This is a genomic window from Nocardia uniformis NBRC 13702 (assembly GCF_001613345.1).
GTDB lineage: Bacteria > Actinomycetota > Actinomycetes > Mycobacteriales > Mycobacteriaceae > Nocardia > Nocardia uniformis.
Window position 1 is genome coordinate 1 of the sequence record NZ_BDCE01000088.1, and the last position, 57,671, is coordinate 57,671.

Annotated in this window: 52 protein-coding genes, 1 pseudogene and 1 riboswitch (1 of these 54 running past the window's edge); of the genes and pseudogenes, 33 read left to right on the forward strand and 20 right to left on the reverse strand. The window is 65.8% G+C overall.

Translation table 11 applies throughout. From position 1 onward, the window contains the following. Positions 1-139 precede the first annotated feature (139 nt). The 5 genes from imuA' (at position 140) to NU1_RS32245 (ending at position 5,592) form a co-directional block, all read left to right on the forward strand. A complete protein-coding gene (imuA', locus tag NU1_RS32225; RefSeq protein WP_245720411.1) occupies positions 140-898 on the forward strand; it encodes a DnaE2-dependent mutagenesis accessory factor ImuA' in 759 nt (252 codons plus the stop codon). 369 nt (positions 899-1,267) lie between these two features. Further along, a complete protein-coding gene (locus tag NU1_RS32230) occupies positions 1,268-3,091 on the forward strand; it encodes a DNA polymerase Y family protein (RefSeq protein WP_067527258.1) in 1,824 nt (607 codons plus the stop codon). Positions 3,092-3,158: 67 nt separating this feature from the next. Then, positions 3,159-3,923 carry an alpha/beta fold hydrolase gene (locus NU1_RS32235; RefSeq protein WP_067527259.1) on the forward strand — a complete coding sequence of 255 codons (765 nt, stop codon included), beginning with the start codon at positions 3,159-3,161 and terminating at the stop codon, positions 3,921-3,923. Between the two features lie 158 nt (positions 3,924-4,081). Further along, on the forward strand, positions 4,082-4,642 hold the full coding sequence (locus NU1_RS32240) for a YdeI/OmpD-associated family protein (RefSeq protein ID WP_067527260.1): 561 nt from the start codon (positions 4,082-4,084) through the stop codon (positions 4,640-4,642). Continuing rightward, positions 4,639-5,592 (forward strand): ferredoxin family protein, encoded by a 954-nt coding sequence (locus NU1_RS32245; protein ID WP_067527261.1) that lies wholly within the window; start codon positions 4,639-4,641, stop codon positions 5,590-5,592. Before NU1_RS32240 ends, NU1_RS32245 begins: the two co-directional genes overlap by 4 nt. Before the next feature lie 361 nt (positions 5,593-5,953). Here the strand turns inward: NU1_RS32245 and NU1_RS32250 are convergent, their stop codons facing one another. Further along, the gene (locus NU1_RS32250; protein ID WP_067527262.1) at positions 5,954-6,928 is read right to left on the reverse strand and encodes an SDR family NAD(P)-dependent oxidoreductase; all 975 of its coding nucleotides are present in this window, start codon (positions 6,926-6,928) and stop codon (positions 5,954-5,956) included. Positions 6,929-7,337: 409 nt separating this feature from the next. Between NU1_RS32250 and NU1_RS32255 the strand changes: the two are divergent. Continuing rightward, a pseudogene (locus NU1_RS32255) lies at positions 7,338-10,793 on the forward strand (error-prone DNA polymerase); the annotation flags it as partial. A gap of 54 nt (positions 10,794-10,847) precedes the next feature. Next, positions 10,848-11,075: a DUF167 domain-containing protein gene (locus NU1_RS32260; RefSeq protein WP_067527263.1), complete on the forward strand. Its 228-nt coding sequence runs from the start codon at positions 10,848-10,850 to the stop codon at positions 11,073-11,075. Positions 11,076-11,131: 56 nt separating this feature from the next. Here NU1_RS32260 and NU1_RS32265 read toward each other — a convergent pair whose 3' ends face one another. Together NU1_RS32265 and NU1_RS32270 are read right to left on the reverse strand one after the other, a co-directional pair. Next, a complete protein-coding gene (locus NU1_RS32265; RefSeq protein WP_067527264.1) occupies positions 11,132-11,746 on the reverse strand; it encodes a Uma2 family endonuclease in 615 nt (204 codons plus the stop codon). A gap of 159 nt (positions 11,747-11,905) precedes the next feature. Continuing rightward, positions 11,906-12,370, reverse strand: coding sequence for a tRNA (cytidine(34)-2'-O)-methyltransferase (locus tag NU1_RS32270; protein WP_067527265.1), 465 nt, complete (start codon positions 12,368-12,370; stop codon positions 11,906-11,908). A 257-nt stretch (positions 12,371-12,627) separates the two neighbouring features. Here NU1_RS32270 and NU1_RS32275 point away from each other — a divergent pair, with 257 nt between their 5' ends. After that, positions 12,628-12,945: a DUF3017 domain-containing protein gene (locus NU1_RS32275; protein WP_067527266.1), complete on the forward strand. Its 318-nt coding sequence runs from the start codon at positions 12,628-12,630 to the stop codon at positions 12,943-12,945. 313 nt (positions 12,946-13,258) lie between these two features. Here NU1_RS32275 and metX read toward each other — a convergent pair whose 3' ends face one another. The 3 genes from metX to NU1_RS32290 form a co-directional block, all read right to left on the reverse strand. Continuing rightward, positions 13,259-14,413, reverse strand: coding sequence for a homoserine O-acetyltransferase MetX (gene metX / locus NU1_RS32280; RefSeq protein ID WP_157553324.1), 1,155 nt, complete (start codon positions 14,411-14,413; stop codon positions 13,259-13,261). Then, positions 14,410-15,756, reverse strand: a complete 1,347-nt coding sequence (locus tag NU1_RS32285; RefSeq protein WP_067527267.1) for a bifunctional o-acetylhomoserine/o-acetylserine sulfhydrylase — start codon at positions 15,754-15,756, stop codon at positions 14,410-14,412. Before NU1_RS32285 ends, metX begins: the two co-directional genes overlap by 4 nt. A gap of 94 nt (positions 15,757-15,850) precedes the next feature. After that, positions 15,851-15,961: riboswitch (SAM riboswitch) on the reverse strand. A gap of 11 nt (positions 15,962-15,972) precedes the next feature. Further along, entirely contained in the window at positions 15,973-16,677 is a 705-nt protein-coding gene (locus NU1_RS32290) for a TetR/AcrR family transcriptional regulator (RefSeq protein WP_067527268.1), read from the reverse strand. Between the two features lie 136 nt (positions 16,678-16,813). Here NU1_RS32290 and NU1_RS32295 point away from each other — a divergent pair, with 136 nt between their 5' ends. From NU1_RS32295 to NU1_RS32310, 3 genes are all read left to right on the forward strand, one after another. Next, a complete protein-coding gene (locus NU1_RS32295; protein WP_067527269.1) occupies positions 16,814-18,304 on the forward strand; it encodes an MFS transporter in 1,491 nt (496 codons plus the stop codon). 395 nt (positions 18,305-18,699) lie between these two features. After that, positions 18,700-19,917 (forward strand): NADP-dependent isocitrate dehydrogenase, encoded by a 1,218-nt coding sequence (locus NU1_RS32300; protein WP_067527270.1) that lies wholly within the window; start codon positions 18,700-18,702, stop codon positions 19,915-19,917. A gap of 459 nt (positions 19,918-20,376) precedes the next feature. Further along, entirely contained in the window at positions 20,377-21,519 is a 1,143-nt protein-coding gene (locus NU1_RS32310) for an MFS transporter (protein ID WP_067527308.1), read from the forward strand. Between the two features lie 33 nt (positions 21,520-21,552). On the opposite strand, the gene NU1_RS32315 is transcribed toward NU1_RS32310, so the two are convergent. After that, positions 21,553-22,767: a Fic family protein gene (locus NU1_RS32315; protein ID WP_067527272.1), complete on the reverse strand. Its 1,215-nt coding sequence runs from the start codon at positions 22,765-22,767 to the stop codon at positions 21,553-21,555. A 234-nt stretch (positions 22,768-23,001) separates the two neighbouring features. Between NU1_RS32315 and NU1_RS32320 the strand changes: the two genes are divergently transcribed. Then, positions 23,002-23,646, forward strand: coding sequence for a TetR/AcrR family transcriptional regulator (locus tag NU1_RS32320; protein ID WP_067527273.1), 645 nt, complete (start codon positions 23,002-23,004; stop codon positions 23,644-23,646). A gap of 121 nt (positions 23,647-23,767) precedes the next feature. Here the strand turns inward: NU1_RS32320 and NU1_RS32325 are convergent, their stop codons facing one another. Further along, entirely contained in the window at positions 23,768-25,462 is a 1,695-nt protein-coding gene (locus NU1_RS32325) for a purine-cytosine permease family protein (protein WP_157553328.1), read from the reverse strand. Between the two features lie 433 nt (positions 25,463-25,895). Between NU1_RS32325 and NU1_RS32330 the strand changes: the two genes are divergently transcribed. The 7 genes from NU1_RS32330 (at position 25,896) to NU1_RS32360 (ending at position 33,467) form a co-directional block, all read left to right on the forward strand. Beyond that, a complete protein-coding gene (locus NU1_RS32330) occupies positions 25,896-27,101 on the forward strand; it encodes a lipid-transfer protein (RefSeq protein ID WP_067527275.1) in 1,206 nt (401 codons plus the stop codon). Positions 27,102-27,184: 83 nt separating this feature from the next. Then, the gene (locus NU1_RS32335; RefSeq protein WP_067527276.1) at positions 27,185-27,622 is read left to right on the forward strand and encodes a type II toxin-antitoxin system Rv0910 family toxin; all 438 of its coding nucleotides are present in this window, start codon (positions 27,185-27,187) and stop codon (positions 27,620-27,622) included. Between the two features lies 1 nt (position 27,623). Then, entirely contained in the window at positions 27,624-28,505 is an 882-nt protein-coding gene (locus NU1_RS32340; RefSeq protein WP_067527277.1) for a MaoC/PaaZ C-terminal domain-containing protein, read from the forward strand. Positions 28,506-28,534: 29 nt separating this feature from the next. Continuing rightward, positions 28,535-29,413, forward strand: a complete 879-nt coding sequence (locus tag NU1_RS32345; RefSeq protein WP_067527278.1) for an SDR family oxidoreductase — start codon at positions 28,535-28,537, stop codon at positions 29,411-29,413. Positions 29,414-29,461: 48 nt separating this feature from the next. Continuing rightward, positions 29,462-30,730, forward strand: coding sequence for an acyl-CoA dehydrogenase family protein (locus NU1_RS32350; RefSeq protein WP_067527279.1), 1,269 nt, complete (start codon positions 29,462-29,464; stop codon positions 30,728-30,730). 10 nt (positions 30,731-30,740) lie between these two features. After that, entirely contained in the window at positions 30,741-31,619 is an 879-nt protein-coding gene (locus NU1_RS32355) for an alpha/beta fold hydrolase (RefSeq protein ID WP_245720413.1), read from the forward strand. An 81-nt stretch (positions 31,620-31,700) separates the two neighbouring features. After that, entirely contained in the window at positions 31,701-33,467 is a 1,767-nt protein-coding gene (locus tag NU1_RS32360) for an AMP-dependent synthetase/ligase (protein ID WP_067527280.1), read from the forward strand. Positions 33,468-33,624: 157 nt separating this feature from the next. Here the strand turns inward: NU1_RS32360 and ephH are convergent, their stop codons facing one another. Continuing rightward, a complete protein-coding gene (ephH, locus tag NU1_RS32365; protein ID WP_245720414.1) occupies positions 33,625-34,485 on the reverse strand; it encodes an epoxide hydrolase EphH in 861 nt (286 codons plus the stop codon). Between the two features lie 63 nt (positions 34,486-34,548). Here ephH and NU1_RS32370 point away from each other — a divergent pair, with 63 nt between their 5' ends. The 3 genes from NU1_RS32370 to NU1_RS32380 are packed head-to-tail and all read left to right on the forward strand — an operon-like array spanning position 34,549 to position 36,400. Next, positions 34,549-35,364 carry an exodeoxyribonuclease III gene (locus NU1_RS32370; RefSeq protein ID WP_067527281.1) on the forward strand — a complete coding sequence of 272 codons (816 nt, stop codon included), beginning with the start codon at positions 34,549-34,551 and terminating at the stop codon, positions 35,362-35,364. After that, positions 35,361-35,867, forward strand: a complete 507-nt coding sequence (locus NU1_RS32375) for a guanyl-specific ribonuclease (protein ID WP_245720415.1) — start codon at positions 35,361-35,363, stop codon at positions 35,865-35,867. Before NU1_RS32370 ends, NU1_RS32375 begins: the two co-directional genes overlap by 4 nt. Next, positions 35,867-36,400, forward strand: a complete 534-nt coding sequence (locus NU1_RS32380; protein WP_067527282.1) for a barstar family protein — start codon at positions 35,867-35,869, stop codon at positions 36,398-36,400. The genes NU1_RS32375 and NU1_RS32380 overlap by 1 nt, the downstream gene beginning before the upstream one ends. Positions 36,401-36,692: 292 nt before the next feature. On the opposite strand, the gene NU1_RS32385 is transcribed toward NU1_RS32380, so the two are convergent. Continuing rightward, positions 36,693-37,334: a TetR/AcrR family transcriptional regulator gene (locus NU1_RS32385; RefSeq protein WP_067527283.1), complete on the reverse strand. Its 642-nt coding sequence runs from the start codon at positions 37,332-37,334 to the stop codon at positions 36,693-36,695. Between the two features lie 107 nt (positions 37,335-37,441). Between NU1_RS32385 and NU1_RS32390 the strand changes: the two genes are divergently transcribed. The 3 genes from NU1_RS32390 to yhjD all read left to right on the forward strand — a co-directional run bounded on the left by NU1_RS32390 (position 37,442) and on the right by yhjD (position 40,568). Continuing rightward, positions 37,442-38,386, forward strand: a complete 945-nt coding sequence (locus tag NU1_RS32390) for an oxygenase MpaB family protein (RefSeq protein WP_067527284.1) — start codon at positions 37,442-37,444, stop codon at positions 38,384-38,386. Between the two features lie 55 nt (positions 38,387-38,441). Continuing rightward, the gene (gene trpS, locus NU1_RS32395) at positions 38,442-39,467 is read left to right on the forward strand and encodes a tryptophan--tRNA ligase (RefSeq protein ID WP_067527285.1); all 1,026 of its coding nucleotides are present in this window, start codon (positions 38,442-38,444) and stop codon (positions 39,465-39,467) included. A gap of 75 nt (positions 39,468-39,542) precedes the next feature. Continuing rightward, a complete protein-coding gene (yhjD, locus tag NU1_RS32400) occupies positions 39,543-40,568 on the forward strand; it encodes an inner membrane protein YhjD (protein WP_084522017.1) in 1,026 nt (341 codons plus the stop codon). Positions 40,569-40,627: 59 nt separating this feature from the next. Here yhjD and NU1_RS32405 read toward each other — a convergent pair whose 3' ends face one another. After that, on the reverse strand, positions 40,628-42,025 hold the full coding sequence (locus tag NU1_RS32405) for a D-alanyl-D-alanine carboxypeptidase family protein (RefSeq protein ID WP_084522012.1): 1,398 nt from the start codon (positions 42,023-42,025) through the stop codon (positions 40,628-40,630). 221 nt (positions 42,026-42,246) lie between these two features. Continuing rightward, the gene (locus NU1_RS32410) at positions 42,247-42,924 is read right to left on the reverse strand and encodes a nuclear transport factor 2 family protein (protein WP_067527287.1); all 678 of its coding nucleotides are present in this window, start codon (positions 42,922-42,924) and stop codon (positions 42,247-42,249) included. Positions 42,925-43,144: 220 nt separating this feature from the next. Between NU1_RS32410 and NU1_RS32415 the strand changes: the two genes are divergently transcribed. Both NU1_RS32415 and NU1_RS32420 read left to right on the forward strand, forming a co-directional pair. Further along, the gene (locus tag NU1_RS32415; RefSeq protein ID WP_067527288.1) at positions 43,145-44,659 is read left to right on the forward strand and encodes an MFS transporter; all 1,515 of its coding nucleotides are present in this window, start codon (positions 43,145-43,147) and stop codon (positions 44,657-44,659) included. Beyond that, on the forward strand, positions 44,649-45,266 hold the full coding sequence (locus NU1_RS32420) for an acyl-CoA-like ligand-binding transcription factor (protein ID WP_245720416.1): 618 nt from the start codon (positions 44,649-44,651) through the stop codon (positions 45,264-45,266). The genes NU1_RS32415 and NU1_RS32420 overlap by 11 nt, the downstream gene beginning before the upstream one ends. Here NU1_RS32420 and NU1_RS32425 read toward each other — a convergent pair. Next, complete coding sequence (locus NU1_RS32425) at positions 45,235-46,128, reverse strand: phenylalanine 4-monooxygenase (protein WP_067527290.1); 894 nt, start codon at positions 46,126-46,128, stop codon at positions 45,235-45,237. The two genes, NU1_RS32420 and NU1_RS32425, sit on opposite strands and share 32 nt — an antisense overlap. Before the next feature lie 548 nt (positions 46,129-46,676). Between NU1_RS32425 and NU1_RS32430 the strand changes: the two genes are divergently transcribed. Further along, positions 46,677-47,447, forward strand: coding sequence for an ATP-binding protein (locus NU1_RS32430; protein WP_067527291.1), 771 nt, complete (start codon positions 46,677-46,679; stop codon positions 47,445-47,447). A 37-nt stretch (positions 47,448-47,484) separates the two neighbouring features. Here NU1_RS32430 and NU1_RS32435 read toward each other — a convergent pair whose 3' ends face one another. The 4 genes from NU1_RS32435 to sdhC are packed head-to-tail and all read right to left on the reverse strand — an operon-like array spanning position 47,485 to position 50,908. Then, positions 47,485-48,258 (reverse strand): succinate dehydrogenase iron-sulfur subunit, encoded by a 774-nt coding sequence (locus NU1_RS32435; RefSeq protein WP_067527292.1) that lies wholly within the window; start codon positions 48,256-48,258, stop codon positions 47,485-47,487. Then, the gene (gene sdhA, locus NU1_RS32440) at positions 48,258-50,057 is read right to left on the reverse strand and encodes a succinate dehydrogenase flavoprotein subunit (protein WP_067527293.1); all 1,800 of its coding nucleotides are present in this window, start codon (positions 50,055-50,057) and stop codon (positions 48,258-48,260) included. Before sdhA ends, NU1_RS32435 begins: the two co-directional genes overlap by 1 nt. A 16-nt stretch (positions 50,058-50,073) precedes the next feature. After that, the gene (locus NU1_RS32445; RefSeq protein WP_067527294.1) at positions 50,074-50,508 is read right to left on the reverse strand and encodes a succinate dehydrogenase hydrophobic membrane anchor subunit; all 435 of its coding nucleotides are present in this window, start codon (positions 50,506-50,508) and stop codon (positions 50,074-50,076) included. Between the two features lie 4 nt (positions 50,509-50,512). Continuing rightward, a complete protein-coding gene (sdhC, locus tag NU1_RS32450) occupies positions 50,513-50,908 on the reverse strand; it encodes a succinate dehydrogenase, cytochrome b556 subunit (RefSeq protein WP_067527295.1) in 396 nt (131 codons plus the stop codon). Between the two features lie 303 nt (positions 50,909-51,211). On the opposite strand from sdhC, the gene NU1_RS32455 reads away from it, so the two are divergent. From NU1_RS32455 to NU1_RS32475, 5 genes are all read left to right on the forward strand, one after another. Next, on the forward strand, positions 51,212-51,613 hold the full coding sequence (locus NU1_RS32455; RefSeq protein ID WP_067527296.1) for a cytidine deaminase: 402 nt from the start codon (positions 51,212-51,214) through the stop codon (positions 51,611-51,613). Between the two features lie 177 nt (positions 51,614-51,790). Further along, the gene (locus NU1_RS32460; protein ID WP_067527313.1) at positions 51,791-53,077 is read left to right on the forward strand and encodes a thymidine phosphorylase; all 1,287 of its coding nucleotides are present in this window, start codon (positions 51,791-51,793) and stop codon (positions 53,075-53,077) included. A 60-nt stretch (positions 53,078-53,137) separates the two neighbouring features. Then, positions 53,138-53,410: an excalibur calcium-binding domain-containing protein gene (locus tag NU1_RS32465; RefSeq protein WP_169815177.1), complete on the forward strand. Its 273-nt coding sequence runs from the start codon at positions 53,138-53,140 to the stop codon at positions 53,408-53,410. Between the two features lie 182 nt (positions 53,411-53,592). After that, a complete protein-coding gene (locus tag NU1_RS32470; protein ID WP_067527298.1) occupies positions 53,593-54,684 on the forward strand; it encodes an adenosine deaminase in 1,092 nt (363 codons plus the stop codon). Positions 54,685-55,013: 329 nt separating this feature from the next. Further along, positions 55,014-55,676, forward strand: coding sequence for a hypothetical protein (locus tag NU1_RS32475; protein ID WP_067527299.1), 663 nt, complete (start codon positions 55,014-55,016; stop codon positions 55,674-55,676). A gap of 320 nt (positions 55,677-55,996) precedes the next feature. Here NU1_RS32475 and NU1_RS32480 read toward each other — a convergent pair whose 3' ends face one another. The 3 genes in view from NU1_RS32480 to NU1_RS32490 are tightly spaced (at most 25 nt apart) and all read right to left on the reverse strand, a layout consistent with a single transcriptional unit that may run on beyond the window. Continuing rightward, positions 55,997-57,253, reverse strand: a complete 1,257-nt coding sequence (locus NU1_RS32480; protein WP_067527300.1) for a SatS C-terminal domain-containing protein — start codon at positions 57,251-57,253, stop codon at positions 55,997-55,999. A gap of 25 nt (positions 57,254-57,278) precedes the next feature. Beyond that, positions 57,279-57,608 (reverse strand): YbaB/EbfC family nucleoid-associated protein, encoded by a 330-nt coding sequence (locus tag NU1_RS32485; protein WP_067527301.1) that lies wholly within the window; start codon positions 57,606-57,608, stop codon positions 57,279-57,281. Continuing rightward, a protein-coding gene (locus tag NU1_RS32490; protein ID WP_067527302.1) for a hypothetical protein crosses the window boundary here: on the reverse strand, positions 57,605-57,671 show its 3' end. It continues 272 nt past the right edge of the window; the window shows 67 of its 339 coding nt (coding positions 273-339); its start codon lies off the right edge, out of view — the gene reads right to left on this strand; it ends in the stop codon at positions 57,605-57,607. Before NU1_RS32490 ends, NU1_RS32485 begins: the two co-directional genes overlap by 4 nt.

Below are 57,671 nucleotides of genomic sequence, written 5' to 3' on the forward strand. Positions count from 1 at the left end.
TTCGGCCGAGGCGGTGGCCACCCAGGTCGGGTCGGGGTCTGACCGGGTCGAGTCGAGGCTCGACCCGGGTGGATCGCCGTCTGCATCGGCCGGGTCGGGGTCTGCCCTGACCGAGTCGGGATCCGCTCGAGGTGGGCGGGTGCCGGGGCGTGTCCCCTTGGTTCCGGGCGAGGTGCGGACCACTTCGGGCGAGGGCGGGTTCGTCCCGGCTGGATCACGGTCCGCTTCGACCGGCTCGGGATTCTCCTCGGGCGGTTCGGGTTTCGTCGGAGTGCACCGGCGCGAGTCGCTATCGGTACCGCCCGCGCTGGCGGATCTGCTGCCGGAGGGGGGATTGGTCAAGGGGTCGGTGGTCGTCTATACCGGAGCCAGCTCTCTGCTCTCCGGTTTGCTGGCCGCGGTCACCGGCGCGGGCGGGCATGCCGCCGCTGTCGGCCTACCCCGCCTCGGCTTACTGGCCGCTGCCGAAATGGGTGCGCAGCTGGGTCGTTTGGCGGTTGTCGCCGATCCCGGCCCCGATCCCCTGGAGGTGGCCTCGGTCTTGCTGGACGGCCTGGACCTGGTAATCCTCGGCCTGAACGGCGTAACCGTCCCACTTTCCCGTGCCCGTGTCCTCGCCGCCCGCGCCCGCAGCAAGAGCTCCACCCTCGTGGTCACCAACGGGGCCTGGTCCCTCCCGGCTCTCCGTATCGACACCCGCGTAACCGGTTACGACGGCCTGGGTCGAGGCAGCGGCCGCCTCCGCACCGTCTGCCTGGAGGTCTCCGTCCGGGGCCGCTCCACCCCGCTCCGCAAAGGCCGTCTCGATATGTTCCCCTGCAATGGCCGAGTCGAATGGTCCACACCCGCCCGCACCCCCGTCGAGACACTGAAACACGCCCACCATGCGGTCTCCTGAGTTAGCGGCAGGCGCAGCTCAGAAAGATCCGCACCCGCACCAGTTCCCCACGGCCGCAAGGTATCCCGTACCTGCGGCAGTATGTGAATTCCAGCACCCGGTGCGTCCATGCCCGCCGCCGCGTTGGGTGCTGTCGCGCTCCGCTGTGTCCGGTGGGTCGATCGTCATGCTGTGGCCGAGTTATGTGGCGGCAGTTCCGTGTTCTGTGACGCGGAAGGTTGACGGGCCGCCTGTGTCGTGTCGTTCCCGCGTGAGCGGTGGGGCTGCGGCTGTCCGTGTCCGCGCGGGTTCCGCAGCTCCACAAGAGTTTCCGGGCTGTGGAGCGGGCATGGGGTCGTGCCATGAATCGGGCTCCGCCGTACCGGTGGGATGCGCCGTGTCGGCGGAGGGGCTGTGAGCGGGCGGTCGCGGGTGCTGGCGGTGTGGTGCCTGGATTGGCCCGCGGTGGCGGCAGCCGCGGTGGCGGGGGTGGCGGCTACGCGGCCGGTGGCGGTGTTCTCGGGTAATCGGGTGGTCGCCTGTTCCGCGGTGGCTCGGGCCGAGGGGGTGCGGCGGGGGGTGCGGCGGCGGGAGGCGCAGGCGCGTTGTCCGGATCTGCTTGTGGTGCAGGATGATCCGGATCGGGATGCGCGGATGTTCGAGCCCGTTGTCGCGGCGGTGGATGCGACGGTGCCGGGGGTGGAGGTATTGCGGCCCGGGCTGTTGGTATTGGCGGCGCGGGGTGCGGCGCGGTACTTCGGGTCCGAGGAGCTGGCGGCCGAGCGTCTGGTCGACGCGGTGGCGGCGGCCGGGGCGGAATGCCAGATCGGGATTGCCGATGAGGTGTCCACGGCGGTATTCGCCGCGCGCAGGTCCACCATTGTGCCGTCCGGGGCAGGTGCGGAATTCCTCGCACCGCTGCCGGTGGGCGAGCTGGCCGCCGAACCCGCGCTGTCCGCGCCGCAACGATCGGACCTGGTGGATCTGCTGCATCGCTTGGGATTACGCCGCATCGGTGATTTCGCTGCACTCACCCCCACCGAGGTGTCGTCGCGATTCGGCGCCGATGCCATCGCGGCGCACCGCTGTGCCCGCGCCGAACCGGAACGCCCCCCGTCCGCTCGAGCCCCCGCTCCCGACCTGGCCGTCGAATACCGTTGCGACCCACCGATCGACCGCGTGGACGCCGCCGCCTTCGTGGGCCGCATGCTCGCCACCCAACTGCACGCCAAACTGTCGGCGGCCTCCGTGGCCTGTACCCGCCTGTCCGTGCAGGCGGAAACCGAAGCCGGAGAGCAACTCTCGCGAACCTGGCGCTGCGCCGAACCCCTCACCCCCGACAGCACCGCCGACCGCGTCCGCTGGCAGCTCGACGGCTGGCTCACCCGCCGTGTGCTCGGCGGGAACGACGTGGACCAGAGCGCCTTGGCGGATGATGCGCGTCCGGAACCTGCTGGATACGAGGCGAAGTCGAGGGCGACCGGTCGCGGGGCAAGTGCTGACTCGGCTCGAGTGGGTAGCGAAACGCAAGCCACCCGGTCTGCCGAGGGATCGACCGGAAATGGGGCATGGTCGGGCAGAGCTCGCGGGAAGACCGCGAGAAATAGTGGGCGCGGCGGCAATTGGGGTGCGCCGACCGCCCCGATCACGCTGCTTCGACTGGAGCCGGTCGAGGTGGTGTCGGCCGGGGCGTTGCAGCTCGGCCTGTGGGGTGGCGTCGGGGAGGAAGAGGAGCGGGCTCGGCGAGCGCTGATCCGGGTGCAGGGGCTGCTGGGCGGGGAGGCCGTGCGGATGGGAGTGCTCAGCGGTGGGCGCGGCCCCGCTGAGCGGGTCACCATGGTCACGCTCGGTGAGGAGTTGGTTCCGGCGGACGATCCGGCGAAACCGTGGCCGGGGCGGCTGCCGCAACCCGCACCCGCCGTCATTCTGGCAAACCGCCCGCAGGTCCGCCTCGAAGCCGCCGACGGTACCCCGGTATGGGTTACCGATCGCGGCCTCTTCACCGCCGACCCGGCCCACCTGCATTGGGGCTCCCGCAGCTGGCAGCTCAATGGCTGGGCGGGCCCCTGGCCCCTCGACGATCGCTGGTGGACCCACCAGCTCCCGCACGGATACGCGGCCCGCGCCCAGGTCCTCCTCGACGGCGACGATATCCGTGCGCTACTGCTACTCGCCTACAACAGGGCCTGGCATGTGGAGGGGCTCTACGAATGACTTGGGACTATGGTCCCGCGCACAACCAGCGGCGGAGCACCCGGGATGGCCCGTAGGCTGGCTCATCGTGGAGTTGACGGTCACCCGGGTCGCCTTCGGGGATGTGCGGATCGCCTACCGGGATTCGGGGGCGGGCTCCGCGCATTCCGCGAACGAGGTGCCGGTGCTGCTGATGCACGGTATGGGTGGGGACGGCCACACCTGGGATCGGTTTGCGCGCCAGCTGGTGCGGCGCGGGCGGCGGGTGATCATTCCGGATCTGCGCGGGCATGGGCGTAGCGCGCACACCGATTCCTATCGATTCCCGGAATTCGGGGCGGATGTGCTGCGGCTGTGCGAGCGGCTCGACCTGGAATCGGTGGACCTGGTGGGTCATTCGCTCGGCGGCTACGCGGTGTCGTGGGTGGCGATGGAGCGCCCGGAATTGGTGCGCCGCTTGGTAATCGAGGAGCAGCCGTTACCGCTGCGCTCCGGTGACGAGCAGGTCGCTTTCACCCGTCGACTGCCGACCGTGCCGGAACTGTGGCACGCCACCACGAGCCTGCTCCGGCATCCGCGGGCGGTGCTGTCCTTCGACCGATCCATGACCGGAACGGCGCTGGAACAGTTCCGCAAGCCCTACCCGGAATGGTGGGAGGGCCTGGCGGATATCACCGCACCCACGCTGTTCCTGCGCGGCGGTCCCGGCGGCATGGTGGATCCGGTGAAGGTCGAACAGATGCGCACCGCCGTCCCCGACTGCGAGGTCCGCGCTTTCCGCTGCGGACACAGCATTCATCGCGACCGCTACTCCGACTTCGAGTCGGCGGTCCTGCCGTTCCTCGGCCACTAGCCCGGAATCGGCGTCTGCTGGTAGCAGGCCAGCCGGCATCCTGTACACGCGGGTGCCAGGACGAGGCGCCGAGTGCGGGCTGTCAGGTGCTGGGGCTCGGGTGCGGTCGCTGTGTGGGTGTGGGGAGGGGCTGGGTTGGGCGGATCTAAACTCGAGGCGTGTCCGCATCTGAGCGTCCGATTCTGTACTTCGCCGATGACGCGGGGTTTCGGGAGTGGTTGGCGGCCAACCATGCCGCGGTGGACGGGGTGTGGTTGAAGATCGCCAAGAAGGGCACGGGGTACATATCGCTCGATTACACGGGGGCACTGCGGCAGGCGCTGTGTTTCGGGTGGATCGACGGGCAGGCGCGGCGGCTCGATGACGAGTTCTATTTGCAGAGTTTCACACCGCGACGGCAGCGCAGCCAATGGTCGCAGCGGAATGTGGGATTCGTGGCGGAGCTGATCGAGCAGGGATTGATGCATCCGGCGGGGCAGGCGGAAATCGATCGGGCCAAGGCCGACGGGCGGTGGGACAACGCGTACGGGCGGGATCTGCCGCAGGATTTCCTCGATGCGCTGGAAAAGCATCCGGAGGCGGCGGCCTTCTTCGAGACGCTGCCCGATTCGGCGCAGTCCTCGGTCGGCTATCACCTCGGCGGCTCGGTGCGGCCGGAGACGCGGGCGCGGCGGCTGGAGCAGCTCATCGCGCAGCTCGAGGACGGGCAACCGCTGTGACGGGATTCGACGGCCTCCCCTGCACGACCGCCGCGCTGGAGGTGCCGCTGGCGGGCAGCGCCACCGAGGTGACCGGCTGGCTCTGTGTCGAACAACCCGGCGCGTGGGGCCGCGATGTGATCGGCGACGAGGTGCTGGGCCCGGAGATCACTCCCGAGCTCGCCGCCCGCACCAAAGCCGCCCGGGTGCGCCCCACCCTGATCCGCAGACCAGGCCGCAATGAGTTCACCGGTGTGCGAACGGTATTCATCGCCAGCTCCAGACCCGAGGGCTCCTGGTGTGAGCGCTTCGAGATCACCGACCTGAAACAGCTGCTCGACCTCGATCTGCATCTGCTGAACGGACCCGCCCCCGGAATCGGTGTGCCCGTGGCTGATCCACTCGTCCTGGTCTGTGCCCACGGCAAACGCGATCAATGCTGCGCCCGTCTCGGCCGCCCCATCGCCGCCCGCCTCGCCACCGCCTACCCCGAAAACGTCTGGGAGTGCTCGCACACCGGCGGTCACCGCTTCGCCCCCGCCGTAGTCCTGCTTCCCACCGGCCTCACCTACGGCCGCCTCGACGAGAACAACGCGGTCGCCATGATCGCCACCGCCGCCCGAGGCATGGTGCCGCTCACCGGCTTCCGCGGTCGCAGCTGCTACACACCCGTCGAACAGGTGGCCGAAATAGCGGTCCGAGAACAGCTCTCGGCCGCACCGGAGACCGCGGCGGGCATCGACGACCTGACGGTGCGGCCCGTTCCGGCAACCCCCGCCCCGAACAACCTGGCCACCACCTCCGCCGACCCCGCCACCTTCGCGGGTGCGGCCGAGGTCACCCACCGCGACGGCCGCCGCTGGCTGGTCACCACCCACACCACTGCCTACCCTCCCCGCCAAGCCAGCTGCGGAGCATCCCCCAAACCGGTAACGGCGGTAATAGCCAACGAAATCCACCAACTCCCCTGATCTCAGCCACTTCCGCGCATAAGTGCCCGCCCACCGACAGCCGGAAGACTCCGCAGTTCCCAGGAGCCCGGGGCGTAGTCCTGAGCGCCCGGAGAGCTCGAGGCTCCGTCGTTTCAGGAGCTCCGGGTCAAAGCCCCTGAGCGTTTGGGAGGCTCCGTCGCTTCCAGGTTCATGGCGGATCCCGAGCTCTGAGAGTTGAGAGGCGTCGTTGTTTCCGGGTGGGGGCGGAAACTCGAGTCCTGAGGGTTGGGAGGTTTCGTCGTTTCCGGGTCGGGGCTGACCCCGAGCCCGAGAGTTGGGCGGCTCCGCCGTCTTTGGGGGTTCGGGGGCGAAGCCCCTGAGAGTCCCGAGAGTTGGGCTACTACCAGTGTGTTCCGGGCACCAATCGCGCGGCGCGCCGCAGGGCGGTACCGGTGGCGCGAATCGCGGGCGGCACCTCACGGCTCTTCCGTTTCGGTGGAACGAACTCCAATTCGGTAGTCTCCTCGCCCTTTTCGCCCTTGGCGGCAGCGGAATCCGGGAGCGCGCGGTAGTACCGGTGCAGGATTCGGTCCTTCAGGTGCGGAGTGATCAGACTGCCGTATTCGGCGAGGGTGCCCAGTGGTACATCGATGCGCTTGGGGCGATCGGTGAGGGCGCGCACGATGGTGGCGGCCGCCCACTCGGGTGATTCCGAGGGCCCCTGCTTACCGCTCGGCGCAATCATGGGCGTGCGCACCAGTGGCATGTGGATGGTGGTGAAAGTGATGTTGTCCGCGAGCATTTCGGCCGCCGTCACCTCGGCGAACATATCGAGCGCGGCCTTCGACGCCAGGTAGGCGGCGTAACGCGGGGTGGCGACCTGTACCCCGGCGCTGGAGACATTCACGATATGGCCGAACTTGCGCTCCCGCATCTGCGGCAGCAGGGCGAGGGTCATGCGCACCGCGCCGAAGTAGTTGACCGCCATGGTCCGTTCGAAGTCGTGCATGCGGTCGGTGGAGCGGTGCACGGCCCGGCGGATGGAGCGGCCGGCATTGTTGACCAGCATGTCCACCTGGCCGTGCTCGGCGAGAATCTGCCCGACAGCCTTGTCGACGGAATCGCCCTCGGTGACATCGCACTGATAGGCGTACGCCGTGCCGCCCTCGGCCCTGATCTTGTCGACGACCACGGCCAGTTCGTCGGCGCGACGCGCGAGCAGGAAGACTGTCGCGCCCTTCTCCGCTACGGAGATGGCGGCGGAACGCCCGATTCCGGAGGAAGCGCCGGTAATGATGACGTGTTTGCCGGTGAGATCCCGGCGGGCGCGTCGACGGGCCAGGTAGCCGTCACCGTCATTGGCGATCTCACTCATCGCTGCTCCTATGCAGGTCGGATTGCCTCGAACTTACTCCATAGTAAGTTCCGAATCCAGGATGAGTTCACGAGGCGGGTGTCACGGTTCGTCGGCGCGGTGTCGGGATGGTCGCCGGAGTGGCCGAAGGGGTGGGTGTGACGCGTGATTCGGGCTGCTCCGGCGGGTCGTGAGTCGATACAAACCGCCCGGTTCGAATCGGTGTATGGTCCCCATTCATCGAACATGAGTTCGATAGCTGTGGTGATGCGGAGGAGGGGTCGTGGGCTGGCACAACGGGCCGCCGACATGGTCGGAGCTGGAGCGTGTGCTGTCCGGGCGGCCGGGGCGACCCGAGCCCGCGGGCGATGGTGGCGACAGCCCCGCCTGGTCGCGTAAGCGCGAGCCCTACCGGGCCGCCCCGCTGCCGCCCGCCGCCGGGCCGACGGTTCCCTACGCGGAACTGCACGCCCACTCCGCCTACAGCTTCCTCGATGGCGCGAGCCAACCGGAGGAACTCGTGGAGGAGGCCGTCCGCCTCGGCCTCGAGGCCCTCGCTCTCACCGACCACGACGGGTTCTACGGCGTGGTGCGCTTCGCCGAAGCCGCCCGCGAATGGGGGATGCCGACCGTATTCGGCGCGGAACTCTCCCTGGGCACCGCCGCCCGCGCCGGAGCTCATCTCGTACCACGCGGTGGACGACGGGGCCGGACCGGTCGCCCCGCTCGCCCGACCACAGGTCAGGCTCGCGTCTACGACGGAGACGGTGACTCGAGTGCTGGCGGCCTGGACTCTCGTGCGCGCGGCGGTTCCGGAGACCGAGGGCGAAGCGGTGCGAGCTCGACCCGGTCGCATCGGCCGGATGCGGGCCAGGACGCCGAGGACCGGCCGCGAGCCGACGGCCGCGAGGCAATGCCGAACCGGGTACGGGACGGAGCGGACCGGTCGCGGGCGCGGGACGGCCTATGGCCGGATCGAGCCCCCGACTCCGAACCGCGCACGGGCGCACCGGATCCGGCGGGCCCGCATCTGCTGATCCTGGCGCGCGGCGAGGAAGGGTATCGGCGGCTGTCGCGGGAGATGGCCGCGGCGCACATGGTGGCGGGGGAGAAGGGGATTCTGCGGTACGACCTGGATCGGCTCGCCGAGGCGGCGGATGGGCACTGGCAGGTGCTCACCGGATGCCGGAAGGGGCATGTACGGCAGGCCTTGCAGCGCGGGGACGCGGAAGCCGAAGTGGCGCTGCGAGATTTGATGGATCGGTTCGGGCGGAACCGGGTGAGTGTGGAGCTCACCCACCATGGGATTCCGGAGGACGATGAGCGCAATGCGCGGCTCATCGCGCTCGCGGACCGGCTCGGACTGCCCGTATTGGCCTCCACCGGGGCGCATTTCGCCGCACCACCGCAGCGGCGGCGGGCCATGGCCCTGGCCGCGATCCGGGCGCGACAGAGTCTCGACGAGATGGCCGGATGGCTCGCGCCCACCGGTGGCGCGCATCTGCGGTCGGGCGCGGAGATGGCGCGGCTGTTCGCGGAATGCCCACGGGCGGTGACGAATGCGGCTGAGCTGGCCCGGGAATGCGCGTTCGATCTGCGTTTGATCGCTCCCCAGCTGCCGCCGTTCGACGTGCCGGACGGGCACGACGAGAACTCGTGGTTGCGCGAACTCACCTATGCGGGAGCGGCCCGCCGCTACGGTCCGGCGGCGAACAACCCGAAGGCCTACCGGCAGCTCGAACACGAACTCGCGGTCATCGGGAAGCTGGGCTTCCCGGGTTACTTCCTGGTGGTGCACGACATTGTCAGCTTCTGCCACGACAATGACATCCTGTGTCAGGGCCGGGGTTCGGCGGCCAATTCCGCCGTCTGCTACGCCATCGGCATTACCAATGTGGATCCGGTCGCCAATAAACTGCTGTTCGAACGGTTCCTGTCACCGGAGCGCGACGGGCCGCCCGATATCGATGTGGATATCGAATCGGATCGGCGCGAGGAGGCCATCCAGCACGTCTACGCCAAATATGGGCGCGAGTACGCGGCGCAGGTGGCCAATGTGATCACCTATCGCGGGCGGTCCGCGGTGCGCGATGCCGCACGGGCGCTGGGGTTTTCGCCCGGACAGCAGGACGCGTGGAGTAAACAGGTGAGCCGCTGGAGCGGCGTCGCGCAGGAGGAGCACACCGATATCCCCGCCGATGTGCTCGCACTGGCCGGTGAATTGGAGGGCCTGCCACGGCATTTGGGCATCCACTCCGGCGGCATGGTGATCTGCGACCGCCCCATTGCCAATGTCTGCCCGACGGAGTGGGCGCGAATGGCGAACCGCAGTGTGCTGCAGTGGGATAAGGATGACTGCGCCGCCGCCGGACTGGTGAAGTTCGACCTGCTCGGAATCGGCATGCTCTCGGCACTGCACTACATGATCGATCTGGTGCGTGAGCACAAGGGCGAGACCGTCGAGCTGTTCCGGCTGGATCTCACCGAAGCGGCTGTGTACGAAATGCTCTGCCGCGCCGACTCGGTGGGCGTATTCCAGGTCGAGTCGCGCGCCCAGATGGCGACCCTGCCGCGATTGAAGCCGCGCAATTTCTATGACCTGGTGGTGGAGGTGGCGCTCATCCGCCCCGGCCCCATCCAGGGTGGCTCGGTGCACCCCTATATCCGCCGCCGCAATGAGCGCGAAGAGGTGACCTATGACCATGACGCGCTGAAGAATTCACTGGAACGCACCCTGGGCATTCCACTGTTCCAAGAGCAGCTCATGCAGATGGCCGTCGATGTCGCCGGATTCACCGCCGCCGAGGCCGATCAGCTGCGGCGCGCCATGGGCTCCAAGCGCTCGACGGAGAAAATGGAGCGACTGCGCGAACGCTTCTACGAGGGGATGCGGACCCTGCACGGCATTACCGGCGAGGTGGCCGACCGCATCTACGAGAAGGTCTACGCCTTCGCGAATTTCGGTTTCCCGGAAAGCCATTCGCAGAGCTTCGCCTCGCTGGTGTTCTACTCGTCGTGGTTCAAGCTGCATCACCCGGCGGCATTCTGCGCCGGGCTGCTGCGGGCGCAGCCGATGGGTTTCTACTCCCCGCAGTCCCTGGTGGCCGATGCCCGGCGGCACGGCGTGGCGGTGCACGGCCCGGATATCAATCACAGCCTGGCCGAGGCGACCCTGGAGAACCGTGGCATGGAGATCAGACTGGGCCTGGCCTCGGTGCGCCATATCGGCACCGAACTGGCCGAAAAGATCGTCGCCGCACGTGAATCCGGCCCCTACCGCTCGTTCCTCGATCTCACCAACCGCGTGGAACTGACCGTCCCGCAAGCGGAAGCGCTGGCCACCGCGGGCACGCTCGCCAGCCTCGGAATTACCCGCCGCCAAGCACTCTGGGCCGCCGGAGCCGCTGCGGGCGAACGTCCCGACCGTCTCCCCGGCACCGGCGCGACCACCGACGCACCCGCCCTCCCCGGTATGAGCGAGCTGGAACTGGCCGCCGCCGACGTCTGGGCCACCGGTGTCTCGCCCGGCAGCTACCCCACCGAATTCCTCCGCCCTCGCCTCGACGCCCTCGGCGTCATTCCCGCCGCGGGCCTGCTCGGTATCCGCGACGGCACCCGGGTCCTGGTCGGCGGCGCGGTCACCCACCGCCAACGCCCCGCCACCGCGGGCGGCGTCACCTTCCTCAATCTGGAAGACGAAACAGGCATGGTCAATGTCGTCTGCTCGGTAGGTCTCTGGGCCCGCTACCGCCGCCTTGCCCAATCCGCCCCCGCCCTACTGATCCGCGGCCGTGTCCAGAACGCCGAGGGTGCGGTCACGGTGGTCGCGGACCACCTGCAACGGATGGACCTCCGCATAGACGCGAAATCCCGCGACTTCCGCTGAGCACCCACCTACCCGTGCGGTCGGCGAGAATGGGTACGCAGAGAAGGGAGTCCCGTGCCGACCGTGGTCCGAGCCACCATCAAACCGAACAGTAAGAAGGGCCCGCTCGTTGAAATTCTCGACGACGGCACCCTCACGCTGTATGTCCGCGCTCCCGCTGTGGAAGGCAAAGCCAATAAGGCCGCCTGCGAACTCCTGGCGACCCACTACGGCGTCCCCAAATCCGCGGTCCGCCTCACCGCCGGAGCCACGTCGCGCTTCAAGCGTTTCGAAATCGACTGAGCCCCTCTCCGAGTGGCCGCGTTGGACGGGTTCACGGAGCGGAAGCCCGGGAGCATTCAGAATTCGAGCTCACTCCACGGGATACGGATCGGGAACGGGAAGTCGAATTCGATGCCCTTGGTATCGGAGGGCGTCCACTCACGGGACAGCAGGTAGTTGGCCGTGTGCAGAACCCGGACTCCTTCGGGCAGCAGGTCGCCGTGCCTCGGCTCGAGGGCGTAGACACGGATCGCCGCGATGGCACTGGCCTCGCGGGCTAGATCCACCTCCCAGTACACGGGAATGCCGGCGCTCGCGTAACGCGCCTTCTTGGCCTCTATGTCGGACGGAGTATTCGCCGGTGACAGGACTTCGCCGACCAACATGACATCGGCGGAACGCAAATCCTGATAAGGAGATTCGAGGCATCGGTGGACCAGGAAATCCGGTGTCACGAAGTCGGACTTGCCGGTGGCTCCGAAGAAGATGTTCGTTTCGAAGCTGGCCCGCCAGCAATTTTCTGAGCTGATCGACATGGCTTCGCGCGCGCAGCGCTCCATGGCTGCCCACAGCCGACCGGTGAATATCTGATGCTCGCCGGGACCTCGACGAAGCCAAACCACACGTCCGTCCCACAGCTCGATCCGCGAGGCGATTTCCTCGGGCAGTTGTTCGAGCTCCTCCCAAGTCATGTGCTCAGGGAGATCGGGCCGTTCGATATGCGGGGCGGACACGTCGTCAGGGTAGTTCGGCATGCCCGCAGCCTTCCGGAGTTCGCACAGGTAGGACGGTTTCGTCCGGGTCGTCGTATTCCCGTGTTTCAGTACACCCCGCAGGCCGCCATCTGTCACCTACACCGCGCCGGGGAACCCCAGCTGCCGCCACGCTTCGTACACCGCGACCGCTGCCGCATTGGACAGGTTCATGGAGCGGCGGCCCGGGAGCATTGGGATGCGGAGTTGGTCGGTGACACGGGGATCGGTGAGGACGGTGTCGGGCAGGCCGGTGGGTTCGGGGCCGAAGAGGAGGGCGTCGCCGTCGGCGTAGGCGATATCGGTATTGCGGGTGGTGGCCTGGGCCGTGAAGGCGAAGACACGCTGCGGCTGGATGGATTCCCATGCGGCATCCAGGTTTTCGTGCACGGTGACGGCGGCGAGGTCGTGGTAGTCCAACCCCGCCCGGCGTAGCTTCGGCTCGGATAGGTCGAAGCCGAGGGGTTCGATCAGGTGCAGGTGGCATCCGGTACCGGCGGCCAGGCGAATGGCATTGCCGGTATTCGGGGGGATGCGGGGCTCGAAGAACACGAGATGGAACACGCCAGCCAGTCAACCAGACGGTTCGCTCGCCACCGCTCAGGGATTCGATGCCCGCATCGACGGCGGAGCCGGACGCCTCGTGTCGGCGGCCGGGACGGCACCGCGACCCGGGTCCGTCTCACCTTCGCCGAGTCGACTACGGCCGCGCACTCCGGGCCGGGCCGCCATGCGCCGCCCGCGTTATGGACGAGCGCGACTATGCGCCGCTACGACGGGGGTGACCATGCACCGCCGGGGTAGGCAATAGACTCGCCCGCGTGAGTCCAGCCCATGCCGCTCCCGAGAGCCGTAGCAGTCGCGTCGGCGCGTTCGTACGCACCAACCTGCCGCTGATACTGGTTGGCGCGGTACTGGTGGTGGCCGTGGTGTTCCTCGCCTGGGACCGCTGGCGACGCGGGGCCGTAATCATCGGAGGTGCGGCGCTATTGGCAGCGGCCTTCCGGCTCCTGCTGTCGACCGAGCAGGTCGGCCTGCTGGCTGTTCGCAGCAAGCGTTTCGATGTCTCGTGGCTGACCGTGCTGGGCACCGCCATCATCGTCCTGGCGGCCACCGTCAACACCCTCGGCGTCGGCTGACGTAGGCCTTACCTTCGGGAGGCCGAACTCTCGCCACTTCTGGGGCTGAGCTCTCGCCACCTCTGAAGGCTGAACCCTCGTCACCTCGGGGTCGCCCTCGTCATTCCGGCGTGCTTTTGGCCGGAATCCACACCTGTCGAGAAGCGATGGATCCCGGCCAAAAAGCACGCCGGGATGACGGGGTGATACGCACGCGGAATGCTGGGTCAGGCCCTGCCAGGATGCTGGGTCAGGCGCTGCCGGGCTGACGGGTGCGGCCCTATCGGGATCACGGGTGCGGCCCTGCCGGGGCTGACGGGGCGTTCGCCCACCGTTAGTGGCGGGACGCCCGCGCCAGGTCCATTGTCTCGGTCAACAGCTTGCCCACCGCTTCGGTTTCGGTGAGGAAGCCGTCGTGGCCGTCGCGGGAGCGGACGATCTCCAGGCCCTTACAGCCGGGCAGCAGATCTGCCAGTTCCTGTTGCGTACGTAGCGGATACAACCGGTCGGAGTCGACACCGCCGACGACACAGGGGACGTGCGTCGCGGCGAGGGCGGCGGAGATGCCGCCGCGGCCGCGGCCCACATCGTGGCGGTTCATGGCTTCGGTGAGGAGGATGTAGGTCGCCGGGTCGAAGCGGGAGACGAGTTTGGCGGCCTGGTACTCCAGGTACGACTGCACCGCGTATCGGCCGCCCTCCCATGGGTTCTCATTGCCCTGGGCGTGGTTCTCGAAGCGGTGGTCCAACTCGAATTCGGTGCGGTAGGACAGGTGCGCGATGCGGCGGGCGATGCCCATACCGGTCATGGGGGCGCGACCGGTGCCGTGGTAGTCGCCGCCCAGCCAATCCGGATCGGCCTTGATCGCGGCGATCTGGGTGGTCTGGGTGCCGATCTGGTCGGCGGTGGCGCGCGGGCCGACGGCCAGCACCAGGGCCGAGCCGACGCGGTCGGGATAGCCGACCATCCACTCCAGCACGCGCATACCGCCCATGGAGCCGCCGACCACCGAGGCCAGCCGGTCGATGCCGAGCCGGGTGAAGAGTTCGACCTCCGCGGTCACCTGATCGCGAATAGAGATTTCGGGAAAGCGTGCGCCCCAAGGCTTTCCATCGGGCGCCAGGGTGGACGGACCGGTGGAACCCTGACAGCCGCCGAGCACATTGGTGGCGATGACGCACCACTCGCGGGTGTCGAGCGGCGCGCCGGGGCCGACGATGCCGTCCCACCAGCCGGGCTGCGCGTGCTGTGCGTCGACCGTGCCGACCACATGCGAATCACCGGTCAGCGCATGCTCGACCAGCACGATATTGTCGAGGTTCGCCGAGAGTTCGCCCCAACGCTGCACTGCGAGCGTGACGTCGGGGACGACGGCCCCGTTCTCGAGTTCGACATCCCCGATCGCAATGTAGCCGAGCGTTCCGTCCGACGGTGGAAGCAGAGCTTCCACCGTGGCGCGGGAAGTGCTCGATTCGATATTCACGGTCAACTTGCCGCCGCCGTCAGTCCGGCCGTCAGATCGGCCAGGATGTCGTCGATACCCTCGATACCCACGGCCAACCGCACCAGACCCGGGGTGACGCCGGAAGCCAACTGCTCCTCGGGCGTCAACTGCGAGTGTGTGGTGGAGGCCGGATGGATTACGAGAGACCGCACATCCCCGATGTTAGCGACATGGCTGTGCAGCTCCAGCGCCTCCACGAACTTCTTGCCCGCATCGACACCGCCCGCCAGCTCGAAGGACACAATCGCGCCGACACCCTTCGGCGCTAAATGTTTGCCGCGTTCGAACCACGGTGAATCGGGCAGGCCCGCGTAGGACACCTTTTCCACGCCCGGCTGCCGCGTCAGGAACTGCGCGACGGCCTGTGCGTTGGAGACGTGCCGTTCCATGCGCAGGCTCAGGGTCTCGATGCCCTGCGCGATGAGGAAGGCATTGAACGGCGATACCGCCGCACCCAGGTCGCGCAGCAGCTGCACCCGCGCCTTGAGTGCGTAGGCGGGCGCGCCGAGATCGGCGAATACCGCACCGTGATAGCTCGGGTCGGGTGTGGTGAACCCCGGAAACTGCGACCGCCCGGACTCGTCGAGCCCGGTCCAATCGAAGGTGCCGCCGTCCACGATCACACCCGCCACCGCGGACCCGTGTCCGCCGAGGTATTTCGTAGCCGAGTGCACGACGATGTCGGCACCGTGTCGCAGCGGCTGAATCAGGTACGGCGTGGCAACCGTGTTGTCCACGATCAAGGGCACCCCGGCCGCGTGCGCGACCTCAGAGATGCCCGCGATATCGAAGATCGAGCTGCTCGGATTGGCGATGGTCTCGCCGTAGAAAGCCTTGGTATTCGGCCGTACCGCCGCCCGCCACTGCTCCAGATCATCCGGATTCTCGACAAAGCTGACCTCGATGCCGAGTTTGGGCAGCGAGTAGTGGAAGAGGTTGTAGGTACCGCCGTACAGATGCGGGCTGGACACGATGTGATCCCCGGCCGAAGCCAGATTGAGGATCGCATAGGTCTCCGCGGCCTGTCCGGAGGCCACCAGCAGTGCCGCCACACCGCCCTCGAGGGCGGCAATACGCTGCTCCACCACATCCTGGGTGGGGTTCATGATGCGCGTGTAGATATTGCCCGGCTCGGCGAGCCCGAACAGCGCGGCGGCGTGCTCGGTATCGCGGAAGGCGTACGAGGTGGTCTGGTAGATCGGCAGCGCGCGTGCGCCGGTGGTCGGATCGGGGGACTGGCCGGCATGGACCTGCTTGGTCTCGAAGGACCATTCCGCCGGATCTGTCGCCGTGGTCGCCTGGTCGACGGGCGCGGTCGAGTCACTCATGTGCTGCTCCAAGAAAAGGTCGCCGAATGGCGGAAGTCTGACGTTATCTGAAAGCGAATAGGCTTCGACAACAACACATTTCGGTAGACCTCCTACAGTGCGCTTGCGCTCGTCCCTCGAGCGCCCGGTCCTCACCCGGAGCACCCCACCGCAGCTGGAGGGTTGCCGATCAGCAAGCCGGGGCCTATTGCTGATGCTCTTGACCTGAGCCAGATTCTAACGGCCGGAGGGGGGAGGTTCGGCAGTGGGGCCGGACACAGTCGGTGTGGCGCAGACCCGGACGAATTCGTGATAGGCCGTGACCACGGCATCGGCCATGCCCCGGGGCGAGGTGATGATGTGCTCGGCGACGATATCCGCCTCGCATTCGGTACCGACTCGCATGATGGTGTTCCAGGTGCTGAGGATCAGACGCACCGGTAGCGCGTCGGGTTCGCTACCCATGCGTTCGGCCAGCACATCCGCCATCTGCAACATCTTGTGCTCGGCCGCGTCCAGGCTCCGGGCCCGCACCGATGGGCTGGTGCGGATGATGCCCTGCATCTGTAGGAACCATCGAAACGGCAATGGCTCTTCACTGCCGATAATGCGGTCCACCAGTGCGAGGAAGGCGTCCAGCAGAGCCTGCATCTCATTGCCTGTGACGGGTTGGGCGCGCAGGTTCTCCGCTACGGCGTCGGACCACTCCGGGATGGGTGCGATGACAATGTCTTCCTTGGTGGGGAAGTAGCGGTTCACGGTCCGCGGCGAGACGTCGGCGGCGTCGGCGATCTGTTCGACGGTGGTCGCGTCGAAGCCATGCGTATCGCACAGCTCTAGCGCCACGTCGATGATGCGCTCCCGGGTTTGCCGCTTCTTGCGTTCGCGGAGCCCCGGCCTGGTGCGCTCGAGCAGGTCGGCAGGTGTTGACGACTCGGACATCGGTCGATCATATCGGCAACAGGCCAGATTGTGACTTCTGCCGCCAACTGTCTGATCACGACATTTTTCTCTTGACGACATTTGTCGGCTGATGCCACGATGATCGCTGTTGTTCGGAGCACGGCGAGGAGACAGCATGGCCACCACGACATCGATTCGAAAGCCCGACGAAATACCCAGTGGAGCAGGCGATTCCAAACGCTGGTGGGCATTGGGTGTACTCGCCCTGGCCCAGCTGATGGTGGTGCTCGACGCCACCATCGTCACGATCTCGCTGCCCTTCGCGCAGCAGGACCTGAACATCAGCGAGGCCGATAAGCAGTGGATGCTGACCGCCTACACGCTGATCTTCGGCGGGCTGCTGCTCCTCGGCGGTCGGCTCGCCGACTACCTGGGCCGCCGTCGCGTCTTCCTGATCGGCCTGATCGGCTTCGCCGCCGCCTCGGCGCTGGCCGGACTCGCACAGAACGCCGGGCAACTGTTCGCCGGGCGCGGGTTGCAGGGCGCGTTCGCGGCACTGCTGGCACCTGCCGCGCTATCGCTGGTGTCGATTACCTTCACCGAGGTCAAGGAACGCGCCCGGGCCTTCGGTGTGTTCGCGGGCGTCTCCGCCGGCGGTGCCGCCATCGGTCTGATCGCGGGCGGCGCGCTCACCGAATACGCCGACTGGCGCTGGTGCCTGCTGGTCAATACCCCCATCGCCCTGCTGGCCCTGGTCGGTGCGTACGCCTGCGTGATCAGGGATGTGCCCACTCCGAGTACCGGCGGCTATGACCTGCCCGGCGCGCTGACCGGAACCCTCGGTCTGATCGCGATCGTCTACGGATTCACCAAGGCCGCCGATGACGGCTGGGGCGCGTCGACCACCATCGCATTGCTCGCAGCGGGTGTGGCACTGCTGGTCGTCTTCGTGGCGATCGAGCATCGTTCCTCGAATCCGCTACTGCCGCTGCGTATTCCGGGTGAGATCAATCGCGGTGGCTCATTCCTGGTGGCGCTGCTGATCCCGATCGCCATGTTCGCGATGTTCTTGAACCTCAGCTACTACCTGCAGGTCACCCTGGGATATTCGGCGCTGAAGGCCGGTGTCGCCTTCCTGCCGTTCCCGATCGGGATTGTGATTTCCGCCGGTATCGCCAGCGCGATGCTGCCCAAATGGGGTCCCCGGCCGGTAATGCTCATCGGAACCGTGCTCGGCGCTATGGGGCTGCTGTACCTGGCGCAGCTCGAATTCGGTGACGGGTACGCGACCGTCGTACTGCCCGCGGTGACCCTGATTGCCCTCGGTATGGGTGGCGTCTTCGTGGCCATGCAGACCACCGCGCTGCATCAGGTGGCCGAGGAGGACTCGGGGGTGGCCAGTGCGCTGCTCAATGCGGCACAGCAGGTCGGCGGTTCCATCGGCACCGCATTGCTCACCACCATCTCGGTGCAGATGGCCGAGCAGTACGTCACCGACAACCCCACTATCGACAATCTCGCGGCGCGGGCGGCCATCCACAGTTACGACATCGCCTTCTACATTGGCGCGGGCTTCTTCCTACTCGCCATCCCGATCATCGCGTTCATGATTCGCGACAAGCCGGAGAATCTCGTCGGGGGACCCAGCCACGCCGTGGCTGTGTAGGTCGGTGACAACTGATTTCGGGAGGTTCGGGGTAACTCGTCGGGTACGCCCAAGACATGCCCCACGCCTGACGTTGGTACGGGTTAGGAAGTCCCGCCGTGCATAGCCGCCCGCTTAATATGCGGGGAGGCGGGACAGGGTGCCCCAGATCACGAAAATTCCTACTCGTGAGTAGCCCCCGCTGTGTCCCGCACAGTGGGGGCTACCCGCACAGTGAGAACTGAGTCAGCAGTACGCTTGTCTTGCTAAGCGCCACGGATTACGGACTTGGCACCACAAGTCTCGTGGACCGCGCGAGGCGTATACGTTGTCAGTTGAACAGCTGGGATCCGCTCACAAGCGTGCTCGCCAGCGTGCAATGGGAGCACACCTTCCTTAGGAGGACACGAAGATCCATGTCCAAGATCAAGGTTGAAGGGACCGTCGTCGAACTCGATGGCGACGAGATGACCCGGATTATCTGGCAGTTCATCAAGGACAAGCTGGTCAACCCGTATCTCGATGTGAACCTCGAGTACTACGACCTCGGTATCGAGTACCGCGACAAGACCGATGATCAGGTCACCATCGACGCCGCCAATGCCATCAAGAAGCACGGCGTCGGCGTCAAGTGCGCGACGATCACCCCCGATGAGGCCCGCGTCAAGGAGTTCGGCCTCAAGAAGATGTGGCGGTCGCCCAACGGCACCATCCGCAACATCCTGGGTGGCACGATCTTCCGCGCGCCGATCATCATCTCGAATGTTCCGCGTCTGGTTCCGGGTTGGACCAAGCCGATCATCATCGGCCGCCATGCCTTCGGTGACCAGTACCGCGCCACCGATTTCAAGGTGCACCAGGCGGGCACCGTCACCCTGACCTTCACGCCGGAAGACGGCTCCGAGCCGATCCAGCACGAGGTCGTGCGCATGCCCGAAGAGGGCGGCGTGGTGATGGGTATGTACAACTTCCAGGAGTCGATCCGTGACTTCGCGCGCGCCTCGCTGACCTACGGCCTGCAGCAGAACTACCCGGTGTACCTCTCCACGAAGAACACCATCATGAAGGCCTACGACGGCATGTTCAAGGATGTCTTCGAAGAGGTCTACCAGAACGAGTACAAGGATGAGTTCGACGCCGCGGGCCTGACCTACGAGCATCGCCTCATCGACGATATGGTCGCCTCCGCGCTCAAGTGGGAGGGCGGCTACGTCTGGGCCTGCAAGAACTACGACGGCGATGTGCAGTCCGACACGGTGGCACAGGGCTTCGGCTCGCTGGGTCTGATGACCTCGGTGCTGCTGACCCCGGACGGCCGCACCTGTGAGGCCGAGGCCGCGCACGGCACGGTCACCCGGCACTACCGCCAGCACCAGCAGGGCAAGCCCACCTCCACGAACCCGATCGCCTCGATCTTCGCGTGGACCCGTGGACTTTCCCACCGCGGCAAGCTGGACAACACCCCCGAGGTCGTCGGCTTCGCGCAGACCCTCGAGGATGTCGTTATCAAGACCGTCGAAGACGGCCAGATGACCAAGGACCTCGCGCTGCTCGTCGGCGGGGACCAGGGCTACCTGTCCACCGAGGAATTCCTCGGTGTGCTGGACGCCAACCTGGCGCGCGAACTGCGGTAACCCAACTCTCGGGACTCTCAGGGGCTTCGCCCCTGAAACCCCAGAGGGTGCGCTCAACTCTCGGGACGTCAGGGCTTGACCCCTGAACCCCAGGAGGGGAGTGTGCTCAACCCTCAGGGCGTTCAGGGCTTCACCCTGAACGCCAGGGACGCGCTCCACCGAAATACATTCCGGGCACCTGCACCTCACCGAAAACCGGTGTGGCGCGGGTGCCCGAACTGTTCCACCAGCTCGAACCTGCCGATCGGAACCACTGGCTTCGAGAGCGCGATGTTGCCCCCGGGGAATGCCCCCTCGTGAGTGAGATCACCGAGCTCAGGGGTATCGGGCGGGTTCGCTGGGGTGTTGCGATTGTTCGTGCCCAAATCTGTGTCCGAGCCCGCTGCGCCTGTGTCCGAGTCGGTGATCGCCGATCTGGAGACCGGTGCGGTCGAACGGCGCGGGTGGCATGTTCCGGCCATGCTCGCATTGGCGCTCGGTGGGTTCGGGATCGGGACCACCGAATTCGTCACCATGGGTTTGCTGCCGGAGATCGCGCGCGGGATGGGGACTTCCGAACCGACTGCGGGGCATGCGGTTTCGGCCTATGCGCTCGGGGTGGTGGTTGGCGCTCCGGTGATCGCCGCGCTGTGTGCGCGAGTGCCGCGCAAACGATTGCTGATCGCGCTGATGATCGCGTTCACTGTGGGGAACGCGGCCACCGTACTCGCGCCCACCTTCGGCACACTGGTGGCGGCACGGTTCGTGTCGGGTTTGCCGCACGGAGCGTACTTCGGGGTGGCTTCCTTGGCGGCGGCCACGCTGGCGCCGGTGGGGCAGCGGGCCAAAGCTGTTGCCGCGGTTATGCTGGGCTTGAGCGCCGCCAATGTTGTCGGCGTTCCCGCCGCCACCTGGATGGGGCAGCACCTCGGATGGCGGGACGCCTATGTGGTGGTCGCCGTTATCGGCTTGGCCACCATCGCCGCGCTCGTGCGTTTCGTGCCGGAGCTCACCGGCATTCGAATGACCGACCCCCGTACCGAATTGGGCGCACTGCGCAAATCGCAGGTACTGCTGACGCTGCTGGTGGGCGCGGTCGGATTCGGTGGCATGTTCGCCATCTACACCTACATCACCACCACCCTCACCGATGTCGCCGGAATGCGGGTCGGCTTGGTGCCCATTGTGCTCATGCTGTTCGGCCTCGGCATGGTGGCGGGCAATATCATCGGCGGTATCCTCACCGATCGCGGCGTGGATCGCGCGATATTCGCGGCACTGCTGTCGATGGTGGTCATCCTGGCCGGATTCATCGCGGCCGCCCACAATCCGTATACGGCCGCGATCGCGGCCTTCTTCGTCGGAGCATCGGGCGCGGCCCTGGGACCCGCCCTCCAGACCCGCCTCATGGATGTCGCGCACGAGGCCCAAACCCTCGCCGCCGCGCTCAATCACGCGGCGCTCAATATCGCCAATGCGGCCGGAGCTTGGCTGGGCGGTCTGGTCATCGCCGCCGGGCTCGGTTACACCGCTCCCGCTGTAGTGGGAACCGCCTTGGCAACCCTCGGCGTCCTGTTGTTCACCGTCACGGTGTGGGCGGCCCGCCGCCCGACTCGAGCCTGAACGGCGGGCGGGCTATCACGGCCCCGCACGTTGCTATCGGTCTCGGACCCGGCGTATCCCTGCCGCGAAATCGTCCAGTGCACCGAGTATTTCGTCGGCTTGCCACACGCGATTCCGTGCTCGATTCGATGCTTCTCGCAGCACGCCACTGTCGACCAGCCGATCGATCGCTCGCTGCGCAGCGACGCCACTGATTCCGAATCTGTCGGCCACGTATGTGGTGTTGACCACCGGCTGTGCGACCAGTGTATCGATGACGCGCCACACGAACGAATCGCTTCTGGCTGTTGTTCGCTCGCGGTATGACATGCGTGTGGCGGACAGGCGGCTTACCAACTCGGCACCACTACCGGTGGCATAGCAGGTCGCGTCCACGAACTGCCGGACGATCGGTTCGGGATCGCCCGACCGGTACGCGGTCAATGCTTCGAAGTAACTCTTTGTGCGCACCAGCAATCCCGCCGAAATCGGTACCGTCACATGGCGGGTCAGTCCCTTGCCGCTCAGCATCGCATGCACGAGCGCCCGCCCGGTTCGGCCGTTTCCGTTGGTAAATGGGTGGATCGTTTCGAACTGCGCGTGTGCGAGCGCGATGTGGGCCAAGGCTGGGACATCGGTCCGGTGGACGAACAGGATCAGGTCATCGATTGCCTCCTGGACTCGATCACTATGGGGCGGAATGAAATCGGCCAGGTGCGGGCCGACACTGCCGCCACCGATCCATACTTGCTCGCTGCGCCACTGCCCCGCGTGCTCGGCATCGGATTCGGTCAGCAGTTCACGGTGCATCGCCAGAATCGTGTCGCCATCGACGCTGCGGCTCAGTTCCACGGCAGCCTGCATCGAGCGGACATTGGCGGTGACGATCCTTGCGTTTCGGTTCGTGTGCTCACCGAGTTCGGCGAGCGCCAACTGTCGGGCACCAACCGTCAAGTTCTCGATCTGTGACGACGCGGCGCTTTCGGTACGCAGCAGCACCGCACTCATCGGTCCGATTTCACCATCGGACCCCAGTTCGGCCGCGACGTGCGCGTCGAACCGAACCAACTCGTGTGCCGCATCCGCGACCTCCGTCTGCAAGGCAGTGGACAATCGCACCGGCTGACCTTCGATGGCGGGAACGACCGCCGCCGAATAGGGACCCGCGTGCCGGCGAAGCTGGGTTCGTGACGCGTAGGCCTCATGGACCGACCACGGACGCTCCTCGTAGGTGACGGGGGGCCAGGCGCTCCGATCAGCGTTCACCATCCCCGTACGTTACCAAACGATAAAAGCATAAGGTTAAGTAACGGCAATCCTTATGCAACGCTATCGACGTGATTCGCAGTGACCTCGCTGATTATTCGGCCCCCCTCCGGGGCTCCGGCGCGGCTGAACGACTGTGTTCGGGCCGATCAGGGGTGGAGTCGCGACGCCTGTGTGGGCAACGCCGGCCAATAGGTAGTTACGTACAGACCTGCATGTAAGTGTAGAATCCCGGGAATGACCAGGTCCGAACTCTCCAAACCGCCGCGCCGCACCCAGGAGCAGCGCAGCAGTGAGATGCGGATCAGGCTACTGGACGCCACTATCGACTGCCTGGTCGAGTACGGGTACGCGGGCACCACGACACCGCGGGTCGCGGAGCGCGCGGGCGTCACGCGGGGGGCGCAGGTGCATCACTTCGGGTCCAAGACTGATCTGGTGGTCGCGGCCATCAGTCATCTCGCGCAGCGCCGCACCGAGGCCGCCATGATGGAGATCGGCAAGATCAAGGCCGGGCCGGATCCGATTGCCACGGTGCTGGATTTCATGTGGGAACTGCACCAGGGGCCGATGTTCATCGCCGCGGTGGAGCTGTGGGTGGCCGGTCGCACCGATCCGGTGCTGGCCCTGGAGGCGCACAAGGTCGAGCCGTTCGTCAACAATGCCGTCCTCATCGCGCTGAGCCGCTATGTGCCGGACGAGGTGCATCGCCGCGATGCCCGGGACTTCGTCTACACGGCCATGGACGCCCTGCGCGGCATTCTGGTGTCGAGCTTCATCGACTCCGATCGTGAACGCGCACACCGTCGTTGGCAGCGCGCCTCGGTGCATTTGCGGGCAGCGGCCCAGTCGTCGCTGCCGGGGTTGCGGCTCGCCGACTGACGAAAACCCGTCATCCCGAGGCTGGCCGAACCCGTCATCCCGGCGTGCTTTTGGCCGGGATCCACACCTCGAAGGCGGTGGATTCCGGCCAAAAGCGTGCCGGAATGACGGGCTATGGCTCCTACTTCTGGTGCGGCAGCAGGTGGATACCCGCCTTGTCCGTGGACAGCGCCAGTGAGCTGATGTACTGGATCTCGCCCTCGGGACCCGGCAGCGCCGAGGCGATCATGTCGGGGCGCTCGAACTCCATTCCGGTGACCGTGCAGGTCAGGGTGTCGCCGGACGGGTTGCCGTGCTCATCGAACATATCCAGCTCGATGCCGTCATCGCTGCGGCGCAGGTAGTACTTGCCCTTGGTGGCGATGGCCATCAGCGGGGTCGCGACGAAGGCGACGACAATGGCGATCAGCGGGGAGTACGGCTTGAGCAGATCACCGAACAGACCGAAGAAGGTCATGATCGACAGCACTGTCGCCAGTCCGAAGCCGACCAGGCCGACGGGATTGAAGTCGTAGAGCATGCCGCGGCGGAACTCCGGCACCTTCGGCGAAAGCTTCAGGACGTACTTGTTGATCGCGATATCCGTTGCGACGGTGACGATCCAGGCGATTCCGCAGTTGGCGTAGAAACCGAGAATGCCATTGAGGAAGTCGAACATGTTCGCTTCCATCAGGATCAGCGCGATCACCAGGTTGACCACCAGGAAGATCAGCCGGCCCGGGTAGGTCTTGGTGACTCGGGTGTAGGAGTTGGTCCAGGCCAGCGAGCCGGAGTAGGCATTGGTGACATTGATCTTGACCTGACTGATGACCACCAGCACCACGGCCAGGGTCATGGCCAGCCAGCCCGGCACCATATCCTTGTAGATCTCCAGGAACTGGTGCACCGGCTGATTGGCGATGCCCTGTGCGGCAGGCAGATTCGCGATCAGGTAGACCGCCAGGAACAGGCCGACGACCTGCTTGGCCGCACCGAAGAGCACCCAGCCCGGACCGGCGAGGAGCATCCAGCTCCACCAGCGGCGGGAGTTCTCCGGAGTGCGCGGCGGCATGAAGCGCAGGTAGTCGATCTGCTCGGCGATCTGCACGATGAGCGACAGGCAGACGCCCGCGGCCAGCAGCGTGCCGGAAATGCTGACGCCGGCACCGTTTTCACCGCCGTAGGCGAAGAAGTTCGACACCGAATCCGGGTGGCGCACCAGCAGGAATCCGAACGGCAGCACCATCAGCAGCAACCACAGCGGCGTCGTCCACACCTGTAACGTGGCCAGGGTGTTCATTCCGTAGATGACCAGCGGAAAGATGATCAGTGTCGAGACCAGATAACCCAGCCAGAGTGGTACTCCGAGGCCTAATTCCAGTCCCTGGGCCATGATCGAACCCTCGAGTGCGAAGAAGATAAACGTGAACGAGGCGAACACCACATTTGTCACGATGGAGCCGTAGTAACCGAATCCGCTACCACGGGTAATAAGGTCCAGATCGATGTTGTAGCGGGCCGCGTAATACGCCAGCGGAAATCCGGTAATCATTACGACAATCGCGAAAATACCTATGCCGAGCAGCGCGTTTCCGGTTCCGTACGCAATGCCGATATTCGCGCCGATGGCGAAGTCGGCCAGGTAGGCGATACCACCGAGTGCCGAGATGCCGACGACCGCCGGACTCCATTTGCGATAACTGCGCGGCGCGAACCGCAGCGTGTAGTCCTCGAGCGTCTCCTTGGCTGCCGCTATTCCATCGGAGTTCGCCGAGCGGGTGTCTACATCGACCACGTTCTTCTCCCTGTCCAACCTCACTGCGTGCAGAGCAACCATTTGAACTTCGTATAGGGATATGGACGGGGAATTGCCGATCGATTACGCCGCTGTTACTTCACCCTCACCGGTGACGGCCGTCACAATTCCCGGCTACTCGGTGGCGCACGGCCCCCATGCCCGTCGTCACCCGCCATTTGCCCGTCATTCCCCCCGCTATTCCGGCGTGCTTTTGGCCGGAATCCACTACCTGCCCGGGCGGTGTGGATCCCGGCCAAAAACACGCCGGGATGACGAGTGGGGGTGACATACACCTCTAGCTGTATGTACCGCGACCGCCGCGCCGACCTGGTGATTCTCGGTTCATAGGTTTGCTACGGAACGCATCTCTTGCACGCTTACGTACAGCTCTGTATGTTTGTTTGCAGTTCGGTCCGGCTGGATCGACAGTGCCGCTCACCAGGTCGTGGGCGGCCCGATTTAAGGGAGTTCGATGGCGAACAGGGTTTACGTCGTCGGCGTCGGCATGACGAAGTTCGAGAAGCCGGGGCGGCGCAAGAACGAAGACGGCAGCGACTGGGACTACCCGGATATGGCCCGGGAGTCGGGGACCAAGGCGCTTGCCGATGCCGGAATCGAGTACCGCGAAGTGCAGCAGGCCTATGTGGGCTACGTGTACGGCGAGTCCACCTCCGGTCAGCGCGCCGTCTACGAGCTGGGTATGACCGGTATTCCGGTCGTCAATGTGAACAACAACTGCTCGACCGGTTCCACCGCGCTCTACCTTGCGGCACAGGCGATTCGAGGCGGGCTCGCGGACTGCACCCTCGCGCTGGGCTTCGAGAAGATGCAGCCGGGGTCGCTGGGTTCGGTATGGGACGACCGCGAACAGCCCATGGCCAAGCACATGATGGCACTCGCGGAGATCTCCGAGGTGCTGTTCCCGCCCGCGCCATGGATGTTCGGCGCTGCCGGTCGTGAGCACATGAAGCAGTACGGCACCACCGCGGAGCACTTCGCGAAGATCGGGTTCAAGAACCACAAGCACTCGGTCAACAACCCGTATTCGCAGTTCCAGGACGCGTATTCACTCGAGGACATTCTGGCCTCGCGCACCATTTACGATCCGCTGACCAAGCTGCAGTGCTCGCCCACCTCCGACGGTTCGGGCGCGGCCATTCTCGCCAGCGAGGCGTTCGTCGAAAGGCACGGTCTGGCGAGCCAGGCCGTGGAGATCGTCGGTCAGGCCATGACCACCGACTTCGCCTCCACCTTCAACGAGACCGCCAAGAACCTCATCGGCTACGACATGAATGTCAAAGCCGCACAGAGCGTTTACGAGCAGGCCGGCCTCGGCGCGGACGACTTCCAGGTCATCGAGCTGCATGACTGCTTCTCCGCCAATGAACTGCTGCTGTACGAGGCCCTGGGCCTGTGCGGTGAGGGTGAGGCCGGGCAGTTGATCGACGACAACCAGACCACCTACGGCGGTAAGTGGGTCGTGAACCCCTCCGGCGGCCTGATTTCCAAGGGGCACCCGCTGGGCGCCACCGGTCTGGCGCAGTGCAGTGAGCTCACCTGGCAATTGCGCGGCACCGCCGACAAGCGGCAGGTCGACAACGTCACCGCCGCCCTCCAGCACAATATCGGCCTCGGTGGCGCGGCCGTCGTCACGGCCTACCAGCGCGCCGACCGCTGACCCTGCCGGACCCGTCGTACCCAATAGCAATTCCGTGATCCCGGCGTCAGCCGGGATCACGGGGAACCAAAGGAGTTTTCATCATGGGACATATCGAAGCCAACAAGACCCTGAGCGCCACCCCCGAAGCCCTGTGGGCCGTCGTCTCCGATCCGCAGACCTGGGACAAGTGGTTCAGCATTCACGAGCGCTGGATCGACGAGCCCCCGGCCACCCTGGCCCCCGGTTCCAAGCTGGTCGCCAAGATCATGATGCTCGGTATGGCCAATAAGATCGAATGGGTCGTCGAGAGTGTCGACGCGCCGAACAAGCTGGTACTCGGCGGCACCGGTATGGCCGGTGTGAAGGTGCAGTTCAGCTTTGATATCACCGCGGGCGCCGAGGGCACCAACTTCTCGGTATCCGGCGATTTCGAGGGCGCGCTGATCAAGGGTGCGCTCGGCAAGGCGGTCGAGAAGGACGGCCTGACCCAGCTCGACAAGACCCTGACCCAGCTCGACGCCCTGGCCACGGCGGCCTGAGATGTCGGCCGACCCTGTGACTTCCAGTGACACAGTCGCCTTCGACTCCAGCGGGCTGAACGTCTGGTGTGACGAGGAGCGGTTCGAGGTCACCGCCGAGCGGATCGCCGAATACGCCGCCGCCACCAACGATCCCATCGAGGCGCACCTCGAGGGGGATGTGGCCCCGCCGATCTTCGGCATCGTCCCGGTCTTCGAGGCCATGATGATGCCGATCCTCGACGTGGTGCCGATGAATATCTTCGGCCGGGTCGTACACGGCGAGCAGGACTTCCACTTCCATCGCCCGATCCGCCCCGGCGACACCCTGGTGTCGCGGGCCAAGGTCATCGGCTACGAGGGCAAGGACAATGGCTCCACCATTACCGTGCTCATCGAATGCCGCGGCGAGGACGGAGAACTGGTCAATGAGCAGTACCTGACCGCGTTCTTCCGCAATGTGAATGCCGGTCCGCTGGTCGGCGAGGGCGCTCCGGCGCACAAGTTCGACACCGCACTCGCGCAGCAGCCGCCGCTGGCCGCGGTGACCGCACACGTGGACGCCGACCAGACATACCGGTACGCACCAGCTTCCGGTGACCCGGTGCCGCTGCATCTGGACGAGCAGGTCGCCAAGGACGCCGGACTGCCGGGCATCATCGCGCACGGTCTGTGCACCATGGCCATGTCGTCGTGGGCGGTGCTCACCGAGGTGGCGGGATCGGATGTCAACCGGCTCAAGCGATTCGCGGTGCGTTTCTCGAAGATGGTCTTCCCCAATGACGATCTGGAGACCCGGATCTGGCGGACCGGCAGTGAGAACGGTGCCACCACCTACTCGTTCGTGACCGGACGCGGCGAGGACCTGGTCCTCACCGACGGCCTGGCCGTCGTCGCGGACTGACCACTTCAAGCTTGTCGAAGGAGAAGACCATGGGTGCACTCGAAGGTCGGGTTGCCGTCATTACCGGTGCCGGTCGCGGTATCGGCCGTGAGCACGCACTGCTGTTCGCCCGCGAGGGGGCCGCGGTCGTCGTGAACGATCTCGGTGGCAGCAATGCCGGTGAAGGCGCCGATACCGGCCCGGCGCAGGAGGTCGTGAACGAGATCGTCGCCGCAGGGGGGCGCGCGATTGCCAATACCGACAATGTCGCGGATTGGCAGGGCGCGAAAGGCCTGGTCGATCAGGCGATTTCGGAGTTCGGCCGCCTGGACGTGGTGGTCAATAACGCGGGCATTCTGCGGGACGCATTCATCGCCGGTATGGATGAGTCGCAGTGGGATTCGGTTATCGCGGTGCATCTCAAGGGTCATGCCGCCGTACTGCGTCACGCCGCCGCCTACTGGAAAGACCAGTCCAAGGCCGGTAACCAGCCCAGCGCGGCCGTCATCAATACCGCCTCGGCCTCGGGTACCACGGTGCCGAATGCCGGGCAGGCCAATTACGGTGCCGCCAAGGCCGCCATTGCCGCGCTCACCCTGGTCGCCGCCGACGAACTGGGCCGCTACGGTGTGCGCGTCAATGCCATCGCGCCGATCGCCCGCACCCGCCTCACCCTGGCCACGCCGGGTATGGGCGCGATGATGGCTGCCGAGGCCGATGCGTTGGAGGAGGGCGGATTCGACGCCTTCAGCCCCGCCAATATCTCCCCGCTGGTGGCCTACCTGGCCACCGAGAAGTGCCCGATCACCGGCAAGGTGTTCGCGGTGCAGGGCGGTGCCATCTCCGAACTGGCGGGCTGGCACGACGTGAAGACCATCGAGACCGAGGGCCCGTGGCTCATCGACGATATCGGCGACCGGCTGCCCTGATCCGGCCGCCGCGAGCATTCCAGCTGCGAGACTCCAAGGAGAACAACGATGTTCGAGTGGTCCGAGACCGATGAGATGATCCGCGGCGCGGTGCGCACCTTCATCGACAAGGAAGTGCGTCCGCACCTGGACGAACTGGACAGCGGCGAGATGCTGCCCTACCCGGTGGTCCGAAAGCTGTTCAGCGAGTTCGGTATCGACGTCATGATCGGCGAGACCGTCGAGAAGATGCTCGCCAAGCAGCGCGCCAAGGAGGAGGCGCTCGCCGCCGGTGAGCCGCTGCCGGAGAAGCCGAAGAAGGACAAGAAGGCCGACGGCGGTAGCCCGTTCAGCGGTCAGGAATCGCTGATGGCGGTGCTGATCAGCGAATTGTCCGGTGTCTGCATGGGTTTGGTGAGCTCCATGGGCGTGAGTATCGGCCTCGGCGCCACCACCATCATGTCGCGCGGCACGCTCGCGCAGAAGGAACGCTGGCTCACCGATATCGTGACCATGAAAAAGGTCGCGGCCTGGGCGATTACCGAGCCGGACTCCGGGTCCGATGCCTTCGGTGGCATGAAGACCTACGTCAAGCGCGACGGCGAGGACTACATCCTCAACGGCCAGAAGACCTTCATCACCAACGGTCCCTTCGCCGATGTCATGGTGGTTTACGCCAAGCTCGACGAGGGCGACGGCATCGATAAGCGCGATCGCAAGGTGCTCACCTTCGTCCTCGACAAGGGCATGGAGGGACTCACCCAGGGCAAGCCGTTCAAGAAGATGGGGCTGCACTCCTCGCCCACCGGAGAGCTGTTCTTCGACAATGTGCGGCTGTCGAAGGATCGGCTGCTCGGTGAGACCGAGGAGCACAAGGGCGGCGACGGACGCGAAAGCGCCCGTTCGAGTTTCACCGCCGAACGGCTCGGCGTCGCGTTCATGTCGCTGGGCATCATCAATGAATGCCACCGCCTCTGCGTCGATTACGCCAAGAACCGCACACTGTGGGGCCAGGAGATCGGTCGCTTCCAGCTGGTGCAGTTGAAGCTGGCCAAGATGGAGGTCGCGCGAATCAATGTGCAGAACATGGTGTTCAACGCCCTGGAGCGCAGCCGTGCCGGTAAGCCGCCGAGCCTGGCCGAAGCCTCGGCCATGAAGCTCTACTCCTCCGAGGCCGCCACCGACGTGGCCATGGAGGCGGTACAGCTGTTCGGCGGCAATGGCTATATGACCGAGTACCGGGTCGAACAGCTCGCCCGCGATGCCAAGTCGCTGATGATCTACGCGGGTAGCAATGAGATCCAAGTGACCCACGTGGCCAAGGGCCTGCTGGCATAGGACGTCAGCCATGATGACCTTCGATCACAGCGCGGTGACGGAGTCCGTGCGCGAGTACGCCGGAGTGCGGACCCGCGAACTGTCCACCGCGGGTGTGGGGCCGACCGTCGTACTGCTGCACGGTTACTGCGATAGCGCCGATACCTGGCGTGGGGTGCTGTCGCGGCTCGCGGCGGCGGGGCAGCGGGCCGTTGCCGCGGATCTGCCCGGCTTCGGCCTGGCCGATCCGCGGCAGCCCGGCCCACTGAATCCGCAGTTCGACACCTTCGCCGATGCGCTCGTCGCCGAACACGGTCCCGTTGTCCTGGTGGGCAATTCGCTCGGTGCCACCACCGCACTGCGCGCGGCGGCCCGCGATCGCCAGGGCCGCGCGGTCGCTCTGCTCACCCTCGACGAGCCGGTATTGGCGCGTCACTGGCTGGCTCGTCTGTCGCGACGACGCGACTACGCGCGACTGTTCGATATCGCGGGTGCGCTGCCGGTGCCCGACCGAGTGGTGCACTGGTGTGTCCGCCGGGGTGTGTCGACCCTCGTCTATGCCCCGGGCAGGGCCGCCGATCCGGACTTCGTCGCCACCGCACTCCGCTCGATCCCGAATATGTCCGCTGCCGCCGCCAGAGCCCGTGACGCGGTGCGGTACGCCCGCGAAAACCCGTTCACACACGGCACTCTCACGGTGTCGTGCCCCACGCTCGTCGTGCACGGTGCCAAGGACCGGATCATTCCGGTCACCGCCAGTCGGTCGCTGCATGCCCTGCTGCCCGGCAGCGAATTGCTGGTGCTGCCGAAGGCCGGGCATTGTCCGCAACTCGATGACCCCGACACCGTGACCCGGCTACTGCTCGATCTCATCGCCCGGTCGGGCGACCATCGGGAGCGGACCGGATGAGAGTCGGACAGATTTCACCCGCGGCGTGAACGACTGACCGACACTGGATCAGTACCGCCTGTCACGAATGGAGCAGTAGCTGTGACCGAGCAGCCCAGAAGCCTGTGCGCGGCCTTCCAGGCCACCGCCGCGCGAAACCCCGATGACATCGCATTACGCGGACCCGATGGCACCGCCGGCATTACCTGGCGGCAATACGCCGACCGGGTCCGCCGGATCGCGACGGGACTGTCGGCCCTGGGCGTCCGGTCCGGGGACACGGTGGCGGTCATGCTCACCAATGTGCCGCAGTTCCATCTGTCCGATACGGCGGTGCTGCACACCGGCGCGACGCCGTTCTCGATCTACAACACCTTTACCGCGGAACAGGTTTCGCATCTGTTCGCCAATGCCGGGAACCGGGTGGTGATTACCGAGACCCAGTTCGTCGAGAAGTTGCGGGCGGCGAATATCGCCGGGACGGTCGAGCATTTCATCTGCGTGGACGGGCCGATCGACGACGGCATAACCCTCGATGAGGTAGCGGCACTGCAGGCCCCGGAGTTCGATTTCGACGCGGCGTGGCAGGCGGTCGAGGAGAGCTCGCTGCTCACCATCGTCTACACCTCCGGCACGACCGGGCCGCCCAAGGGCGTCGAACTGACCCACGCCAATATGCTGGCGGAATTCCGTGCGGTCACAGCGCTTTTCGACGTGCGATTCGGCGATCGGGTGGTGTCGTACCTGCCCGACGCGCATCTGGCCAATCGGGCGTTCTGCCACTACAACAACCTCATCGAGGGTGTGCAGATCACCACCGTGGCCGACCCCAAGCAACTGGTGGCCACGCTGCCGCAGGTGCGGCCCACCCTGTTCCTGGCCGTACCCGCCATTTGGTACAAGATCAAAGCGGGTATCGAAGCGCTTGTCGCACAGGAGAGTCCGGTCAAACGCGCGCTGGTGGGATGGGCCATCGGCACCGGTATCGAGGTCGCGCGGCGCAGGTCCGACGGCAAGGCGATTCCGCTTGCCCTACGGGTTCAGCACGGCGTGGCCGAACGATTGGTGCTCAGCACCCTGCGCGCGAAAATGGGCATGGATCAGGTGCGCGGGGCCATTACCGGTGCCTCGCCGATCGCCCCCGATGCCTTGGCTTTCATTCTCGGACTGGGCATTCCGGTCTGTGAGGGTTGGGGAATGACCGAGACCTCCGCCGCCGCCACCCTCAATAGTCCCGATGCCATTCGCATCGGCACCGTCGGCCGCGCACTGCCGGGGACCGAGGTGACCGTCGCCGAGGACGGTGAGCTGCTGGTGCGCGGCCCGCTCATTATGCGCGGCTACCGCCATGCGCCCGAGCAGACCGCCGAGGCCGTCGACGCCGACGGCTGGATGCACACCGGCGATATCGGCGCCATCGACGCCGACGGCTACATCCGCATTGTCGACCGCAAGAAAGAGCTCATTATCAATGCGGCGGGAAAGAATATGTCGCCGTCGAATATCGAAGGGGCGGTGAAGGTCAGCTGCCCGCTGGTGGGCGCGGTGGTCGCGATCGGTGACAACCGGTCCTATGTGAGCGCACTGCTCACCCTCGATCCCGATGCCTGCACCGCCTACGCGGCCCGGCACGGACTGGCCGATGCCTCGCCCGCCGTACTGGCCGAAGATCCGGGCGTGCGCGCGGTCCTGGACGCGGGCATCAAGGAAGCCAATGAGCGGCTCTCGCGCGTCGAACAGATCAAGAAGTTCACCGTGCTGTCGCAGGTGTGGGAGCCCGGCGGCGATGAACTCACCCCGAAAATGTCGCTGAAGCGCAAGCCGATTGCCGAGAAGTACGCCTCCGAGATCGAGGCGCTCTACAGCTGAGGGGCGCGGACGCGATCATCCCGGGGGAAGCGGATGGGATCCGGGTGCCGCCCGAGACTCGGCACTCGGGTCCCCACCCCCGTCATTCCGGCATGCTTGTTGCCGGAATCCAACACCAGCAGCTCAGGCGGCGAGGTGTGGAAATGTGTGACGGCCACTAGACGGCGCGCAAACGCGTGCGGCTGGCGTAGACGTGTTCGGCGATCAGGGTCGCAATGCGGTCCGGGGCTTCCAACATGGGGACGTGGCCGACACCGTGGATCATGATGCGATCGGCGGTCTCCGGCAGTTCCCGCAGGAAGCGGCGGGCGTAGAGGCGATTGGGAATGATGCGGTCGCTGTCGCACATCAATAGCCGGACCGGGCTGCTCACATCGGAGATGTCCTCCAGGCCGGGGCCGCGCAGCCCGCTGACCAAGAACGGGAGAAGGGCTCGGCAGTTCGTGGCGGAGGTGATGGCGGCCTGGATGGCGCGGCGGGGCGCGGCGGCGGTGTTCTTGGTGAGCAGTGCCGCGACCACCTGGCGGACCGGTGCGCTGAAGGTGACTGCGGGCGGGAGCCGCTTACCGATCTCCACAATGGGCACCAGACCCAGGAATTTCAGACCGACCCGGAACATCAGGACCGACGGCGTTTGCCAGCCACCTGCCGGAGCAATAACGGTGAGCGTGCGGGCGCGGCCACGTCGGGCCAGTTCGAAGCCGACCCAGCCACCCAGCGAATTACCGGCTATATGACACGTGCGCCAACCCATTTCATCGAGCTGATCCTCGATGCGATCGGCAAGGGCACTTACGTCCAGGTACCAGCCCTCGAAATCCGGTCCGCCCCAATGACCTGCGAAGGTCGGAGCGAAGACTTCGCAGTGGCTCGCCATTCGCTCGGCCACCTGCTCCCAGCAATGCGGGGAAAGCATGAACCCGTGCAGTAGGAGCAGCGGTTCGCCGGAACCCATGTGAAGGGCCTTCATCGGCGCGAGCGGGGTGGCGGGCTTGGCGGTGCCTGACGTCATCGTCATCACCCCTTCCTGGACCTCGATGTCCACGAGAAGAGAGCTATAGCGGCATTGTACGGTCGTAGCGTGCCCACCATCATCTCAACGATCAACGTCAACGGGATCCGAGCGGCGACCGGTAAGACCGGTAAGGGGATGCTCGAGTGGCTGGCCGCCACCGAGGCCGACATCATCTGCCTCCAGGAGACACGAGCAACCGACGAGCAGACCCGGAAGGCGCTGGCGCCGGCCCTGGATGCCGGATGGTTCCTGAGCCTGGCCGAACCAGGTGTGAAGGGTCGGGCGGGCGTCGCTGTCCTCTCGCGGCGCGAACCTCGGGCCGTGCGTATCGGCATCGGCCGTGCCGAGAACGGAACCTGGGTTCCCAGTGCCGAATTCGGCGGTACCGGCCGCTATATCGAGGCCGAATTCGATGAGGTGACCGTGGCCAGTGTGTACGTGCACACCGGTGAGGCCGACACCCCGATGCAGGAAGAGAAGTACCGCTTCCTCGATGAGGTGGGCGCGCGCATGCACGCGCAGACCGGTGACTTCGTTATCTGCGGGGACTGGAATATCGGTCACTCCGAACTCGACATCAAGAACTGGAAGGGCAATATCAAGAACTCCGGGTTCCTGCCGCAAGAGCGGGCCTGGGTGTCGAGCATGCTCGCCGCCGGTTATGTGGATGTGGTGCGCGAACTGCATCCCGGCGTCGAAGGACCCTATAGCTGGTGGTCCTATCGCGGCCGCGCCTACGATAATGACGCCGGCTGGCGCATCGACTACCACCTCGCCCGTGGCGATATCGCCACCCGCGCCAAGCAGGCCGTGGTGGAACGCGCCGATACCTACGCGCTGCGCTGGTCCGACCACGCTCCGGTCACGGTGCAATACCGGTGACGGTCTCACCGCGCCTACGCGCCTGGCTCCTGCTCGGGGCCGCCCTGGTGATGGCTGTGGTGGCGGTGCTGGCCTCGCGTGGCGGCGATTCCGCACAGGATACGAGCTCTCCCAATGGGACTCGGACCGCCGCGACGGCCACTACCGCGCCGAAACCCGGCCCAGCCACCAAATCCGGTGCGCCCGCGGGGACGTCCGCCGCTCCGGTCAGTCGAGTCGCGGGTATCCCGGACCGTGCCTATCAAACCCTCGTCGAAATCGACGCGGGCCGCTGGCCGGATTCCGCCGATGCCCCCGGAACGCGCGGCGGTGACACATATTTCAACCGTTCGCGGGCTCTTCCCGCCAAGGACGCGACGGGCAAGACCATCGCTTATCAGGAATGGGATGTGAACCCCAAACGCCGGGGCCAGGGTCGAGATGCCGAACGGATAGTCACCGGCAGTGATGGATCGGCCTGGTACACCGGCGACCACTACGACACCTTCACGAGGATGCGCTGATGGCCCGGCCGATCTCGCTCTCCCGGTTCCTGTCCGTGGCCGAAACGGCCCCCGCCGACGATGGGAGAACCGCGCGGAAGTCCGATCGCGTCGAGCAGCGGTCGTCGGTCCTGGGCGCACTGCCGGTCAGCGCCGCGGAATTCAGTGGGGTGCGCTACGCGACCCCCGACGACTACGCGGCCCGGGAGGTGCGAGGGAGCCGGATGCGCACGGTGGCAGGCGTTTTCGACGAGTTCGCCGCGGCGCTGCAATTCCCGTACTACTTCGGCGGCAATAAGGACGCCTTCGACGAGTGTCTGCGCGATCTGGACGATTTCATCGGCCCCGTCCGCGGGTATGTGATCGCCGTCCGCGATGCGGCGCAGGTGCTCGGCGAGGAGCCCGACCAGCGGACGTGGTTCGCCGAAGCCATGGTCGACTGCGCCGACTACTGGGCGCGAAGGGATGTGGTCTTCCGCGTGGTGTTGCAGGGAGATGCACCGGCCGGGGTTTCAGCGGCTCGACTGGAGCTCGACTCGCGAAACCGGGAGTGACGCACCGGCGCAGGTCATCCGCTCGTCTCATCCCGGTGTGCCGACCCTCGACGTCATGGCGCAGCGACCCGGTCATCTCGGCCCGCTGCTCGCCGCCAGCCCCGTCATCCCGGCGTGCTTTTGGCCGGGATCCACTCCTGCCGAAGGTGGATTCCGGCCAAAAACACGCCGGAATGACGAAGGGGTCGGTGGTTCAGTCGCGGCGCGAGCACGCAGTCTCGGGATGGCGAGGGAGTTGGTGGTTCAGGCGCGGCGCGAGCGTGTGGCCTCGTGACGGGGGAGGCGGTGTGGTTCAGCGCCGACGCGAGCGCGCGGCCAGATCCTCGCCGAGTAGCACGAAGACCTCGGTGGTCTGATCGATGAGTTCCTCGCGGGTCATCGGCAGATCGCCCTGTAGCCAGCTGGCGAGGGTCTGCATGAGCCCGCCCACCAGGTAGGTGGCGCGGAAGCCGATGGCGGGATCGGGCTCGCTATCGGTAATGCCGTAGAAGTCGATGCCCTCGGCGGCAATCAGATTCGCGAAGGTGCGAATGGTCTGCATTGTGCGTGAGCGTAATTCGGGTGTGGTGGAGCTGACCAGCAGCGCGACCCGGGTCTTGCGCGGGTCGTCGGTGAGGACGTTGATACCGGCGGCGACGGCGGCGTGCGCCTTGCCGTGGGTGTCGTCGGGGGCGGTGATCAGGGCGCGCAGGACGGCGGAGGCCAACTCTTCGGCAATGGTGTCGAAGACGGCGTTCAGGACGGCGTCGCGGCTGTCGAACTGCTCGTAGTAGTAGCGCTCATTGAGGCCCGCGCGGGTGCAGAGCCCGGCGACGGTCAGGCGGTCGACTCCCTCGGTGCCGAGGATTTCGAGGGCGGCGTCGAGCAGGGCTGTTCGTCGCTGCGCGCGGCGTTGTTCCGCGGATATGCCGCCGTAGGTCCGCTGCCTGGTCACGAGGAGATTGTGGCACGGCCGCAATTCTGGCAGGAGGTCTTGCCAGAATTATTATTCTGGTGGATGCTGATGCCAGATTGACGTGCGTCACACCCTGGGAGGCAACGATGCCTGCACACTCGACCGAACCCGGTTACTTCTCCGACGATTCGATGATCCGCCGCGTCATGCGCAAGCGGGCCGTGGGTATCACCTATGGCCAGCGCGCACTGGTCATAGGCGCGGTCAACCCACTGCTCTACGTGGGCACCGCCGAGAACACCCAGCACCGGCAGACGCCCTACACCCGGCTCGCGCTCACCGGCCGCCTGTTCGAGGCGGTATTCCTCGGCAGTAAGGCCGAAGCCGATCGGGCCCTGGCCTTCACCGGTAAGAAGCACGCGAAAGTCAATGGCGGACTGCCCGAGAGCGCGGGCGAGAAGCATCCGGCGGGCTCCCGCTACTCCGCCCGCGACCCGCACCTCATGTACATGACCATGGCCTTCACCTTCGATTCCGCCGAGGTCATGCACGATCTGCTGGTTCGCCGCCTCACCGATACCGAGCGCGAAGGCCTCTACCAGGACTATTGCCGCTGGGGAGAACTGTTCGGCATGCCGCGCTCGGCCGCCCCCGCCACCTACCCGGAGTTCCGCAGCTCCTTCGACGCCTATCTGGCCTCGGACGAACTGTTCCTCACCGAGGAAGCGAAACTGGTCGGTTCCTACCTCATGGGCCAGCGCGTGGCCTATCCCATGGCCAGGCCACTGCAGCAGGCCGCGAATGGATTCGCCATGCTGGTCCAGGGCAGCCTGCCGCCTCGTATTCGCGAAATGTACGGCCTGAAATGGGGTATTCCGGAGGAGGTCGTCTACCGCGGCGTCGCTCAGGCGGTTCGCACCGCGCACATCGCCCCGCCCCTGGTACCCAAACCACTGCGCGGCCCACTGTCCGGCATGAGCCACCCGCTGTACCGGCTCCTCACCCGTCGCGAACAGCAGTTGGTCAACTCCGGTCGCCCCAGCATGCCCGGCGTCGACCCACGTCCGCTCGCTGTGCGACTCGGAGCCTGACCGACAGCGGGGGTGGCCCGGAAAAGGGCTGGACCGGCCGTGGGAAGATCGCTTTATGTCCAGCCCTGCCTCCACTCCCGAACGCAAACAGCGGGTCCTGTCCGGGATCCAGCCGACCAGCGATTCGTTCCACCTCGGCAACTACCTTGGCGCGGTGCAGTATTGGGTGCGGTTGCAGGACGACTTCGACGCCTTCTACTTCATTCCGGATCTGCACGCCATTACGGTGCCGCAGGATCCGAAGCAGCTGCGCAGGCGGACCAAGGTTTCGGCGGCGCAGCTGCTCGCGGTCGGCGTGGACCCGAAGAAGTCCACCCTGTTCGTGCAGTCGCAGGTGCCCGAGCATGCGGAACTGGCCTGGGTGCTGAACTGCATCACCGGTTTCGGCGAGGCCAGCCGGATGACCCAGTTCAAGGACAAGTCGGCGAAACAGGGTGCGGAGAACGCCACCGTCGGTCTGTTTACCTACCCGGTGCTCATGGCCGCCGATATCCTGCTCTACCGCCCGCAGCTGGTGCCGGTCGGTGAGGATCAGCGCCAACATCTGGAGCTGACCCGAAATCTGGCGCAGCGCTTCAATACTCGCTTCAAGAAGACGTTTGTGGTGCCCGAGCCGCATATTGTCTCCGGTACCGCCAAGATCTACGACCTGCAGGATCCGACCGCCAAGATGAGCAAATCGGCCAGCTCCGATTCGGGTCTGATCAGTCTGCTCGACGATCCCAAGATCTCGGCCAAGAAGATCCGCTCGGCGGTCACCGACACCGAACGCGAGATCCGCTACGACCCGGAAAACAAGCCGGGCGTCTCCAACCTGCTCACCATGCTCAGCGCCATGACCGAAACCCCCATCGTGTCCCTCGAACAGGATTATGTGGGTAAGGGTTACGGCGATCTGAAGGCCGACACCGCCGACGCGCTGATCGAATTTGTCACGCCTCTGCAGGCGAAGGTGGAAGAGTATATGGCTGACCAGGGCGAACTCGACCGCATTCTCGCCGCGGGCGCGGAGCGGGCGCGTGAGGTCGCCGGCAAGACGCTCGCGCAGGTATACGACCGGGTCGGCCTCCTGGCTCGCTGAGCCGGGCGGCGGCATACCGCCGGTCGCATCTCCGCGGGGGCGTAGCGGACATACCCCTTCGGGGGTGTGGTGGAGGTGAGCGTGTTCGAGAAGGTCCAGGCGCGAATCGAAAGTTCTATTCAGGCGCGCCCATGGCTCGACCACCTGGTTCGCGCGGGCGGCCGGTACCAGCGGCAGCGCGGCGACTACTACGCCGCGGGGATTACCTATTTCACCGTGCTGTCGCTGTTTCCGGTGCTGATGGTGAGTTTCGCGGTGGCCGGTTTCATCCTGGCGAACAATCCGGATCTGCTCGTCGAGATCCAGCAGAAGATTGTCGAGAACATTCCGGGTTCGGCGGGCGACCAGCTCAATGATCTGATCGACCAGGCGATCGAATCGCGTACGGGCGTCGGCGTGATCGGTTTGGCGACGGGCTTCTACGCCGGATTGGGCTGGGTCGCGAATCTGCGCGCCGCGCTCACCGAGCAGTGGGATCAGCAGCCGCAGGAACAGGATTGGTTGCACACCAAGCTGTCGGACCTGCTGGCCCTGATCGGACTGGGTGCCGCGTCGGTGATATCGCTGGGCCTGTCCATTCTCGCGGGCAGTGGACTGGTCGGGAGCCTGTTGCGGCGCTTCGGCGTCGAGAACGCGCCCTGGGCCACGGTGCTGCTGACCCTGCTGTCGGTACTGCTCGCGATATTGGCGACCTGGGCATTGTTCACCTGGGTCATCGCTCGCATGCCGCGCCACGCGGTAACCCTGCGCAGTGCCGCCCGGGCGGCACTCATAGCGGCCATCGCCTTCGAGATCTTCAAGCAACTGGCGACCCTGATTCTGAAGAAGGTGGCCACCAGCCCGGCCGGTGTCGCCTTCGGTCCGATTATCGGCCTGATGGTGTTCAGCTACGTGACCGCCCGGATCATTCTGTTCGCCACCGCGTGGGCCGCGACCGCCTCGGAAAATGAAGTCCAGGCCGATATTCCGGCACCCGGACCCGCGGTGATCGAGCCACGGGTGCGCGGCCGCGGCATGGGACCCGAGGTGGGCGCTGCCCTGTTCGGTGCGGGCGCGTTGACCGCGGGGCTACTGTCGGCCCTGCGTCGCCGCCACCGCTAGGTTGCCGTGAAACTCGTCATCCCGGCAATGTCGCCGCCAAACGGGCAAGAGGTTCGGCGTCAGCGGCGGCGGTGGAGGCGACGGGCTCCGGCCAGTAGCACCAGCACCAGGACGCTGCCGCCCACCATGAGGGTGACCCGGAGATTGTCGCGGTCCCGGTCCAGAGGCGGTGCGGCGGCGGCATCGTCCATGGGCGGACTCGCCAGCACCACATCGGAATTCGACGACGGGTTCGAGGGCCCGTCGGCACTGGGGAGTTCGCCGATAGTCGCGCTGTCGGGCAGGGCGAAACCGTAGTCGAGGAGTTCGGTGGCCTGCTCCCACGGGCGCAACGGGCGCACCTCGGCCTGTAACAGGGTGACGACCAGGCGGCGTCCGTCGCGCTCGGCGGCGGCCACGAAGGTCTGCCGGGCATCGTCGGTGAAGCCGGTCTTACCGCCGAGCGCGCCGTCGTAATTGAAGAGCAGGTGATTGTCGTTGCCGATGGGATATCCGGGACGGTCCTTGCCGTCCGGATTCGTCGGATCGGCCGGATAGCCCGGGAAATCGGCCTGTTCGGTATGAATGAGCTCGGCGAACAGCGGGATATCCATGGCATCGCGGAACAGCACCGACAGGTCGTATGCCGAGGTGCTCATCCCGGGGCCGTCCAGACCGGACGGGGTGGCGGCGCGAGTATCGAAGGCCTGCAACTGTTTCGCGCGCGCGTTCATCATGGCCACGGTGGCCTCGTCACCGCCGAGCTGGGCGGCGACGGCATGCGCGGCGTCATTGCCCGACGCCATGATGAGTGCCTGGAACAGTTGCAGATTGGTGTAGCGCCCGCCCGGACCGATACCGACGGCGGTGCCTTCCATATTCGCGTCCTCCTGGGTGCCGGTCACCACCGTGTCCTGGTCGAGCGCACGCAGCGCGACCGCCGCCAACAGCACCTTGATGGTCGAGGCCGGTCGGTAGCGCCCATGCGGATCCTTGGCGGCCAGCACCTGCCCGGTATCGAGGTCCGACACCATCCACGCCGTCGCGGAGATGCCTTCGGGCACCTGTGGCACACCCTTCGGCAGCACTACGCCGCACCCACCGAGTTTGTCCCCGCCGACCGGTTTCGCCGGTATGGCAAGGGGTTTGGGTGTGGGCTGCCCCGGCGCGGGCACCTCGGAGGTATCGACGGGCGGTGGGGGAGTGGTCTTGTTCGGGCAGCTGTCCGTATTCGGGGTGGTGAACGGCGTTGTGCTGGTGGGTGATTGCGTAGTCGGTGGTTGAGCGGTCGCGATACCCGGAGCGGGGCCGATACCCGTCAGCGCGGTGGCCCCGGCCGTGAGCAGTGCCGCAGTGATTGCCGTGGTCCGGCGGCGCACGCGGCGTCGCGCCCGTGCCGGTAGCTGTCCACCCGGGCGTGACTGGTGCGGCACGGATTCGTGGTCGTGGGGCGCGAGCCGACGGTGGCGAATACTCATCGCGGATGAGCTTAAAGGGGTGTTCGCGACATCTCGCGGCACACCCCACCCCCGTCGGTCGGACAGGCGGGCAGGTCGTCGCACCTCTCCCGTCATTCCGGCGCGCGTTTGGCCGAATCCACCACGCTGGCGACGAGTTCAGTGGATTCCGGCCACGAGCATGCCGGAATGACGGGGTGCGTGAGGCCTGAAAGTCAGGTGAAAAACCCTCGGGGGTAAGGCTATTCGTCGGAACCCTGCCGCACCGGGCAGCCGTGCGCCAGTGGTCCGAGTAGCTTGTTGTTGTCGTAGAAGTGCTCGAGTTCGAGGATGCGCAGGTCCTCGCTGACCTTGGCGATGGTGATACCGGTCATTTCGATGAGTTCGCCGGTGGGCTGGTGGCCCTGGTATTCGCCGGTATAGCGGCCCCAGTGCCGCCATTTGAAGGTGACGGTGGGCGGGCCGGACAGGACTTCCAGGACCTCCCAGAAGAATCCGCCCGGAAAGGCGGTATGGAAGATGTCGTGTGAGGATTCGAAGGTCTGGCCGCCGGGGTAGTAGGGGTTCTCGCCGATGAGGATGTTGTAGCTGCCGATCCGAGCGAATTCCTCGGAGTTCTGCCACGGTCCGCCATTGACCCGCCCACGGTAGTGCTCGGCGACCAGGGATACCCAGGTGGCCGGATCCTTCTTGTGCGAGACCTCCATTTCGAAGACCTTCACCAGCTCCTCGACGATGGCCTCCAGTGAGCCCGGGGCGTGCTCGGTACTTCGCTCCTTCGGCATCACCTCCTTGCTGAGGTGGTACTCGGGGGACTCCGCGCGCCAACTCTCGACTGCCGCAGCGGCAATCACAGCATCCCGCCCCCGCAGATGCAGTGGGGTTTCGACGGCTTCGGACTCTGTTGCTTCAACGCTCATTTCGATCCTTAGGCGTCCGGATCCGCTGAGGTTCAGCGGAATTCGAGATCGGACCCGACGAAGCTAACAGCCGGTCACCGTGCCATCGCGACAAGTTTCCGACGTCGTCTGAAATCCGCCTGTGTCACTTCTCGGCCACCCGAGGCGCTGGATTTTGACAGCCTCTCTCAAATGAGAGACACTCTCAAATTACAGCTACTATCAAACGAATGGATCTGTCATGAAAGCTTCGGATTCGCGGCGCTGGCTGGCCCTCGGCGCGCTCGCGATCGCCATGCTGACCATCGGACTCGACATCACGGTGCTGACCGTGGCACTGCCGACCATGGCGGTAGATCTGGACGCCAGCACCTCGGCCCTGCAGTGGTTCAGCAGCGCCTACACCCTCGCGCTGGCCGCCGTCATGCTGCCCGCGGGCGCGCTCGGTGATCGATACGGCCGAAAGAAAATCCTGCTCGCGGCGCTGTTGCTCTTCGGTATCGCCTCGATAGCCTGCGCCTTCGCCCAGACCTCCGGACAGCTCATCGCCGCCCGCGCGCTACTCGGTATCGCCGCGGCGGCTACCGTGCCACTGTCCATGGCGGTGCTACCGAGCCTGTTCCCGGATCCGGACGCGCGGCAGCGCGCGCTCACCATCTGGATCACTTCGACCGCCATCGGTGTTCCACTGGGGCCGATCGTCGGCGGGTGGCTGCTCCAGCACTACTGGTGGGGTTCGGTATTCCTGATCAATGTGCCGATGGTGATCGTGGGCGCGATCGCGGTGGCGCTGCTGGTGCCGGAGTCACGCAGTGGCACGGTGCGTCGCATCGATCTACCCGGCGTGGTGCTGTCGTCGGTCGGAATGCTCGGCCTCACCTATGGTTTCATTCGCATCGGGGAGCGGGACTGGGGTCATCGACCGGCCTGGCTGGCTGTTGCCGCCGGGGTGGCGCTGCTGGCTGCCTTCCTGCTCTGGCAGCGCCGGGCCGCGACTCCGCTCATCGATCTCGCACTCTTCGCCGGTCCCGGATTCCGCTGGGGCACTGTCTATTTGATTCTCGCCAACTTCGCCATGTTCGGCATGTTCTTTACCGTGCCGCAGTATTCGCAGTCGGTGCTCGGGGTCGACACCCTCGGAAGCGGGCTGCAGCTGTTGCCGCTGATCGGGGGCGTTGTGATCGGTACCCGGATCAATGACGTGGTGCTCCCCAGACTGGGTGCGAAAGTGGTGCTGACAGTCGGCTTCGGCCTGCTCACCGTGGGACTCGGCCTGGGTGGGTTGACGACCATCGACAGCGGCTTCCCGTACACGGCGGTGTGGACCACCGTGCTCGGTATCGGCATGGGGTTCGTCATGCCGTCGGCCATGGGACTGGCCATGGGCGAACTCGATGAGGATCGCTCCGGCTCGGGATCTGCGCTGCTGCAAGCACTTCGGCAGGCGGGCGGCACCATTGGCGTGGCGGTTCTCGGTACCGTGCTCGCCACGCAGTACCGTTCCGACCTCGGCGCGTTGAATCGGCCGCCGATTTCCGAAGGCGTGAATGTCGGCGTCGCGGTGGCCGATGAGCTGCGCGACCCGGCCATGCTCGAACAGGTGCGCTCCGCCTTCGTGGGCGGGATGAGCGCCATGCTGTGGGTGAGCGCCGGAATCTGTCTGGGGGCGACCGTGCTCGCCGCCGTCGTCACCCGCTCCCGGGCGGCACGATCGCCGGGCGAGTCCGATCCGGCACAATCGGTTCATGCCGGTTGAATCCACACCCGTATCGCCAGTGTCATCCGCCCAGCCGGAGCGGATGACACTGCGCGAGCGGAAGAAGGAACGCACTCGGCGCACCATTCGCCTCGAGGCGTTTCGACTGTTCCACGAGCAGGGTTATCCCGCGACCACCGTGGAGCAGATCGCCGAAGCGGCCGAGGTCTCCCCGAGTACCTTCTTCCGCTACTTCCCCTCCAAGGAACGGGTGGTATTCGTCGACGATCTGGATCCGATCCTGATGCGGAAGTTCGAGGAACAGCCCTCGGAACTGTCCGCACTGGAAGCCTTCCTGCGAGCCACGCTGGAAACGTTCGAATCGCTGGACCGCGAGCAATTCGAATTCGAGCGGGAGCGAGCCGCACTCGTTCGAGCCATCCCCGAATTGCGGGGTGTGCTGGCATGGGAGATGGACCGCAATGTCGACATGGTCTCGGAACTGGTCGCGCGGCGTAACGGGCGGGAGCCGGACGATTTCGAGGTGCGGGCCTTGGCCGGAGCCCTGATCGGGGCGGCGCAGGCGGCGCTGCTGGACCGCGACCCCTTCGACCCCGACGCCATCACCCGCCTGATCACTTTCCTGTCGGCTGGGATGCCACTCTGAGCGGTGACTCGTCATCCATCCCGGCGAAGAAGCCGCCCACCATATCCTCGATTTCGGCAATGGAATCCGCGCAGTACAGCACCGGTTGATAGTGCGTGATGTCGTAGTCGACGGTGCCCATCTCGGCGATATTCAGCGGCCGTAGCTCGGCGCCGCGGAACTCCTCGATCTCCCCGAACGAGGACAGCAGTCCCGCACCGTAGCAACGGACTTCGCCGTGCTCGCGCACCACGCCGAACTCCATCGAGAACCAGAACACATCGGCCAGGAATTTCAGCGCGGTATCGGTTTCGAGCCGGGCGACGGCCGCGCCCACCTCGTTGTAGATGGCGGCGAAGCGAGGGCTCGCCAATTGATTGGCATGGCCCAGGATTTCGTGGACGGCATCGGGCTCCGGGGTGTACAGCGGCGCGGAATGATGCCGAATGTACTGGGTGGAGTGGAAGATTCGGTCCGCGAAGGAACCGAAGAACTGCCGTAGCGGCACCAGCCCGGCGGCGGGTACATAGCGGAAACCCGTGAGTGGGAACAGTTTCTCGGAAACCTCGCCGAGCTGGGGGATATGGTCGGCGGGCAGGCCGAGGTGCTCGGCGGCCGCCAGCACCTCGGCACAGGCGTAGCGGCGGCGTTTGCGGGCCAGTTCGGCGGAGACGATCCGCCAGACCTCTTGTTCCTCGGCGGTGTAGTCGACCCGGGGTAACGGTTCGCCGGGGCGGTACGCCATGGCGAGGGCGGCAATCGTATTGCGGCGGGTCCGGTATGCGGGGTCGTGCACACCGGGGTGCTCGTCGCTCAGATGCACCGTCACATCGCCATCGGCGCCCGTGGTCACCGGCGAGTACAGCTGAGCTTCGGTGAACATACCTCAAGGCAAGCACCGTCGGCCGCTGCCGACAACAAAAGCCCGCGCAGCTGTGCAGATTGTCTAGCTGCGTGGGTCTGTAATGGGCTCTGACCGATTTCGGTTCCGGATTGGCTGTGCAGCGAGCGCACCGTGACCGTCCGGTGCCGGGTGGTCGGTCGATTGCGGAGTGCCCCGGGGTGCGATGCGAAAGAAAACCGGCATCTGAGCTATTCCGGACATATTCGCCAACGTCATTGCGAGCAAAGATCTTTCACATCCACTCGTCTGGTAGGGGCGGCAGGTTTCCTGCTCGCCATAGTGGATATCCAGTTGAAGTAAGCGTGTGAATCAGCGAGAACTTCGGGCTCTCGACCGGGTGGATTTGCCTCTGCAAAGTGCGCTGGGAGCGCCGGGCCGGGAATGTCGTCGTGGGTATCTCTGGAGAGATCAATCTGATGACAGCAGGCAAACTCGATACGGACCTACGCCGAGCGGGCGCGTCCATGGGCAGCGGAGCTGCCGTGGGTCACGCCATATCCTCGGCCCGACATTGGTAGTTGAGTGTGATGTCGGTCGGGACCGGGATCCGCTGGGAACGGAACGTACGGCAGGGCTGCTCGGTAGTCTCCCCACACGGTGAGCTCAATGCCCGCACCTACCGTCAACTCAGCGATGACCTGGTCAAATTCGCCATGGACGAACCACGTGCGGTGATCGTTGTGCTCGACGATCTCCGGGTGGATGGTGAACCGCTACTGACCGCCTTTTCCAGCGCACGGATGCGAGTCGGTGAATGGCCGGGCGTGCCGATCATATTGGTGGTCGAGTCCGCGAACCGGCGACAATGGCTGGAATCCAGTGCGATTCGCCGATTCGTCCCGGTCTTCGACTCGGTGTCGGCGGCCGTCCACACCGTGGACGCACCCCTGCGGCGACGTGCCCGTTTCGATATCGGCCGCGCCGGGGATTGCGCCCAGCGAGCCCGCCGATTCGTAGCCGATACCTGCGACCGCTGGGGGGCCACCGATATCCGTGGAGACGCGTTATTGGTCGTCACCGAGTTGGTCGAGAACGCGTTTCTACACGCGCGCGATGACAGCGATATCCGACTGCGCGTGGAATGGCGCGACGACCTGCTGACCATCGCGGTCGCCGACTCCGATCCGCGCGAGGCCGTTCTACGCGAACCCGGCCCCGGATCGGCGCGCCATTACGGATTACATGTGGTTGCCCGACTGGTCAGGGCGTGGGGCTGCGCACCGCAGATACACGGCGGCAAGGTGGTGTGGGCGAGGTTGGATAGCCGGAGCCCACGAAAAAGGCCGCCTCCGTCGTAGGACGAAGGCGACCTTCGATTTTCGAGAGTGGGCAGACTCAGCGAGCGAACAGCAGTGCGCGCTTGACTTCCTGAATCGCCTTGGTGACCTCGATGCCACGCGGGCAGGCGTCGGTGCAGTTGAACGTGGTGCGGCAGCGCCACACCCCCTCGACATCATTGAGGATGTCGAGGCGTTCGCGAGCGGCCTCGTCCCGGCTGTCGAAGATGAAGCGGTGCGCGTTCACGATCGCGGCCGGACCGAAGTAGCTGCCATCGCTCCAGTACACGGGGCAGGAGGTGGTGCAGCAGGCACACAGGATGCACTTGGTGGTGTCATCGAAGCGGGCGCGGTCGTGCTGGGACTGGATGCGCTCCCGGGTCGGCTCGTTACCCGAGGTGATCAGGTACGGCTTCACCGCCTTGAAGGCATCGAAGAACGGCTCCATATCGACCACGAGATCCTTCTCCACGGGCAGCCCGCGGATCGGCTCGACGGTCATGGTGAGTTCCTTGCCGCTCTTCGGCAGCATGTCCTTCATGAGCACCTTGCACGCCAACCGGTTCACACCGTTGATGCGCATGGCGTCCGAACCGCAGACACCGTGGGCGCAGGAGCGGCGGAAGGTGAGCGTGCCGTCCAGGTAGGACTTGATGTAGATGAGCACGTTCAGGAACCGGTCGGTCGGCAGCACGGGGACCTTGAACTCGTCCCAGTGATTGCCCAGGCCGTCCTCGGGATTGAAGCGCGCCACCTTGACGGTGACCATGACCGAGCCATTCGGCACCGGAGCGGGCTTCTGCGTATCCACCTTGTCGAGTGTGGCAGTCATCAGTACTTACGCTCCATCGGCTCGTAACGGGTCTGCACCACCGGCTTGTAGTCGAGCCGGATATCGGAGATCAGTTCCGGACTCGTCTTGTAGGCCATGGTGTGGCGCATGTAGTTGGTGTCGTCGCGGTCCGGGTAGTCCTCGCGAGCGTGGCCGCCGCGCGATTCCTTACGGTTGAGCGCACCCACCACGGTGACCTCGGCCAGCTCCAGCAGGAAGCCCAGCTCGAGCGCCTCGAGCAGGTCGCTGTTGTAGCGCTTGCCCTTGTCCTGCACCGTGATCCGCGTGTACCGCTCCTTGAGCGAGTGGATATCGCTGAGCACCTGCTTGAGGGTGTCCTCGGTGCGGAACACACCCGCGTTGGCATCCATGGTGGCCTGCAACTCGGTGCGGATATCGGCGACGCGCTCATTGCCGTGATCGGACAGGATCAGCGACAGCCAGTCCTGCACCATCTGCGCCGGGGTCTCCGGCATCTCCATGAACTCACTGCGCTGCGCGTGCTCCGCGGCGGAGATACCGGCGCGGCGGCCGAACACATTGATATCGAGCAGCGAGTTGGTGCCCAGGCGGTTCGAGCCGTGCACCGAGACGCACGCGCACTCACCGGCGGCGTACAGGCCCGGCACCACATCGGTGTTGTTGCGCAGCACTTCACCGCGAATACGGGTGGGGATGCCGCCCATGACGTAGTGGCAGGTCGGCATGACCGGCACCGGCTCCTTCACCGGGTCCACGCCCAGGTAGGTGCGCGAGAACTCGGTGATATCGGGCAGCTTCTCCTCGAGTACGTCCTCGCCGAGGTGGGTCACGTCGATGAAGACGTAATCCTTGTTCGGACCGCCACCGCGACCCTCCGCCACCTCGAGCACCATGGACCGGGCGACGATGTCACGCGGCGCGAGGTCCTTGATGGTGGGGGCGTAGCGCTCCATGAACCGTTCACCGGAGGCATTGCGCAGAATGCCGCCCTCGCCGCGGACCGCCTCGGAGATGAGGATGCCCAGACCCGCCAGACCTGTCGGATGGAACTGGTGGAATTCCATATCTTCCAGTGGCAGTCCCTTGCGGAACACGATCGCCATACCGTCACCGGTGAGGGTGTGGGCATTGGAGGTGGTCTTGTACATCCGACCCGAACCGCCGGTGGCGAAGACGATCGACTTCGCGTGGAAGACGTGCAGATCGCCGGTGGCCAGCTCGTAGGCGACCACACCGGTGGCGACCGGACCGCGCTCGGTATCGGTCAGCACCAGGTCGAGCACGTAGAACTCGTTGTAGAACTCCACGTCGTGCTTGACGCAGTTCTGGTACAGCGTCTGCAGGATCATGTGGCCGGTGCGGTCGGCGGCGTAACATGCGCGCCGAACCGGGGCCTTGCCGTGGTCACGGGTGTGACCACCGAAGCGACGCTGGTCGATCTTGCCCTCGGGGGTCCGGTTGAACGGCAGACCCATCTTCTCGAGGTCCATCACCGCGTCGATGGCTTCCTTGGCCATGATCTCCGCGGCGTCCTGGTCGACCAGGTAGTCACCACCCTTGACGGTGTCGAAGGTGTGCCACTCCCAGTTGTCTTCCTCTACATTCGCGAGCGCGGCACACATACCGCCCTGCGCCGCGCCGGTGTGGCTGCGGGTGGGGTAGAGCTTGGTCAGGACGGCGGTGCGGGCCCGGGGACCGGCTTCGATCGCCGCGCGCATGCCCGCGCCACCGGCGCCGACGATCACGACGTCGTAGCGGTGCTCCTGAACAGGACGAGATTCACCAGCACTATTGGTTCGTTCGCTGTGCTCACTCATTCGGGGCGGCCTGTTCCTAACCTGTGATGTTGGGGTCGAAGGTGAAGATGACGTACGTGCCCGTGCCCATGACCAGGATCATCGATACGACCAGCAGGAACTTCAGCCAGAAACGGGTGGAGTCCTTCCGGGCGTAATCGTCGATGACGGTCCGCAGGCCGTTGCCGCCGTGCAGCTGGGCCAGCCACAACATGGAGAGGTCCCAGAGCTGCCAGAACGGGCTGGCCCAGCGACCCGCCACGAAGGCGAAGTTCAGCCGCTGCACGCCGCCGTCGATCATCAGCATGATGAACATGTGGCCGATGACCAGCACGACCAGAAGCAGGCCGGAGGCACGCATGAAGAGCCACGCGTACTTCTCGAAGTTATTGCCGCCGGTGCGGCGCGGCGCGCGGGGCGCGTCCAGGCTGGCGGGCCGGTCGTAGGACTTGCCGAGAACTGGTGCGGTCATGGTCTCAGTGCTCCGTCAGCAGGTAGAAGAACTGGCGGCCGATTCCGGCGCCCGCGACAAGGATCCATACGGCCAGCACGACCCAGAGCATCTGCTTCTGGAAACGCGGACCCTGCGACCAGAAGTCGACGAGAATGACCCGGATGCCGTTGAACGCGTGGAACAGGACACAGACGACCAGGCCCATTTCCATCAGGGCGACCAACGGGGTCTTGTAGAGGTCGATCGCCTGGTCGTAGGTATCCGGACTGACCCGCACCAGGGCGGTGTCCAGGACGTGTACGAAAAGGAAGAAGAAGATCGTCACACCGGTGATGCGGTGCAGAGCCCAGGACCACATGCCGGGGTCGCCTCGGTACAGGGTCCGCTTCGGCTTGGCCGGAGCTTCTAGTGTGGTCATAGAGTGCGGTGCCTCCAACGTCGTTGATGGACCCGGTCAAGTCCGCCGCGGGAGCCACGTAGGCTGTTCGATAACACCAGCTCACAGCCGGAATCGAAGTCCCGGTTGCTGTGTTCCGGTCCGCTGCCGGGTACCTGAACCGATCTGTCGTGAACTCTAATCCCAGCCCTTGGGCGGAACTAATTCGGCGTGCCGCTCGTTGGCCCGAATTTGCCTTAGTTAGGTTTGCCTTTCCTGATTTTCAGAGGTCTTCACAGGGGGTGCTCAGTGGCTACAGTCGCGGATATGCAAGGAAGGTCCGATATGCCGGAGATCGATTGGGATAGCTTGCGCCGCAAGGCATCTGAAGTAATGCATAATGCGTATGCCCCCTACTCCCGATTCCCTGTCGGGGCGGCGGCTCTCACCGGCGACGGTCGCATTGTGAGCGGCTGCAATGTGGAAAATATCTCATACGGATTAGGCCTCTGCGCCGAATGTGTACTGGTCGGTAACTTGATTTCGACCGGAGGGGGACGGCTTTCGGCGGTCTCGGTCTGCGATTCGCGCGGGGTAATCCTGATGCCCTGTGGACGGTGTCGGCAGGTGCTCTACGAGCACGGGGGAGCGCGGCTGCTCGTCGACCACCGCGACGGACCGGTCGCCCTGCGCGAGCTGCTGCCGGATGCCTTCGGGCCCGACGATTTGTCCGCTGGGCAGCAGTAACCACCGCTGCACCGCTGGGCTCGACCCGTCACCTCGATCGCGTTCACCGCTCTCGCCATCCCGGCATGTCGCCCCGTTCACGCCGGAATGACGGGTGCGGGGATGCTGGGATGACGGGAACGGGGCGCCATGTCATGACGCGGTCGCGGTCGTCATGGAAGGGTTGCGGGCGTGAGTGTGCATTCGGCGGTCTCGGTGATTACGACGAAGCGTGACGGGGGAGAGCTCAGCGACGACCAGATCGACTGGGTGGTGGACGCCTTCACCCGTGGTGAAGTGGCCGACGAGCAGATGGCGGCGCTGGCCATGGCCATTGTGTGGCGGGGGATGACGCGGCGGGAGACCGCGCGCTGGACCACCGCCATGATCGGTTCGGGTCGGCGATTGGATTTCACCGATCTGCCGCGGCCGACCGTCGACAAGCACTCCACGGGTGGCGTGGGAGACAAGATCACCTTGCCGCTGGCTCCGCTGGTCGCGGCCTGCGGGGCGGCGGTGCCGCAGCTATCGGGACGTGGGCTCGGACATACCGGTGGCACCCTCGACAAGCTGGAGGCGATCGCGGGCTGGCAGGCCGATATCTCGGTGCCGCGGATGCGGGAGATCCTCGCGGATCCGAAGGCAGGCGCGGTGGTGTGCGCGGCGGGGGTCGATCTGGCGCCCGCCGATAAGCGGCTCTACGCGCTGCGCGACGTGACCGGCACGGTCGAATCCATTCCGCTCATCGCCAGCTCCATTATGAGCAAGAAGATCGCCGAGGGCACCGGGGCGCTGGTGCTGGATGTGAAGGTCGGGCGCGGGGCGTTCATGAAGGAGTTCGATACCGCCCGCGAATTGGCCACGGCCATGGTGGAACTGGGAGCCGATGCCGGAGTGCGCACCGTGGCGCTGCTGACCGCGATGAACTCCCCGCTCGGCTGCACCGCCGGCAATGCGCTCGAGGTCGCCGAATCCATCGAGGTGCTCGCGGGCGGTGGGCCCGCCGATATTGTCGAGCTCACCCTCGCGTTGGCGCGAGAGATGCTGACACAGGCCGGAATCGACGATGTGGACCCGGCCGACGCCCTGGCCGACGGTCGGGCCATGGATCACTGGCGCGCCATGGTCAGCGCCCAGGGCGGCGATCCGGACGCCCCGCTGCCGCGCGCGAAGCACACCGAAACCGTCAAGGCCCCCGGCACCGGAACACTGACTCGCCTGGACGCTCTCGATATCGGGTTGGCGGTTCGGCGGCTGGGTGCGGGTCGCGCCCGGCAGGGCGATCCGGTCCAGGCGGGAGCGGGCATTGTCCTGCACGCCAAACCTGGCGACCCTGTCTCCGCAGGCCAGCCCCTGCTCACCCTGCATACCGATACCCCCGAAGTCATTCCCTCCGTGCTGGAAGCGCTCGGCGGTGCCTTCGATATCGGCGCGGCGGACGAATTCACCGCCACCCCACTGCTGTTGGACCGTATCGAACCCTGACCACAGCCTCCCGAAATGCCCGACCCACCCGCCGAAACGGCGGTTGCGGTGGAGAGGGTGATGAATCGAACCAAATCCCGATTGGCGCGTTCGGTTTCAGCCGGGCTGGCGGGTGCGGCCGTCGCCACCACTCTTCTCCTGGCAGCACCGATGGCCGGTGCCCGGGAGCCGGATGTCTGGCCCCCGAAGCCATCCACCTCGGAGTCCGAGCCGCGCCCGTACTACGTCAACTGCACGCAGGTGCAGCGGGAGGAGAGCGGACCCCTCCTCGCGGGCCAACCTGGCTACCGCCCCGGCTTGGACAAGGACGGCAACGGCATCGCCTGCGATTGATCGCACCGCGGCATGGTTTTTGGATACGCAACGTGACAACTGATCTCGTGAGATTCGGGGTAACTCGTCGGGTACGCCCAAGACTCGACCCCCACTTGACGTATGTACGGGTCGAGAAATTTCGTGGCACTCAGCCGCCCGCTGAAGTTTCGGGGAGGCGGGGGAGCGTCTAACGTGGATTCATGACTGGACCGACGCCCCTAACCCTTGCTTCGATCCGCCAGGCACCCAAGGCCGTACTGCACGATCATCTCGACGGCGGGCTGCGGCCCGCGACCGTGCTCGAGTTGGCGCGTGACTGTGGATATGACCAGCTTCCGGCCGCCGACGCCGATACCCTCGGCCGGTGGTTCCGAGACGCCGCGAACAGCGGATCGCTGGAACGCTATCTGGAAACCTTCGACCACACCGTGGCCGTTATGCAGACCCCGGAAGGGCTGCGACGGGTCGCCCGGGAATGCGCGATCGATCTCGCCGACGACGGTGTGGTGTACGCCGAGGTGCGATTCGCGCCGGAACAACACCTCGAGGCCGGACTCAGCCTCGACGAGGTGGTCGAGCACACCCTCGAGGGCTTCCGGGAGGGGGAGCGGCTCGCCGCCGAGGCGGGCCATCCGATTCGCGTCACCTGCCTGCTCACCGCCATGCGGCATGCGGCCCGCGGGCGCGAGATCGCCGAACTCACGGTGCGCTTCCGCGATCGCGGCGTCGGCGGTTTCGATATCGCCGGAGCCGAGGCCGGATACCCTCCCACCCGGCACCTGGACGCCTTCGAATACCTGCGATCGCAGCACGCGCACTTCACGATTCACGCGGGCGAGGCCTTCGGTCTGCCGTCCATCCACGAGGCGCTGGCCTTCTGCGGATGCGATCGGCTCGGGCACGGAGTGCGCATTACCGATGACATCACCGACTCCGCCGACGGTCCGAAGCTTGGCCTGGTCGCGAACTATGTGCGAGACATGCGAATTCCGCTCGAACTGTGTCCGTCATCGAATGTGCAGACCGGTGCCGTGCCGTCGCTGGAGAAGCATCCGTTCGACGTCCTGGCCCGGCTGCGCTTCCGCGTTACCGTCAATACCGACAACCGGTTGATGAGCGACACCACAATGAGCCGCGAAATGCACAAGCTGGTAGCGACTTTCGACTACGGCTGGAGCGATCTGGAGCGATTCACCATCAATGCCATGAAGTCGGCGTTCATTCCATTCCCGGACCGGTTGCGGATTATCGACGAGGTGATCAAGCCGGGGTACGCGGTCCTGCTCGGCTGACGCCTGCTGGACGTGCCGCGCGCTTCGGCCCGAGACCGTAGGGCCTGTGGACTGTTGTGCGTTCCGGGCTCGGCCCCGAGCCCGCTGGACCTTCGTGTGGTTGGGTCGGCCGGTCCGGATGTCGCCGTATGCGTCGTGGAGGGCCCTCGGTCCGGTGTACAGCCCACGCGGTCCGCGCTGCCCGGACATGTTGCGCGGTCTGCGGCTCAGCCCGAGACCGGTATATGTGCGTGTACGACCGTGGCGATGGGACCGGCCGGGTAGGCGCGCGGGCCCAGCGGGAAGGCGGGCGAGTCCGGGTGGACGAGGGTTCGTTACCGTGGCGAACCATGACGACTCTGCGGATCCCCGGCCGATTCAACGGGCCGCCCGATTCGGGCAATGGCGGCTACGTGGCGGGCCTGCTGGCCGCCCGGCGCGATGATGCCGTCGTAACGGTCGTGCTGCGGAGCCCGCCGCGACTGGAGGTTCCGCTGGCCGTCCGTGACGGCGGACTGTTCGACGGCGACACCCTGGTCGCGCAATCCACCCCCGGACAGTTCCAACAGGACGCGCCTCGGCCGGTGCCGTATCCGGAAGCGGCGGCCGCGACCAGCGAATACCAGAGCAATACGATCTTCGGCCACTGCTTCGTCTGCGGCAGCGAGCGCACCGACGGACTGCGCATCCAACCCGGCGTGGTGAGCGAAGGGGTGGTGGCCGCACCCTTCACCCCCGACGGCACCGTCGATATCGGCGTGCCCCTGCTGTGGGCCGCCATGGACTGTCCCGGTGGCTGGTCCGTTCCCGAAATGTTCGAGCGCCCAGCGGTTCTCGGCTCCATGACCGCCACGGTCCACACGCTGCCGAAACCAGGCGAGCAGTGCGTGGTCGTCGGCGTATTCCGTGATCAGGAGGGCCGCAAGGCCCGCACGTCGACCGTGCTCTACGGTGCGGACGAGCGGTTGCTCGGCCGCGCCGAGCAGGTGTGGATTCGGCTCGCCGCGGCCTGATTGCCGCCAGCGCCCTGCGGCTGCACGGGCTGGGTCGTCATTCCGGCGTGTTCTCGGCCGGAATCCGCACTTCCGCATTGTGATCCCGGCCAAAAGCATGCCGGGATGACGAGGTGTGGCAGGTATGCCGTGTTGGCCGGGTGTGGCAAGCGTGGCGGGGCGATCGGTGTGGCAGGTATCCGGTTTCGACCGGGTGTGGCAAGTATCGCGGGTGGATAGGACCGGCTCGCGCGCTGGAGCTCGGTGGTTTGTCTGGATAGACAGCGGTGCCCTCTCCCCGCAATGCGGGGAGAGGGCACCGAGTCGAATCAGCCTGTGGCTCAGCTCTTCGTGAGGTCCCAGCCCTTCTGGACCTCGAGCCGGGCTTCGAGCGCCTGCTCCAGCACCCGCCACTGCGCCGCCTCGGCGTCGAACGGTGCGCTCGGGGCCAGGCGGCTCGGGTCCGGGTTCAGCAGGTAGGAGACGTACCAGCCGAGCGGGGTGGAGGGGGCGAGAGCCGTCTCCACGGCATCGTCTTCGGCGTAATCGGCTGCGTCGGTGAGCAATTCGACCGCCAGGTCGAGCTGTTCCACATCCACCGCCTTCGGGCCGGTGGCGAGATCGTCGGCGAGGCCCGGCAGCACGTAGACGTTCTCGTCGGTGACCTCCACCTCCAGCGAACCGTCGATCGCGGCGGTCTGCACCTCGCCGTAGGTGCTCACCTGCGCCAGATCGTGTTCGTGGTCGTCGGCCAGGTAGCGGGCCAGCGCGCGCTCGGAGGTGAAGACGGTGATGGTGCCGTCGGTGCCGAGGAAGACCGGCTCATCGTCGAGGTAGCAGCGCAGCGTGAAGTAGATGCCATCGGAAGTGATGATCTTGACCGGATCGATGCCGACATCGTGCCAGAACGACTCGTCGTCGTCCTCGTCGTCGAGGTCGACCTGCTCGATATCCTCATCGGTCTCGGCCGCATCCTCGGCGTCGACGATATTCTCTTCCGCCGCAAGCAGTTCCGCCTCCGCGATGGCCACCGCGTCGGCATCGACATCCGGGGACTCGACCACCGAGTCGATGGCGTCGAGCACCGCGTCCCAATCCTTGTTGATGGCCGCGCCGATCTGGTCCCACAGCTCGCCACCCTCCTGGCCCACGAAGGCGCCCACGCCACCGGGCAGCGCGCCCAGGGCCGGATGCGAGCCGAAGAATTTGGTGACCACGTCGAGTTCGCAGACCTCGCCGATATTGCGCACCATGTCGAGGGTTTCCTCGAGTTCGCCGACGATTTCCGCATCCGGATCGCCCGCGACCAGCTCCATGACCCCGACCAGATCGAAGACGTACTGCTCTTCGGGCTCCAGTTCGGCCGCCGACAAGCCGGCGATGATCTTCCATGCCGGGTGGTCGACCAGGTCGTTGTCGGCGTTGTTGCGAATGAACGCGGCCAGCTCCGCGACGGTCTCGAAACCGTAGAGGGAGTCCTCGTGTCCGAGGAATGCCTCCCACTCGTCGTCACCGTCCCGCCAGCGCGGTGCCCACAGGGTGACGAGATCGCCGTTGGTCAGACCGAGCTCGATCGGGACGATGTCTCCAGAAGCCATGCCGGAAGCCTAGCCAGTGGCGGCGTCAGGCACTATCCGGGTCGCCCGCAACATTTCCCGGCGTGAATGACTCGTTCAATCGGGCAACGATCCGGGAGCGTTGCGCACCCGCTTCAGCGGCCGCCCGGCCGCACGCCCACAGGATCAATTGTGCGACCTCGGCGGGCGGTCGGGAGGTCACCGATTCGGTCAGCCACAGGCCGACGAGCGCACCCTCGCCGTCGACTTCGGCGGTGACCGAGCCATCGTCGGCACGGAAGCTGCCGCGCACCCGCTTCAGGTCGTAGAGTGCCGCCTCGAGGGCCTCCAGCTGGTTGGTGACCCCGGTGACCAGCGCGTCCATCTCCGCGCTCATACCGGCTTCACCCAACTCGTCTGCCCGGTGTCTTCGTCGTCGAGGCGATCGAGTTCGTCCACC

Bases quoted from the DNA above. Each gene is read 5' to 3' on its own strand.
- NU1_RS32230 (WP_067527258.1), top strand. From the start codon at position 1,268: ATGCGCCGTGTCGGCGGAGGGGCTGTGAGCGGGCGGTCGCGGGTGCTG.
- NU1_RS32250 (WP_067527262.1), bottom strand. From the start codon at position 6,928: ATGAGTGAGATCGCCAATGACGGTGACGGCTACCTGGCCCGTCGACGC.
- NU1_RS32265 (WP_067527264.1), bottom strand. From the start codon at position 11,746: ATGACTTGGGAGGAGCTCGAACAACTGCCCGAGGAAATCGCCTCGCGG.
- NU1_RS32285 (WP_067527267.1), bottom strand. From the start codon at position 15,756: ATGAGTGACTCGACCGCGCCCGTCGACCAGGCGACCACGGCGACAGAT.
- NU1_RS32290 (WP_067527268.1), bottom strand. From the start codon at position 16,677: ATGTCCGAGTCGTCAACACCTGCCGACCTGCTCGAGCGCACCAGGCCG.
- NU1_RS32295 (WP_067527269.1), top strand. From the start codon at position 16,814: ATGGCCACCACGACATCGATTCGAAAGCCCGACGAAATACCCAGTGGA.
- NU1_RS32300 (WP_067527270.1), top strand. From the start codon at position 18,700: ATGTCCAAGATCAAGGTTGAAGGGACCGTCGTCGAACTCGATGGCGAC.
- NU1_RS32310 (WP_067527308.1), top strand. From the start codon at position 20,377: ATGCTCGCATTGGCGCTCGGTGGGTTCGGGATCGGGACCACCGAATTC.
- NU1_RS32315 (WP_067527272.1), bottom strand. From the start codon at position 22,767: ATGGTGAACGCTGATCGGAGCGCCTGGCCCCCCGTCACCTACGAGGAG.
- NU1_RS32320 (WP_067527273.1), top strand. From the start codon at position 23,002: ATGACCAGGTCCGAACTCTCCAAACCGCCGCGCCGCACCCAGGAGCAG.
- NU1_RS32325 (WP_157553328.1), bottom strand. From the start codon at position 25,462: ATGGTTGCTCTGCACGCAGTGAGGTTGGACAGGGAGAAGAACGTGGTC.
- NU1_RS32330 (WP_067527275.1), top strand. From the start codon at position 25,896: ATGGCGAACAGGGTTTACGTCGTCGGCGTCGGCATGACGAAGTTCGAG.
- NU1_RS32335 (WP_067527276.1), top strand. From the start codon at position 27,185: ATGGGACATATCGAAGCCAACAAGACCCTGAGCGCCACCCCCGAAGCC.
- NU1_RS32340 (WP_067527277.1), top strand. From the start codon at position 27,624: ATGTCGGCCGACCCTGTGACTTCCAGTGACACAGTCGCCTTCGACTCC.
- NU1_RS32345 (WP_067527278.1), top strand. From the start codon at position 28,535: ATGGGTGCACTCGAAGGTCGGGTTGCCGTCATTACCGGTGCCGGTCGC.
- NU1_RS32350 (WP_067527279.1), top strand. From the start codon at position 29,462: ATGTTCGAGTGGTCCGAGACCGATGAGATGATCCGCGGCGCGGTGCGC.
- NU1_RS32355 (WP_245720413.1), top strand. From the start codon at position 30,741: ATGATGACCTTCGATCACAGCGCGGTGACGGAGTCCGTGCGCGAGTAC.
- ephH (WP_245720414.1), bottom strand. From the start codon at position 34,485: ATGACGATGACGTCAGGCACCGCCAAGCCCGCCACCCCGCTCGCGCCG.
- NU1_RS32380 (WP_067527282.1), top strand. From the start codon at position 35,867: ATGGCCCGGCCGATCTCGCTCTCCCGGTTCCTGTCCGTGGCCGAAACG.
- NU1_RS32390 (WP_067527284.1), top strand. From the start codon at position 37,442: ATGCCTGCACACTCGACCGAACCCGGTTACTTCTCCGACGATTCGATG.
- trpS (WP_067527285.1), top strand. From the start codon at position 38,442: ATGTCCAGCCCTGCCTCCACTCCCGAACGCAAACAGCGGGTCCTGTCC.
- NU1_RS32405 (WP_084522012.1), bottom strand. From the start codon at position 42,025: ATGAGTATTCGCCACCGTCGGCTCGCGCCCCACGACCACGAATCCGTG.
- NU1_RS32410 (WP_067527287.1), bottom strand. From the start codon at position 42,924: ATGAGCGTTGAAGCAACAGAGTCCGAAGCCGTCGAAACCCCACTGCAT.
- NU1_RS32415 (WP_067527288.1), top strand. From the start codon at position 43,145: ATGAAAGCTTCGGATTCGCGGCGCTGGCTGGCCCTCGGCGCGCTCGCG.
- NU1_RS32420 (WP_245720416.1), top strand. From the start codon at position 44,649: ATGCCGGTTGAATCCACACCCGTATCGCCAGTGTCATCCGCCCAGCCG.
- NU1_RS32425 (WP_067527290.1), bottom strand. From the start codon at position 46,128: ATGTTCACCGAAGCTCAGCTGTACTCGCCGGTGACCACGGGCGCCGAT.
- NU1_RS32430 (WP_067527291.1), top strand. From the start codon at position 46,677: ATGTCGGTCGGGACCGGGATCCGCTGGGAACGGAACGTACGGCAGGGC.
- NU1_RS32435 (WP_067527292.1), bottom strand. From the start codon at position 48,258: ATGACTGCCACACTCGACAAGGTGGATACGCAGAAGCCCGCTCCGGTG.
- sdhA (WP_067527293.1), bottom strand. From the start codon at position 50,057: ATGAGTGAGCACAGCGAACGAACCAATAGTGCTGGTGAATCTCGTCCT.
- NU1_RS32445 (WP_067527294.1), bottom strand. From the start codon at position 50,508: ATGACCGCACCAGTTCTCGGCAAGTCCTACGACCGGCCCGCCAGCCTG.
- sdhC (WP_067527295.1), bottom strand. From the start codon at position 50,908: ATGACCACACTAGAAGCTCCGGCCAAGCCGAAGCGGACCCTGTACCGA.
- NU1_RS32455 (WP_067527296.1), top strand. From the start codon at position 51,212: ATGCCGGAGATCGATTGGGATAGCTTGCGCCGCAAGGCATCTGAAGTA.
- NU1_RS32465 (WP_169815177.1), top strand. From the start codon at position 53,138: ATGAATCGAACCAAATCCCGATTGGCGCGTTCGGTTTCAGCCGGGCTG.
- NU1_RS32470 (WP_067527298.1), top strand. From the start codon at position 53,593: ATGACTGGACCGACGCCCCTAACCCTTGCTTCGATCCGCCAGGCACCC.
- NU1_RS32475 (WP_067527299.1), top strand. From the start codon at position 55,014: ATGACGACTCTGCGGATCCCCGGCCGATTCAACGGGCCGCCCGATTCG.
- NU1_RS32480 (WP_067527300.1), bottom strand. From the start codon at position 57,253: ATGGCTTCTGGAGACATCGTCCCGATCGAGCTCGGTCTGACCAACGGC.
- NU1_RS32485 (WP_067527301.1), bottom strand. From the start codon at position 57,608: ATGAGCGCGGAGATGGACGCGCTGGTCACCGGGGTCACCAACCAGCTG.